Here is a 55,011-nt window from a genome sequence, read left to right as displayed (position 1 = left end):
CGATATCAATCCGTCCACTTCACCACACGACGTCAACACCACGCTGCAATATATGTTAAGCCGCGATGGCGCGGGTGGGCTATCCTCACCCGAAGTCGCCTACCAGTCCAATTTCGTCGTGGCCTCAGCCAGTGCAGGGGAAATCATCACGACGGTGATTCTCACGCAAAGCGCCTCCGGCACCCCGTTTTCCACCACGGTCGGCGTTAACAGCAACATCCGCACCGTCGATGGCAATTATGTCTGGCTGTTCCAGGACCCGACGCATGCAAACGTCGTGATCGGCGTTATCGGCACCTCTAACCCGCTCACCGCACCCGCCGCGACCGGGCCTCTTGCCTTTTCACTGGGGCTGGTCGGCACGAGCACCACTAATGCCGACCTCTATACCGTCCAATACGTGCCACTGTTCCATCCCAATGCGACCAACCCCGACGACCGCATCGATCTGACCAATAAGGTATTTGCGTCGGTCACCGGGACCACCGACATCAGCTTTACCGGCGACAATGCCCATTCCGGCAGCAATCAATTCAACCTGCTCAGCTCGCCCGATGACGCTTCCAAACAGTTGCTGGTGACGGGGCTCGTAAGATCGAGCCAGCTCGACCCCAACAGCGCGCTCGTCAACAGCGAGTGCAACGTGAGTGAGCAGGGTTTTGGTGTCGATAACCAGAGCATTAACCCGGATACCGATGGACAGAATCAACCTTTAGGACGTGAAGTGCTGCAAGTCGATTTTGTGACAGGCGGCACGCCTAGCGCCGGTGATGGCGCGGACATCGCGTATGGCAGCCACCTCGACAATATCCTGCATGCTGGCTTCATCATCAACCAGATCACCCCGTCTACTCCGACTGAACGGGTGGACATCAAGATCAGCGCTTTTGACGTTCAGGGAAACGAGCAGGGTTCAAACTTTTTTGACGGCAGTCCGACCAATCCCGTGGACATCACCAGCCTCACATTGACGGGTGCGTCAGCCTTGGCCACCATCACCGCTGATGGCACCTACGCCACAGCAAGTGGCAACGTCACCGTAACCGGGCTCAGCGGGACCGGAAATGTCGTGACCATCACCGGGCTCGACAACATCACCACCGTCGATTTCACCACAAGCAGCCAGATGGATCGGCTGCATGTGGAGGCGATCGATGCGACCGAAGGGCTCGACATCACCGAGATCCATTACGCGCAGCAGACAACCAACGCCTCCAATAAAGAAGTCGGATCCTTCATCAACTTCGATGATGACGGGCCGGCGATCACGGCAGTCGGCACTGCACCGCAAGTGATAGTCGACGAGAGCGACCTGGCGACCAATGCGACCGGTAACTTCGCGACCGCCTTCACCCCAACCCCCGGCGCTGACGGCGCCACCATCGCCTATGCGCTCGGCATCAACGCGCTCAACAATGTCAGCGGTCTGACCGACACGGCAACCGGGCAATCCGTGCTGCTCTTCAAGGAAGGCACCAGCGTCGTCGGCCGCGCCGGAGCCGGTGGTCCGATTGTCTTCACCGTCAGCGTCGATGCTAACGGCGTGGTCACCCTCGACCAGCAAAGGGCAATCGTCCATGCCAACACCAGCAATCCGGACGACAGCCGAACCTTGGCAGCCGCCGACCTTGTCACCCTGACCGCAACCATCACCGATCGTGACGGCGATCCCGCCTCGGCTATCCGCAATATCGGCCAGAACCTCAACTTCGAAGATGACGGACCGACGATCACGGCAGCCGGCACTGCACCGCAGGTCACAGTCGACGAGACCGACCTGGTGGCCAATGCGACCGGCAACTTCGTAACCGCCTTCACCCCGACCCCTGGCGCTGACGGCGCCACCGTCACCTATGCGCTCGGCATCAACGCGCTCAACAATGTCAGCGGCCTTACTGACACCGAAACCGGCGCGTCCGTGCTTCTCTTCAAGGAGGGCAACAATGTGGTCGGGCGCGCCGGAGCCGGCGGGCCTGTTGTCTTCACCGTCAGCGTCAGCGCCGGCGTCGTCACCCTCGACCAGGCACGAGCGATCGTCCATGCCAATACCGGCAATCCGGACGACAGCCGAACCTTGGCAGCCGCCGATCTTGTGACCCTGACCGCAACCATTACGGACGGTGACGGCGATACCGCCTCGGCTATCCGCAATATCGGCCAGAACCTTAACTTCGAGGATGACGGGCCGACGATCACCAAGCCGTTCGACGGCGACCCCGTTGCCGCAGGTACCCAGCACGAAACGCTCGCCAACGCGCTCAATGCCCAGGCCGGCGGCGACTTCGGCTACAATATCGGCGCAGATATTCACCCTGTGACCTATTATACGGGCGGTGGTTCCGACTTCGTCGACCAGGATGGTGGGACGACCGGCGTCCAGGCCGCGCTGACCGGCACGATTACCGGCGGCGGCGGCGGCAATCTCCTCAGCTCGAGTGTGACGCTGGCGTCGGAGAGCCTCACCTCGGCGACGTTCAACTTCACCTTCACCTACGACAAGGATCCGGCAACCGGTGACCAGATCGGCACGGCAGGCGGCACCATCGTCTTCGACAAGGTTGCCGACTCCTATACCATCAACCTGACCGACCCGCTCGAAGGCTTCAGCTTCGACGTGCTCCATACCAGCGAGCTCCTGTCCAAGAATCCGACGAGCAACACCGGCCATCCGCAGATCGTGTTGGAACAGTTGCAGAAGGATGATTCGACTACGCCTGCCAATGAAGGCTTCTACGTCCAGTTCACCGGCAACCTAATCAACAAAGGCAACCCGTTCGGCCTGACAACCGATGGCGAGGGCAAGTCCACTGACACCACCTTCACCCCCGGCGCTCATGAGATGGTGAGCAACGAGAATGAGACCTGGGTCTCTGCAACACGGAGCACCAACGGCGTTGCCGGCGACACGATCCAGAAGGACGAACTGCTCACCTTGCGGTTCTTCAACACCGATGTCACCATCACTACCGAAGAAACCAACCCGACGGCGACCGCCGGCGCAATGGCCATCAAGTTCGACGGCATCGGCGCCAGCGAAGACTTGATGCTGATCCTCGACCTGACCGACCAGAACGGCAACGAGATCACGCGGGCCATGTATGTGTCGAACGGCGACATCTACAAGATGGGCCAGGTTCCGGCTCCCTACAGCAGCGAGTTCACGCTCGACAACAATGACGGCCTCGTGATCGTCGAGCAGAACGACTACAACGCGGCCGGCGAGAACTACGTGCTGCAGGGTGTGCAGATCATGCAGTCGAGTAATGGGATCAGCGGCCCCACCTCGGCGATCGACCTCAACAGGACGACCGGCGCCGGTGGCGGCAGCAATGCGACCACCAGCCTGGTGAACTTCGATCCAACCGACAACGACGTGCTGAAAATCACCGACATCGGCTTCACCTCGACCGTCACGCAGACGCCGGATGCCAACCTCGACTTCGCCTTCCAGGTAGTGGACGCGGACGGGGACCAGACGGCGATGCAGCATATCCTCGTCGACGTCACCTGACATTTGACCAGCGGGGGCAGCGAAAGCTGCCCCCGTACCGCCTTCGCATGACGTGTCATCTCGAGTACCAGAGATAAAAAAGATGAAAACCAAACAGCCGCCCCCGGCGCTTCAGGTGGTGATGAAAGAAGCCAGACGGGCCATTCGGCCGCTTATCTGGTTCAGCGGCGGCATCAACGTGCTGACGCTGACCGGGGCGCTTTACATGCTGCAGGTCTACCACCGCGTCTTGTCCAGCCACAGTCTCGAGACCTTGGCGATGTTGTCGCTAATGGCGGCGGCCGCACTCGCGGCAATGGCGGGGCTGGAGGTGGTGCGCGGGCGCCTTCTGGCAACTGTTGGATCGTGGATGAACGCGCGGCTGGCGCCCGTTCTGCTGACGGCATCGGTGGAATATGCCGCCGCAAAACCCGGCCAGGCCAACGCCCGCCCACTGCGCGACCTCGACCAGGTCCGGAATTTCTTCACCAGCCCGAGCATCTTCCCGATTCTCGATGCGCCTTGGGCGCCGCTGTTTTTCGCCGCCATCTTCTTCATGCATCCCTGGCTGGGCTGGCTGGCGCTGTCGGGCGGCGCGGTGCTGTTTGCGCTGGCCTTGCTCAACGAATGGCTGACACGCAAGCCGTTGGCCGAGGCGACGAGCGCACAGTCGCGGGCCTACACCCAGGCCGAGGCGGCGATCCGCAACGCCGAGGTCGTCCAGGCGATGGGCATGCTGAAGCCGCTGCTGGAAGGCTGGAAGGTGCAGCAGGACGAGGCAAACAGGGGCCAGGTCACTGCCGCCAACCGCGGCGGCATCATCTCGGCCATTGCCCGCTGTCACCGGCAGGCTCTGCAAATGGGCATATTAGGCCTCGGGGCCTATCTCGTTCTGCGCAACGAGGCTTCCGGGGGGATTATGGTCTCCGCCTCCATCCTGATGGGGCGCGCACTATCGCCGGTCGAGCAGGCGATCGGCACGTGGAAGGCGACGGTCGGAGCGCGCGCCGCCTACCGGCGCCTCACCGCCGTCGCCGGAGAGCACCCCGAGGCCACGCCGGTTCCGGCAATGCCGCGGCCGACAGGCCGGTTCGAAGCAGACAATATCGTGCTTGCCCGACAGGGCGGCGAACATATTCTGAAAGGGATCAACTTCCGTCTCGAGCCAGGTGAATCCATGGCTTTGATCGGCCAAAGCGGGGCCGGCAAGACGAGCCTGGCACGCATCCTGGCCGGCGCCTGGCGCCCTTCCGGCGGGCGGGCTTTGCTCGATGGCATGGATGTCGCCCAATGGGCGGCGGAGGACCGCGGTCATCATGTCGGCTACCTTCCGCAGGACATCGAGCTTTTCGCAGGCAACGTCTGCGAAAATATCTGCCGCTTCGCCACGGTCAGTCCCGTGGTCTTCGACAAGGCGGTCAAGGCAGCGCAGCTGGCAGGCGTCCACGAACTGATCAAAGGGCTGCCGAAGGGTTACTTGACCGAGATCGGTGAATCCGGCGCGGTGCTGTCGGGCGGACAGCGCCAGCGCATCGGCCTGGCACGGGCGCTCTACGGCGATCCGGCGCTCATCATCCTGGACGAGCCCAATTCGAATCTCGACCGGGAGGGCGAGGAGGCCTTGATCGCGGCGCTCGGCACGGTCAAGGCGGCGGGCACGACCGTCATCCTCATCGCGCACCGACCGAACATCATGGAAACCGTCGACAAGATCCTGGTTCTCAACCGAGGCCAGCAGGACCTGTTCGGTCCGCGCGACCATGTCTTCAATGAACTCGCCGCACGTGTCCGCAAGGTCGCCCAGATGCCGACGATCGTGGCGAAGCAGCAAGGACCGAAACAGCCATGACGGATATGAAGGTCGTCCCGTTACCGGTTTCGCCGCCCGCTGCGCCAATCCCCCTGCGTCTCACAGGCGTAACGGTCACGGGCTTCGCGATCATATTCCTGTTCTTCGGCATGGCCGGAGGCTGGGCGACACTTGCGCCGCTGGACAGCGCCGCAGTGGCGCCGGGTGTCATCAAAGTGGTCGGCGACCGCAAGCTTATCCAGCACCTGGAGGGCGGCATCATCGCCGATCTGAACGCCGCCGATGGCGATATTGTCAAGGCGGGCAAGGTGCTCATCCAGCTCGACAGCACGCAGGCGAGGTCGAAGCTCGATCTGGTCCAGAACCGGATCGCAACGCGCGAGGCGCTGGCCGCGCGGCTGCGCGCCGAGCGCGACGACAAGGCCGAGATCGAATTCGATCCAGCCTTGCTGGCAAACCCCACAACGTCGGCTAAGGACGCGGTGGCCGCTCAGCGCGATGTCTTTGCGGCGAAGCACCACAATCTGCAGGACGAGCGGGAAATTCTCAGCCAGCGCCGGCACCAGACCCAGGAAGAGATCACGGGACTGGAGGAGCTGATCGTTACCGAGGACAAGCAGATCGAGGTCTTCGAGGGTGAAACCAAGGATCTTGAAAGCCTGCTCAAGCGTGGCCTGGTCACCCGCGAGCGCGGCCTGCTGCTCACCCGGCAACAGCGGGAGGTCGAGGGCGATCGCGCGACCAATGTCGCGGCCATTGCCCGCGCCAAGAGCGCCATGGCCGAGATCGACATGCAGATCCTCAATCTCAGCACGTTGCGGCTGAACGAAGCGGTCGAAGAGCTGAGCAAGGTCGAGGCGGAACTGGTCGATCTCAGGCAGGAGGAGCGGTCCGCCAAGGACGTGCTTGCCCGCACCGATGTCGTCGCACCCGTTGACGGCATTGTCATGGACCTGAAGGTCCACACAACAGGCGGCGTCGTCAAGCCCGGCGAGACCCTGATGACGGTCGTGCCGCTCGGACAGCAGCTCGTGGTCGAGGCCATGGTCCGGCCGGAGGATGTCGAGACGATCGCGCCCGGGCAGCGCGCACGCGTCAGCTTCCCGGCCTTTGCCCGCTACAACCTGCCGCCGCTCGAGGGCGTCATCGGGATCGTCTCGGCCGACAGGATGTTAGAAGAACGCAGCGGGGCACCCTATTTCGCCGCAACCGTGCTGATCGACAAGAGCGAACTTACCAAGCTGGAGGGCCGCAAGCTCATGCCCGGCATGTCGAGCGAGGCGATGATCCGGACGGGCGCCCGCACCGTGCTGTCCTATCTGGCCGAGCCGATCACCCAGAACCTCCGCCGCGCAATGCGGGAAAAATAGCCGCGAGCTAGATCACGCCGCCTTGGCGGCGTGATATTCCTTGATGGCGACCATCTTGATTGCCGGGTAACGCTCGGCCTCGTAACGCAGCGAGAATGCGTCCTGGGCGAGGAAGACGGGATCGCCGTCGAGATCGCGGGCGATATCGCCGCGTTTGACCGTGAGGAATTTTTCGAGATCGGCCGGCTGATCGGCCGAAATCCAGCGGCACACGGAGAAACGCGACATTTCGAAGGAGACCGGCAGGCCGTATTCGGCCATCAGCCGTTCCTTCAGGACGTCGAGCTGCAGGGCGCCGACGACGCCGACGATCGCCGGTGAACCGTCTTCCGGCGAAAACAGCTGCACGACGCCTTCCTCGGCCATCTGCTGCAGGGCTTCCTTGAGCTTCTTCGCCTTCATCGCGTCTTCCAGGCGAACGCGGCGCAAGATCTCAGGCGAGAAGTTCGGCACGCCCTGGAAGACCAGCGATTCACCTTCGGTCAGCGTATCGCCGATGCGCAGCGTCCCGTGATTGGGAATGCCGACGACGTCGCCGGCATAGGCGGTGTCGGCGAGCTGGCGCTGCGAGGCGAAGAAGAATTGCGGCGCCGTCAGGCCGAGCTGCTTGCCGGTGCGGGCGAGCCGCGCCTTCATGCCGCGTTCGAGCTTGCCGGAGCAGATGCGGGCAAAGGCGATACGGTCGCGGTGGTTGGGATCCATGTTGGCCTGGATCTTGAAGACGAAGGCCGTCATCTTGTCGTCGGTCGCATGCACCGTCCTGGTATCGGCGACCTGGTCGCGCGGCGGCGGGGCGAATTCGCCGAGCGCGTTGATGAGGTCGCGAACGCCGAAATTGCGCAGCGCCGAGCCGAAAAAGACCGGCGTCATATGGCCTTCGAGAAAGGAGTCGCGGTCGAAGGGGCGGCAGGCCTCGATGGCGAGCTCCGTCTCGTCGATGAAGGCCTGGCGTTCGTTTTCCGGCAGCCGGCCGGCAACGGCTTGCGGGCCATTGACCGGCGTCGTTTCGACTTCGGTATCGGAACCGCGGGCGGTGCTTTTGGCCAGATGATAGGAGCCGCAGAAGGTCTTCGAGCGGCCAATCGGCCAGGTGATCGGCGCCGTATCCAGCGCCAGCTTCTCTTCCACCTCGTCGAGGATCTCGAAGGGATCGCGGCTTTCGCGGTCCATCTTGTTGATGAAGGTGATGATCGGGATATCGCGCATGCGGCAGACTTCGAAGAGCTTCAGCGTGCGCGGCTCGATGCCCTTGGCGGCGTCGATGACCATGACGGCGGCGTCGACGGCGGTCAGCGTGCGATAGGTGTCGTCGGCAAAATCCTCGTGGCCGGGCGTATCGAGAATGTTGAAGACATTGTCGTTATATTCGAAGGTCATCACCGAGGTGACGACGGAGATGCCGCGCTCGCGCTCGATCTTCATCCAGTCGGAGCGCGTCTGCATGCGGTCCTTCTTCGCCTTGACTTCCCCGGCCAGCTGAATGGCGCCGCCGAACAGCAGCAGCTTTTCGGTGAGCGTCGTCTTGCCCGCGTCCGGGTGGGCGATAATAGCGAATGTGCGGCGGCGGGAGACCGCCTCGGCGAGACTTTCGGCCATACTATGAATCCTGTGGAATTGCCGCGTATCTAGCGATTAAAGCCCGGCATTGCAATTGACCTCGGCGCTGCGGGCGCAAAGTAATGGGCCATGACCATTCATCACGACACGCGCCCGACGCTGAACCTCATCCGCCTGGCCAATGGCGAAGGCATCGACCTGCCCGCCTATGAAAGCAACGGGGCGGCCGGCATGGACCTGCGGGCCGCCGTCGACGGCGATGCGCCGCTGACGCTTCTGCCCGGCAAGCGGGCGCTGGTGCCGACCGGCTTCATCTTCGAAATCCCCGAGGGTTTCGAAGGCCAGGTGCGGCCGCGCTCCGGCCTCGCCTTCAAGCACGGCATCACCTGCCTCAACTCACCCGGCACCGTCGACAGCGACTATCGCGGTGAAGTGAAGGTGCTGCTCGCCAATCTCGGCGAAGAGGCCTTTGTCATCGAGCGCGGCATGCGCATCGCCCAGATGGTGATCGCGCCGGTCACTCAGGCACGGGTGGCCGAGATTACAGCGGCAAGCGAAACCGCGCGTGGCGCCGGCGGCTTCGGCTCCACCGGCGTGTGATGACGGCTAGAACAGTGAAGCAACCGAACCATTGATGAGCAGCGTTTGTGGGGGGCGCTTATGCTATTCAAGAGGGCGCCATGGGGCGTGGTTATGGGTCTAGCGGCAGCGCTGATTGCGGCGCCGGCGCTTGCGATCGATTCAACAAAGCTCCAGTCGATTCGCTCATCTTTATCTGCGGAACAGATCGTCGCATTTGCCATGGCGAAATCGACGGTGCCGATTCTCGACATCGACAAAACCATCGAGATGAACATCGTTCTCAATGCGAAAGGCATGGAGAGAAGCGATATTCAAGCTTTGCAGATCGAGTTTTTGCGCGCGTTTTCTGCGGTCATGGCGTATGCGGACATTCGTATCAATTTTAACGCCAGCCAATCGATAGATTATTCAGTCGGAACGCCATATGCCCCTTTCGACGATCAGAACCGACCTTCAAATACCCAAACTGTCGATGTATTTGTTGATCGTGATGCGCTCAAGCTCGCAAAATTGGGCCAAATAGCAGTTCATGATGTAGATACGCTTCGAAGCAAGCCGGACACGTTGGAATGCTATCACGAACGTCGAAAAGGATTTCCGGCTATCAACGTCGTCGTCGACCGTGATATCAATCCAGTAGGCTGCCTTTACGCAGTGATAAGGCAATCGGTCGGACTTAGAGATTTTTTTGGCGGTGCTGCCGCGACTTTCACTCCGGGCAGGATTCCCGGCTTCCGGGTCAACGCTGAAATGGCGGCGGCATATGCCATTCATGAGTGCCGATTTCTCATCGATAAAAAAGATCAGTTTGAAAAATGCCTGAGAGAGGCTCTTGATGCCGACAAGTAAGGATCGCATCAAGCAACTCCTCCACATATTCAAGCTCGGGATCGTCACCGATCGCGATTTTTGAGCTTCCCGGCTGACCTTACCCTTTGCGCGAAAGCGGCGGCAGGCGGCGCTTGACGGGCGAGGCTTTGATCATCGCGGTGTTGGTCTCCGCGCGTTCGGCAACCCTGTCCAGGAGACCGTCAAGTTCCGCCATCGAGCGGATGACGAGGCGGGCGATGAAGCAATCCTCGCCGGTCACCTTGTCGCATTCGACGATTTCGGGAATTTCCTGAATGAGGCGCTCGACGACATGCAACTGCCCCGGCAGCGGACGCACGCGGACGATCGCCTGCAGGGGATAGCCGACGGCGGCAGGATCGAGATCGATGGTGAAGGCCTTGATGACGCCGCGCTCCTCCAGCCGGCGCAGACGCTCGGCAGCGCTCGGCGAGGAAAGCCCCACCTGCTGCGCCAGCTCCTTCAGCGAGATGCGGGCATTGCCGGCCAGCGCTTCGAGAATGGCCTGATCGATTTCGTCGAGCGGCGGGACGTCGTTAGGCATTAGCGTGATTTCCCCTATTATTATTAGGCCACAGCAGCGAAGTTCGTTTTTATCTTTATATAATTTTACCCATCACCGCAATATTATCACCTCAGCAAAACGGAGGCGATCATGAGCGGCGACATCAAAAGAGGCACGGCGGAAATGACGGCAGCGATGCTGATCTCGGGGACGATCGGCTGGTTCGTCGTCATGTCGGGCCAGCCGGTCAGCGGCGTGGTTTTCTGGCGCTGCCTGTTCGGCGCGCTCACCCTGCTTGTCATCTGCGGCGCTCTCGGGCTGCTGCGGCCAGGCATCCTCACGCTGCGCACCTTCGCCATCGCCGTGCTCGGCGGCATCGCCATCGTCATCAACTGGCTGCTGCTGTTTGCCTCCTATTCGCATGCGACGATCTCGATCGCCACCACCGTCTACAACACCCAGCCGTTCATGCTCCTGGTGCTCGGCGCGCTGTTTCTCGGCGAAAAGATCACCGCCGCCAAGCTGTTCTGGCTGACGCTCGCTTTTGCCGGCATGATAGCGATCGTCCAGGCAAAACCGGGCGGAAGCGGCGATACGTTCGAGAGCTACGGCCTCGGCATCCTGATGGCGCTGGGCGCGGCTTTCTTCTACGCGCTGGCAGCGCTTGCCGCGAAGTGGCTGAAGGGCACGCCGCCGCATCTGATCGCGCTGATCCAGGTCGCAACCGGCATGCTGATGCTGGCGCCGATGACGGATTTTTCGCAGTCCCCTCAGGATGCCGAAAGCTGGGCAATCCTCGTTTCCATCGGCGTCGTTCATACCGGACTGATGTATGTGCTGCTCTACGGCGCCATCCAGCGACTACCGACCCATCTGACCGGGGCCTTGTCCTTCCTCTATCCGATCGCCGCGATCCTCGTCGACCGGCTGGCCTTCGGCCACGCGCTGCAGCCGATGCAGATCGCGGGCGCCGCCATCATTCTCTTGGCTGCAGCCGGCATGAACCTCGGCTGGACGCCGCGCTGGCTGCGGCCGCGGGCACTTCAATGCTGACGACAGCGGGCAGGCACAAGGCCGGCAGGCATTTCTTCTGGTGATGGACCCATCAACGCCGGCGGATTGATTGGTACGGCTTGGCGGATATAAAACAGCTGGCAAGAGGGAGCCCATCCATGAGCCTTGCCGCCTTGCTTGCCTATGCCGGAGCGCTGTTCATTGCAGCCGCCATTCCCGGGCCGGGGATTACCGCAATCGTCGCCCGCGCGCTCGGCTCGAATTTCCGCGAGACCTTCTTCATGGGGCTCGGCCTAGTGCTCGGCGACATGACTTATCTCACCGCAGTCATTCTCGGCCTTGCCTTCGTGGCACAGACTTTCACGGAAGTCTTCCTCATCATCAAGATCGCCGGCGCCCTCTATCTCGGCTACATCGCCTGGAAACTCTGGACGGCGGGGCTGCTGCCGCAGGACATCGCGGCGAAGAAATCCAGCAATATCGGCCTGTCCTTCCTTTCCGGTCTGCTGGTGACGCTCGGCAATCCGAAGACGATGCTGTTTTATGTCGCGCTGGCGCCGACGCTGATCGATATCGGCAATATCGGTTTGCGCGACTATGCGCTGCTGCTCGCCGTCACCTTCGTCGTGCTGATATCAGTGCTGGTGCCCTATATGCTGCTGGCCTCGCGGGCACGCACGATGCTGAAACAGCCGCGCGCCCTGCAGGCGCTGAACCGGGTTGCGGCCGGCATTCTGGCCGGCACGGCCGCCTTCATCGCCACGCGGGCGGCCTGAAATAAACATCCGCAAGGAAACGGTTTTCAAAGCTTATTTTCTCTCCCGTCCGCGCGCCGGAAGCGAACGCGCTCTGGCCTCCTGCGGCCTTTGACCCTATTCTCCTCCTCGATTTCAGAAACGGAATTTCAAGGGAGAGCACACCATGTCGCACAAGCCCGGCCGCGGCCGCATCTATTCCTCGATCACCGAGACCATCGGCGACACGCCGCTCGTGCGCTTCGACAAGCTGGCGCGGGAAAAAGGCGTCGTGGCCAACCTGATCGGCAAGCTCGAATTCTTCAACCCAATCGCCTCGGTCAAGGACCGCATCGGCGTGGCGATGATCGAAAGCCTCGAAGCGCAAGGGCGGATCACCCCCGGCAAGTCCGTGCTGATCGAACCGACCTCCGGCAATACCGGCATCGCGCTCGCCTTTGCCGCCGCTGCCAAGGGCTATCGGCTGATCCTCACCATGCCCGAAACCATGTCGGTCGAGCGCCGTAAGATGCTGGCGCTGCTCGGCGCCGAGCTGGTGCTGACCGAAGGGGCCAAGGGCATGAAGGGCGCGATCGCCAAAGCGGAGGAATTGGCGGAGTCGCTGCCCGACGCCATCATTCCGCAGCAGTTCGAAAATCCCGCCAATCCTGAAATCCACCGCAAGACGACGGCCGAGGAAATCTGGAACGACACCAACGGCACGGTCGACATCGTCGTCTCCGGCATCGGCACCGGCGGCACGATCACCGGCGTCGGTCAGGTGCTGAAAAGCCATAAGCCCGAAATCCAGATCATCGCCGTCGAGCCCGCCGATTCCCCCATTCTCTCCGGCGGCAATCCCGGTCCGCACAAGATCCAGGGCATCGGCGCGGGCTTCGCGCCGAAGATCCTCGACACCGGCATCTATGACGAGGTCGTCACCGTCACCAATGACGAAGCCTTCGAACAGGCCCGCCTGGTCGCCCGGCTGGAAGGCGTGCCGGTCGGCATCTCCTCGGGTGCGGCGCTGACGGCCGCCATCAAGGTCGGCCGCCGGCCGGAGAATGCGGGCAAGAACATCGTCATCATCATCCCGTCGTTTGCGGAGCGTTATTTGTCGACGGCGCTGTTTGAGGGGTTGGGGAGCTGAGGTAAGGCTTTATCTCCCGGTTTCCCATTCTTAATCCCCGCGGGAATATTGGGGGCGCTGCGGCGCCCCTAGCTCTTGCTGATGTGATCCGCTGGGGTGAACTTAAAATTGGATAAAACTTGGGGGCAAAGTCACGGTCTATACTGTTAAGCGGGGATTTGCGTTCATCCTTATCGGATCGATGAAAGCTAAGTGCACTGGTGTGAGAAGGAAAGAATGCTGAACGCGCAGGCGCGATTATTATGTACAGCGGTTTTGGTTCTATCGGCTATTGGTCTGCGGCAGACTGCGGCAATGGCGCCGTGTCCTAGCCAGAAAGAACTGCTTGCGAAGGCAGAGATCGTCGTGGAGGCGAGGGTCAGATCACTCTCCATCAGCCCTTCTGGTTTGATAACGACCGACAAAGATTTCCCAGGGCAGCTGGTAAGAGCAGAGTTGGAGATCAAGAAGGTCATCAAAGGAAAGTTCGCTGCAAAGGAGGCGATAGTGTACGGCATCCCATTTCCTCCCGGGCCGTTCACTGAGTTGACTACCATGGCACTAATCTACGGGTACGAGGGCCATGACACATTCGAGTGGGAACTTTCGCAGGCCGACATGGACCATGGTATAGGGTGGTTCAGGATCAATGACTGCATCTATCACAAATTCCCCGAATTAGACGTCGGCCCCCGCTGACGAAGGTGACCCGCCCTGCATTACGCAGAGCTAGTTGCAGACGTTCGTCCCATCGAATTCGGTCTAGACCGAAATTTGTCGTTGATTGAAAGCATCGCTTGTTCCCGATGTCGCGCGAGCAGGGCATTGCTGTCATAGGCTTTATCGCCGAACACCGCCGTGCCCACCTGACCAACGAGAAGAGCAGGACGTCAGCGCGCCCGCGGTCCTCATCTCGCTATGCCGCCGCCGTCAACCTCTCCCCGGCAATCCTGTAGGAAATCGCTTCGGCGAGATGCAAACGGCCGACTGTCGGTTTGTCGTCGAGGTCGGCGAGGGTGCGGGCGACCTTGAGGACGCGGTGGTAGCCGCGGGCGGAGAATTTCATTTTTTCGGCGGCGTCGCGCAAGAGCTGCAAGCCGGCGGCGTCGGGTTCGGCGAGTTTTTCGATCATCGCGGTGGAGCAGCGGGCATTGGTGCCGATGCCCTTGGCGCCGGCGGCTTCGAAGCGCTCTTGCTGGAGTTCGCGGGCGCGGGCGACGCGGCGGGCGACGTCGGCGCTGGCCTCGGCCGCCATCGGGCGGATGAGGTCGGCGGCTGAGACGGCGGGCACGTCAATGCGGATATCGATGCGGTCCATCAGCGGGCCCGAGATGCGGGCCTGGTAATCGCTCATGCAGCGCGGGCCGCGGGCGCAGGTGTGGCCGGGCTCACCGGCCATGCCGCAGCGGCAGGGGTTCATCGCGGCGATCAGCTGGAATTTGGCGGGATAGGAGACGCGGTGATTGGCACGGGCAATGACGCATTCGCCGCCTTCGAGCGGCTGGCGCAACGCATCGAGCGCCTGCGGCGTGAATTCGGGAAACTCGTCGAGGAACAGCACGCCGTGATGGGCAAGCGAGGCTTCGCCCGGCCGGGCGCGTATACCGCCGCCGACAAGCGCGGCCATGGTGGCGGAATGATGCGGAGTGCGGAAGGGCCGGCGATCGGAAAGCTTGCCGCCGGTGAGCTGGCCGGCGATCGAGTGAACCATCGACACTTCAAGCAGTTCGGCGGGCGAAAGCGGCGGCAAGATCGAGGGCAGCCTTGCCGCCAACATCGACTTGCCGGAACCGGGAGGCCCGACCATCAAGAGGTTGTGACCGCCGGCTGCCGCCACTTCGAGGGCGCGCTTGGCGCTTTCCTGGCCCTTGATCTCGGCGAGATCCGGCAGGTTGGCGGCATTGGCGCGGATCGACGGCTCCGGCCGGGAGAGCACCTGCGTGCCGCGGAAATGATTGGCAAGGGCAATCAGGCTGCGGGGTGCGAGAATATCGACCTCGGCGCCGGCCCAGGCGGCTTCGGCGCCGCTTTCGGCCGGGCAGATCAGCCCCTTGCCGAGCGCATTGGCGCCGATGGCGGCCGGCAGCGCGCCTGCGATTGCGGCGATCGTGCCGTCGAGATTGAGTTCGCCGACGACGACATAATCCGAGAGCGCATCGGCAGGAATGGCGCCGAGGGCAGCCATCAGGGCCAGCGCGATCGGCAGATCGAAATGCGAGCCTTCCTTCGGCAGATCGGCCGGCGCCAGGTTGACGGTCACCCGTTTGCCCGGCAGCGCCAGGCCGGAGGCATGAAGAGCGGCCTGCACGCGCTCGCGGCTTTCGGCCACGGCCTTGTCAGGCAGGCCGACGATCTGCATGCCGACCTTGCCAGGCGCGATCATGACCTGGACCTCGACCGGCACGCCTTCGATGCCCTGGAATGCTACCGTACTGACACGCGCGACCATATGCCCACCCTTGTCCCGCAAACTCTTAGAGACCGCCCCGTGGCCGTTAAAAGCCAGCGGTTGCAATCTGGCACGGACGCAGGACTAAAACAAGAACAATAAAAGAACGCAGGCAGATAATCAGCAGTGAGCGCGGTTGTACCCGATCGCAGCCTCAGCCGCGCTTGCGCTCGATCGCGTCCCAGAGCAGGGCCGCGATATCGGCGCCACCGAACTTCCGGACCTCGCGGATGCCTGTGGGCGAAGTGACGTTGATCTCGGTCATGTAATCGCCGATCACGTCGATGCCGACGAGCAGGAAGCCACGTTCCCTCAGCGCCGGGCCGATGCGCTCGCAGATTTCCTTTTCGCGCGCCGTCAGTTCGGTCGCCTCAGCACGGCCGCCGACATGCATGTTGGAGCGGCTGTCATGCTCGGCCGGCACGCGATTGATGGCGCCGGCAAACTCGCCGTCGACGAGGATGATGCGCTTGTCGCCCTTGCGCACGTCGGGCAGATATTGCTGGGCGATGAAGGGCTCGCGGAAAAGCTGGCCGAACATTTCCAAGAGCGAAGAGAGATTGCGGTCGTCGCGGGTGGAATGGAAGACGCCGGCGCCGCCATTGCCGTAGAGCGGCTTCAGGATGATGTCGCCCATCTCGTCGCGGAAGCGGCGGATTTCGGCGGGATCCTTGGTGATCAGCGTCTTCGGCATCAGGTCGGAGAATTCGGTGACGAAGATCTTCTCCGGCGAATTGCGCACCCAGGCCGGATCGTTGACGACGAGCGTCTTCGGGTGGATGCGCTCGAGCAGATGCGTCGAGGTGATATAGGCCATGTCGAAGGGCGGATCCTGGCGCAGCAGCACCACATCCATGGTCGAGAGATCGACGCGCTCGGGCGCGCCAAGCTCGAAGTGATCACCCTTGACGTCGCGCAGCACCATCGGCTCGACGCTGGCAAAGAGCTTGCCATCGCGGAAGCTCAGGCGCTCGGGGGTGTAATGGAAGAGCCTGTAGCCGCGCGATTGCGCTTCCAGGCTCATGGCGAAGGTGGAGTCACCTGCGATATTGATGCCGGCGACATGATCCATCTGGACCGCTACATTGGTGATCTTGGCCATTTCCGTCCCTCGCTGAATGCCGGACAGATGTAGGTCGGCCCGGCATCAAACGCAACGGTCATCGAAGGCTTGCGGCGGTCGCAATTTTCAGGCGGCGATGCCCTGGCTGCCGCCGTTGCGCAGCATGTTGCGCAGCCGGTAGGCGATTGCCAAAGGCTTCGGGAAAGGCTTGCGCAGGAAGGCGACCTTGCGGACGTAAGTGTCGACCCGCCAGCTCGCCCAGGTTCCACCTGCGAAAAAGGCGACGTCGCCGGTGCACAGGGTCCGTTCCGTGCCATCCTCGGCGGTGATGTGGACCTCGCCTTCGAGGATCATCACGGTCTCGTCCCAGCCGAAATACCAGCGGAATTCGCCCGCCGTGCAGTCCCAGATCGCCGTCAGCGACGCCTCGTCATGGCCGCGCGAATGTTCGGCGGTGCGGGCTTCAGGATTGCCGCTGATGATCCAGTCGGGATTGATCGGCGTCGATTTCAGCGGCAGGTGGCCGCTCGCATGCGCGACGAAGGATTTCCCGGCCGGCTTCAGCGCGATATAAGGCACCGAGCGCGCAGCCATGCCGACCGCACTTGCAAGCATCATCTTCCAGGCCATGCAACAACCCCCGATTCTTAATCCCTACCGCGGTGGTGGGTAGCAGAGAGAGGTAAGGAGCTCGTTCAACGCGGGACTAAAATTTTAACAATCCGGCAACTCGACAGCGCCGCAAGTCCTCAGAAGGCGTCGGGAAAGTGCCGCGGCAGCCGACCGGGCATGACCGCGACGATGTCGTAGCGCTGGGAAAGGCGAGCTTGATCCGCCTGACGGGCAAGCCAGAGATCGCTTGCCGCCCGGATCCGCTTCTGAGCGCCGATGGAGACGGCGTCGATGGCCGCAGCCTCGCCATGGCGGGCCTTGACCTCGACGAAGACGGCGAGATCGCCCTTGCGGGCGACGATATCGATCTCGCCGAGCCTGGTGCGGTGGCGCAGCGCCAGGATGCGGTAGCCCTTCAGCATCAGGAAGGCGGCGGCGATATATTCCGACATGAGGCCGCGGCGCAGCGCTTTCCGCTTGGTGGCGGTGAGGTCTTTATCGCCCATTGCCGCTCTTCATCTCCAGCAGGCGCTGGTACAGCGCCTTGCGCGGCAGGCCGGTGAGACGGGCGGCTTCGGTCGCTGCCTTTGCCGTCGGCATCGACATCGACAGGTCCGCAAGCACGGCGTCGACATCGGCCTCGGACGTTTCGGCCGGCTGCGGCGGACCGACGACGAGGACGATCTCGCCCCTGACATTTTCCACCTGCTGGTAATGGGCGGCAAGTTCGGCCAGCGTGCCGCGGCGGAATTCTTCATAGGTCTTGGTCAATTCGCGGCAGACGCAAGCCGTCCGGGCCGGGCCGAGCACATCGGCGGCGGCAAGAAGCGCCGCACCGATGCGATGGGGCGATTCAAAAAAGATCAGCGTCGCCGGGGCTGCAGCCAGTTCGCCGAGACGATCGCGGCGGGCCTTGTCCTTGGCCGGCAGAAAGCCGGCAAAGAGGAAGGCGTCGTTCGGCAGGCCGGAACCGACCAGGGCGGCGAGTGGCGCCGAGGCGCCTGGAATGGGAATGACGCGGTAACCGGCGGCAATTGCCTGCCGGGCCAGCCGGTAGCCGGGATCGGAGACGAGCGGCGTGCCGGCATCGGACACCAGCGCCACCGAGCGGCCGGCTTCCAGCGCCTGGATGAGCCTCGGACCGGCTTCGTCGGCATTGTGCTCGTGGTAGGCGAAGGGACGGTTCTGGATGCCGTAGCGGTCGAGCAGAACGCGGGTGACACGCGTATCCTCGCAGGCGAGCACGTCGGCGCCGGCCAGCGTCTCCAGTGCGCGCAGCGTGATGTCGCCGAGATTGCCGATGGGGGTCGCGACCATATAGAGCGCCGGTTCCAGCGGCCGCGCCGGCACCGCCATGTTGTGCAGGCGGAAGCTTCGCCGGCCGGCGTCCTCCGCTGTGGTTTGCTCGTTCATGCCATTTGCCTTCGTCCCGACGGCCCTTCGCCCCTCATCGGGCCTTTATGGGCGAGCGGCGCCGCTTCGGCAAGGGTTGGGATTTCTGTGAGGATTGCTCCGGAAAACCTGAAATGCGGGGGCTCAGCCGTCCATGCCTCTTGCCATCCAATGCTGAAGTCTGCCATTTTGCCCGTCCACTCCCCCGACCTAAATCGGGAAAGCATTCTTCGGGCCTTCGATGCGCCCGGGCAGTCACGGTCGAAAGCGGTAGCATCCCATGCGTATTACTATTGAGCGGTCAAACCTTCTGAAATCGCTGAACCACGTCCACCGTGTGGTCGAACGTCGCAACACGATCCCGATCCTGTCCAACGTACTGCTCAAGGCCGATGGCCAGAACCTCGACATGAAGGCGACCGACCTCGACCTCGAAATCACCGAGGCGACGCCGGCAAGCGTCGAGCAGCCTGGCGCCACCACCGTTCCCGCCCACCTTCTCTACGATATCGTGCGCAAGCTTTCCGATGGCGCCGAAGTGCTACTGGCGACCAGCACCGACGGCGGCTCGATGACCGTCCAGTCCGGCCGCTCGAAATTCTCGCTGCAGTGCCTGCCGGAATCCGATTTCCCGGATCTGACCGCCGGCACCTTCACGCATTCCTTCAAGCTGAAGGCGACCGATCTGAAGATGCTGATCGATCGCACCCAGTTCGCGATCTCGACGGAAGAGACGCGTTATTATCTGAACGGCATCTTCTTCCACACGATCGAGAGCAATGGTGAGCTGAAGCTCAGGGCGGTCGCGACCGACGGCCACCGGCTGGCCCGCGCCGATGTCGACGCGCCGTCGGGCTCCGAGGGCATGCCCGGCATCATCATTCCGCGCAAGACCGTCGGGGAACTGCAGAAGCTGGTCGACAATCCGGAAGCGATCGTCACCGTCGAAGTTTCAGACGCCAAGATCCGCATGACGATCGGCTCGATCGTCATGACTTCGAAACTGATCGACGGCACCTTCCCCGATTACCAGCGCGTCATCCCCACCGGCAACGACAAGGAAATGCGCGTCGATTGCACGACCTTCGCCCAGGCCGTCGACCGCGTCTCGACGATCTCCTCCGAGCGCGGACGCGCCGTGAAGCTGGCGCTTTCCGAAGGGCAGCTGATGCTGACCGTCAACAATCCGGATTCCGGCAGCGCTACGGAAGAAGTCGCCGTCGGCTACGACACGGATGCGATGGAAATCGGCTTCAATGCCAAATATCTGCTCGACATCACCGCGCAGCTTTCCGGCGAGGAAGCGATCTTCCTGCTGGCCGATGCCGGCTCGCCGACGCTGATCCGCGACACCGCCGGCGACGATGCGCTCTACGTGCTGATGCCGATGCGCGTCTGACGGGAACGAAGGCCGTCTGCCATTGTTTTCCTCCTGTCAAAACGGGAGGATCTCCTCATGAAAAAGACCGGAACTGTGCGTATCGGCATATCCGGCTGGACCTATACGCCTTGGCGCGGCCAATTCTATCCCAAGGATCTGCCACAGAAGCACGAGCTTTCCTACGCCGCCCGGCATTTCCGTTCGATCGAGATCAACGGCACTTTTTACGGATTGCAGCGGCCTGAAAGCTTCGGCCGCTGGCGGGACGAAACGCCCGAGGATTTCGTCTTCGCGGTCAAGGGCTCGCGCTTCATCACTCATATGAAGCGATTGCAGGAGATCGAGACGCCGCTTGCCAATTTCTTCGCCTCCGGCCTGTTGCGGCTCGGCCCCAAGCTTGGGCCTATCCTCTGGCAGTTTCCGCCGAACATGGCCTTCGACCCTGCGCTTTTCGAAACCTTCCTGTCGCTGCTACCGCATGACTCCGACGCCGCGATCACGCTTGCGAAAGGCCATGACGGCCGCCTCAAAGGGCGAGCCTGGCTCCAAAGCGACGCCGATCAGCCGATCCGCCATGCTTTCGAGATCCGCCACGACAGCTTCCGCACTCCCGCCTTCATCGAGATGTTGAGGCGTCACAACGTCGCGCTCGTCTGCGCCGACACGGTGGAGTGGCCGCTGTTGATGGACATCACCGCCGATTTCATCTATTGCCGCCTGCATGGTTCCGAGCAGCTCTATGTCAGTGGCTATGAGGATGAAGCGCTCGATCTGTGGGCCGAGCGCATCCGCGCCTGGGCGACCGGCGGGGATCCGGAACATGCGACGCGGGTGCTTGCGCCGTTGCCTTCGCGCAAGAAGGGCCGCGACGTCTATCTCTATTTCGACAATACCGACAAGAAGCTGCGCGCGCCCGTCGACGCCGCTCACCTCAGCGAAAGGCTTGCCGATCTCATGCCTCATTCCGACCGAAAGGCCGCATGAGCTGTTGATGCCGATGTCCTTATTGCGAAAATCCTTGTCGCGGGAGCGACAAGCAGCATATTAAAACAGTCGATCAACGTGCGGATGGGTGGAGAATGCGTTTAAGGGTCAAGGTGAAGGAACATTTCGGGAAGAGGTTTGATGAGGAGATCCGCTTCTTCCGCGGCATGATGCAGGGGCCGAAGACGGTGGGCTCGATCGTGCCGACCTCCTCGATCACCGCTAAGCGCATGGCCAGCGTCATCGATATGCATTCGGGCCTGCCGGTCCTCGAACTCGGGCCGGGCACAGGCGCCATCACCAAAGCGATCCTCGGCCGCGGCGTGAAGCCGGACAATCTGGTGGCGATCGAATATTCGACGGATTTCCACCAGCATCTGCTGCGAACCTATCCCGGCGTGCACTTCATCAACGGCGATGCCTTCGATCTCAAGACCACGCTCGGCGACTACGGCGACCGGACGTTCGATTGCGTCATCTCCTGCATTCCGCTCTTGAATTTTCCAATGGCGATGCGCGTCTCGCTGCTCGAAAGCCTGCTCGACCGCCTGCCTGCCGGCCGGCCTGTGGTGCAGATTTCCTACGGCGCGATTTCGCCGATCGCCGCCAATCCCGATCGTTATCACATACAGCACTTCGACTTCGTCATGCGCAACATCCCGCCGGCGCAGCTCTGGATCTACCGGCGCGGTTGAGATGTTCGGGCTCTATGTCACCCATCCGCAAGTCAGGATCGATGCGAATATTCCCGTGCCGAAATGGGGCCTTTCCGATGTCGGCGCCGCGCGCGCCCGCAAAGCTGCCGAGAGCGACTGGGCCAGACGGCTGACGCGCATCGTCTCCAGTGACGAGACGAAGGCGATCGAAACAGCCGAAATCCTGGCGGCAGCCTCCGGCATCAGCGTCGAGATCGTCCATGACATGCACGAGAACGACCGTTCGGCCACCGGTTTCCTGCCGCCGCCGCAATTCGAAGAGGCGGCCAACTGGTTCTTTGCCAATCCGGAACAAAGCTTCAAAGGTTGGGAGCGCGCCGTCGACGCGCAGGCCCGCATCGTCGCGGCGGTCAAGGCCGTTCTCGCCACGCATGATCCGGCCGCACCGATCGCCTTCGTCGGCCATGGCGGCGTCGGCACGCTGCTCAAATGCCATCTGGCGGGCCGGCCGATCGCCCGCGACCGCGACCAACCGGCCGGCGGCGGCAATCTCTATGCTTTCGGCCTTGCGGATCTCGGCCTAACATGCGACTGGACGCCCATCGAAGACTGGCGGGGGTGACTTCACATGGACGCACGCGAGCGGTTGATCGTCGGCCTGGATGTACCAACGATCGGCGAGGCGGAAAGATTGGTTTCCACGCTCGGCGACGACATTCTCTTTTATAAGATCGGCTATCAGCTGGTCTTTGCCGGCGGTCTCGAATTCGCCCGCGACCTTGCCGCCGGCGGCAAGAAGATCTTTCTCGACATGAAGCTGCTCGACATCGACAACACAGTCGCTTCAGGCGTCGAGAATATCGCCAAGATGGGCATGTCGATGCTGACGCTGCATGCCTATCCGAAGGCGATGAGAGCGGCAGTGGAGGCGGCGGCCGGCTCCGGCCTCTGCCTGCTCGGCGTCACCGTGCTGACCTCGATGGATGCCGAGGACCTTGCCGAGGCCGGCTATAGCCAGGACCCGCACAGCCTGGTGCTCAGCCGCGCCGGGCAGGCCCGCGCCGCCGGCATGGGCGGCATCGTCTGCTCGGCGGCGGAGGCGGCCGAAGTGCGGGAGATCGTCGGTCCCGACATGGCGATCGTCACGCCCGGCATTCGCCCGACCGGCAGCGACAAGGGCGACCAGAAGCGGGTGATGACGCCTTTCGACGCGCTGACGGCGGGATCAACCCATCTCGTCGTCGGCCGGCCGATTGTCAAGGCGCCCGATCCGAAAGAAGCGGCCCGCGCCGTCCTTAACGAGATGGTGAGCGCGCTCTGGCCGGCAAACCGCTGACTTCAAAAGAGCAAAAAGGGAGAAGATCATGGCCAAGGCATATTGGATCGCCCGCGTCGACGTTCGTGACGCCGAGCGCTACAAGGATTACGTGGCTGCGGCCAAACCGGCCTTCGAAAAATACGGCGCGAATTTCCTAGCGCGCGGCGGCGCCATCACCGAGCTCGAGGGCAAGGCGCGCGCCCGCAACGTCGTGATCGAATTCCCGTCGATGCAGCATGCGGTCGACTGCTACAACTCGCCGGAATACCAGATCGCCGCGAAAATCCGCCAGGAAGTGGCGGATGCGGAAATGGTGGTCGTCGAAGGCGTCTGAGTCCCTTCGCATCCGCAAAACTCGCAGCGCGACAGGCCTTCCCGTCGCGCCGGGATTCGGCTAAGACGGAGCCGATACAGCATCCCGCACAGCCTTTCGAGGAGCCTGCCATGACCCTTGCCAACCTCCCGCCGCTCGTCACCGTGTTCGGAGGCTCCGGCTTCGTGGGCAGGCATGTGGTGCGGGCGCTCGCCAAGCGCGGCTACCGCATCCGCGTCGCCGTGCGCCGGCCCGATCTCGCCGGCTTCCTGCAGCCGCTCGGGAATGTCGGCCAGATTTCCTTCGTGCAGGCGAACCTGCGCTATCGCAACTCGATCGACCGTGCCGTCGAGGGCGCCAGCCATGTCATCAACTGCGTCGGCATCCTGCACCAGACCGGCCGCAACACCTTCGACGCGGTGCAGGAATTCGGCGGACGTGCCGTTGCCGAAGCGGCGCGCAATGCCGGCGCGACCCTCACCCATATTTCGGCGATCGGCGCCAACACCGATTCCGACTCGGGTTATGGCCGCACCAAAGGCCGCGCGGAAGCGGCCATTCTCTCCATCAAGCCCGATGCGGTGATCTTTCGTCCGTCGATCGTCTTCGGACCGGAGGACAGCTTTTTCAACAAGTTTGCCGACATGGCCCGTATGTCGCCTGTCCTGCCGCTGGTCGGCGGCGGCAAGACGAAATTCCAGCCCGTTTATGTCGAGGACGTCGCCGAGGCGGTCGCCCGCGCCGTCGACGGCAAGGTTGCCGGCGGCAAGATCTATGAACTCGGCGGACCCGAGGTGCTGAGCTTCCGCGAATGTCTCGAGATGATGCTGAAGGTGACGAGCCGCAAGAACCCGCTGGTGTCCCTGCCCTTCGGTCTGGCTTCGCTGATCGGCAGCATCGCCTCGCTGATCCCCTTCGTGACACCGCCGATCACGCCGGACCAGGTGCGCCTGCTCAAGCGCGACAACGTCGTATCCCCAGAAGCCGAGGCGGAAGGCCGCACATTGAAGGGCCTCGGCATTACGCCGACCATGCCGGCATCGGTGCTCGGCTCCTACCTCGTGCAGTACCGTCCGCACGGCCAGTATACCGGCTCCGGCAAGGCCGCCTGACCATCTTTCCCGAGGAACGATAACGCCGTCCGCCGGTCCTGCGGGCGGCGTTTTGCTTTGCCGCAGCACCTTAACCGTTGCGGCGTCCTGAATGGTGTGCGACGCCGCCATGCCGGCGCAAGCTCGGCCTGTTTTCCTGCCGGCTATAGCGAGCAGCGTTGCATAAAAGGCGCAGCGGAAATTTTGTGGAATTAACACCAAATTTAGCAGGAACGTTTATTGCTATTTGTCATTCCACTGACTACCAAACCCCGCGTCTTCCAACGGACTCAATGTCTGCGAAGGCGCGCGGCAATCACTGTGAAAGGCATTTCTCGATGGGCAAGTCAATCGCGCTCCTTTTTGCGTGTGCGGCGCTGATTATCATGGCAGGTTCCTTCGTTGCGCCCGGTTCGGTCGCGGCGGTCAAGGGCGACTGCTCGCCGGCCTACGGCGTCGATCCTTGCTCGACGGCTTCGATCAGCCACTGACGACCGGGCGTCTTGCCAGACGCGCAAAGGACGCTCCAACACTCCGAAAATTACGCATCGACCTGCGAAAATCGAAGCCGGTTTTCGAGCCGATGTGGTAGGTCATTGCAAAACCGTCTCTTGTAATACGCTTTCAATAGCTGTGGTCGGAAGGCTTTTGAGAGGTTGAAAAGATGTTGCAGGTGCCACAAGAGACCGAACGCCTTGCGCGGCTAGTCGCCGACCGTACGGGGCGAAGCGCCGAAGACGTCGTTCGCATCGCGATCAAGCGTGAAGCCATCACCTTCGGAGTGCTCGACAAAGCCGAAGCACCGGATGACAGCGGAGGAAATGCTCGCCTTCGGGGAGAGGATTGCAGCCATGCCCGTGCTCGATCCGCGCAGCCCGCAAGAGATCATGGACGACTTGAACGCAGTATGATCGTCATCAACACGTCTGCGCTGATCGCCATCTTCGAGAAAGAAGCCGACGCTTTCGGACGATTCGGCAAAGGAATTCATTCGAAAGCCAAGCTCAACCTTGCCGATTGTGCCGCCTACACGCTGGCGACGAGCCTATCTCTGCCCCTCCTCTTCAAGGGCGACGACTTCGCCCATACGGACATCGAACCATGGCATTGATCGCATGGATGTCGCCCCGTGATCAAACGGCACCGGCAGCTTCGCAGGATCAGCAGCCGCGATAGGGTGCATCGCATCCGCGCCGGGAGTTGCGCGAACGCGTTGCGGGTGGGGATGCCTCAGGCGATCAGGCCAGTCGCGGCCATGCCGAGCAGCAAGACGCCGAGAATGATGCGGTAGATGGCAAACAGCGTGAAGCGGTTGCTTCTGATATAGGCGAGCAGCCATTTGACGGCGATGAAAGCGACGATCGTGGAGACCACGAAGGCGATGGCGAGCGCCGTCCAGTCTTCACCTGCCGCGCCGCCGTCCTTGAAGGTCTTCAGCAGTTCATAGCCGCTTGCGGCGTACATTGTGGGGATGCCGACGAGAAAGGCAAATTCGGTCGCCGCGGCGCGATTGCCGGTGCCGGCCAACAGGGCGACGAAAATCGTGGCGCCGGAGCGTGACGTACCCGGAAAGACGCCGGCAACGATCTGGGCGATGCCGACCAGGATGGCGACAAGCCAGGTGATCTGCTTATGCGGCGGCCGGCGCGCGGCGGCCCATTCGGCAAAGATCATCCAGACGCCGCCGATGATGAGCGCCCAGGCGATCGGCGTCGCGGTCTCGGGAAGTTCAAAGCCGAGCTTCTTGACGACGAGCCCGAGGATTGCGGTGATGAGAAATGCGACGATCAGTTTGGCGGCATAGTCCCTATTCTCAGGTTCGCGCCAGCCGAGCACCAGATCCAGCAGGCGGCGCCAGTAGATGATGGTGACGGCAAGGATGGCGCCCGCCTGAATGACGATGTTGAACATGTCCGACCGGTGGCCGAGCCATTGCTCTGCAATGATGAGATGGCCGGTGCTGGAGATCGGCAGAAACTCGGTGATCCCCTCGATGACACCGAGAATGGCGGCATTGATATAGTCCATAAATTGTCTCCGGTTTAAAGGTCGTTCGGACCGAGCATCTCCTGCAGGAAATGCTCAGAGCTGCGTCTGAGCCGATCAGGCAGCCGTTATCCTCATAGGCAAGACGTGTGTTTTGTCCCTTGTCAGATGGCGTGAAAGCCGATTCGCTTGTATTGGCCGGGCCAAGCTCCTATAGCTTCAACCAATGAGTCATGACTAAGGCGCTATAAACGAGCTGCCACACAGTCCTGTAACAGCAATCATAAAGCCCGAGTATCGATGCCCACGCTTTATCATCATCCCATGTCCTCCGCATCTCGCTTCGTCCGGCTGATCCTGGCGGAATACGGCTATCAGACGGATCTGATCGAAGAGCAGACATGGGAGAAGCGCCGGGATTTCCTGGCGCTCAATCCGGCCGGTACGTTGCCGGTCTATGTCGACGACAGCATGCGTGCGCTTTGTGGCGCGAGCGTCATTTCCGAATATCTCGACGAGACGCACGGGGTCTTGAAGCGCGACCGTCGGCTGCTCGCCGAGGATCCTTTCCAGCGGGCGGAAATCCGTCGGCTGACCGAATGGTTCATGCAGAAAATGGAAAACGACGTGACGAAGCCGCTCGCACGTGAGCGTGTCTACAAGTTGCAGATGACATCAGATCAGGGTGGCGGAGCGCCGGATTCGAAGATTTTGCGCACGGCCCGCGCGAATATCCGCCAGCATATGCGTTATCTCACCTGGCTTGCCGGCTCGCGCCAATGGCTGGCGGGGGAGCGAATGAGCTATGCGGATCTTGCCGCCGCCGCCTCGGTGTCGATCCTCGATTATCTCGGCGAGATCGAGTGGGCCGAAGCCCCCGTCGTGAAGGAGTGGTATCAGCGGCTGAAGTCCCGCCCGTCTTTCCGGCCGATGCTGACCGAGCGCGTGCGCGGCCTGACCCCCGTTTCACACTATGCCGATCTGGATTTCTGACGAGGGCTCTTCATGCCCGAAGCTTATAGAGACGACAAAGAGCGGCGGCGCCGCGACAATTTGACCGACTTCGTTCGGGCGGAATCTGCGGCCAAGGGCTTCGATCTCTGCCGCATCACGCGCCCTGACGCGATCCCCGAAGCCAAACAGCGTCTCGGTGAGTTCATCGATGCCGGGCGGCACGGCACGATGGAGTGGATGGCGGAAACGCGCGAGCGGCGCGGCGATCCGCTGACCCTCTGGAGCGACGTGCGATCCGTCGTCGTCTTCGGCCTCAACTACGCCCCGGAAGAAGATCCGCGCGGCATCCTCGACAAGCCGGACAAAGCGGCGATCTCCGTCTATGCCCGCAACCGCGACTATCATGACCTCATCAAGGGCAGGTTGAAGGAGATCGCCACGCGCTTTGCGGCGCGGGCCGGTGCCGACGTGAAAGTGTTCGTCGATACCGCGCCGGTCATGGAAAAGCCGCTGGCGGCGGCGGCCGGTCTCGGCTGGCAGGGCAAACACACCAATCTCGTCAGCCGCACACATGGTTCGTGGCTGTTTCTCGGCACGATGTTCACCACCGCCGATCTTGCCGTCGATGCGCCGGAGATCGATCATTGCGGCTCCTGCCGCGCCTGTCTCGACGTCTGTCCGACCGCCGCCTTTCCGGCGCCTTACCAGATCGACGCGCGGCGCTGCATCTCCTATCTCACCATCGAACACAAGGGGCCGATCAACCCCGATCTGCGGGTGCTGATCGGCAACCGCATTTACGGCTGCGACGACTGTCTCGCCGCCTGCCCCTGGAACAAGTTCGCAAGCTCCGCCTCCGAAATGAAGCTGCAGGCGCGGGAAGAGTTGAAGGAGCCGTCGATCGCCTTTCTGCTGACACTCGACGACACCGCCTTCCGTGCCTTTTTCAGCGGCTCGCCGGTGAAGCGGATCGGCCGTGACCGTTTCGTCCGCAACGTGCTGATCGCTGCCGGCAATTCCGGCGAGAGGGCGCTCATCCCGCAATGCCGCCTGCTCGCCGACGATGCCTCGCCGGTGGTGCGGGGGATGGCGGTCTGGGCGCTTTCAAGGCTGATGACGGCTGGCGAATTCTCGGCCTTTGCCGCACAAAGGGCTGATGAGAGCGACAACGACGTACTGAACGAATGGCGACTGGCGGGAGTGGGCTGATGCATGTGATGATCTTTGGCTGCGGTTTTTCCGGCACGGCGATTGCCAAGGCCTTCGCCGGCGACGGCGTGCGCGTCTCCGGAACGACCCGTTCGGCAGAGAAGATGAAAGCGCTCCGCCGCGCCGGCATCGAGGCATTCCTGTTCGATGGTGAGACCATGGAAGAGGAACTTGTCCGGGCTTTGGCCGATGTTACTCATCTGGTGCAGTCGATCTCGCCGGGAAAGGCCGATCCGCTGTTGCGACTGCTCGATAAGGACGGCGCCGGCCTGCTGCCGAGGCTCGAATGGATCGGCTATCTCTCCACCGTCGGCGTCTATGGCGATCACCAGGGCGCATGGATCAACGAGGAAACACCTTGTGTGCCTGTCTCCGGACGCTCGAAGGAGCGGCTCGAGGCGGAAGAAGGCTGGCTGGCAATGGGCCGCGAGCGTGGCGTTCCGGCGGCGGTGCTGCGTCTTTCCGGCATCTACGGGCCGGGGCGCAACGCCTTCTGCAATCTCGAAAACGGCACGGCGCGGCGGCTGATCAAGAAGGACCAGGTCTTCAACCGCATCCGCGTCGAGGACATCGGCGCGGCGGCGCGCTTCCTGTCGGAGCGCGGCCTCGGCGGCATCTACAATGTCACCGACGACCGGCCGGGGCCGCCGCAGGACGTGATCGTCGAGGCGGCACGGCTGATGGGCGTCGAACCGCCGCCGGAACAGGCTTTCGAAACCGCCGAACTGACCCCGATGGCGCGCTCCTTCTACGGCGAGAACAAGCGGGTTTCCAATGCGAAACTGAAGGCGGCCGGTTTCGGATTCTCCTTCCCGAACTACCCGATGTCGCTTGCACAATTGTGGCAGGACGGACGCTGGCGCGGTTAGATGCGGGCGGTCAGAGTCATCACCCAACATGAGTAGGAAATTCCTACTTTCCGTAACTCTACGCACAATTCTCGCTGCATATTATGGTTAACAGCCTTTGAATTTGCTCAAATGTGGCAGCAAATATGGCGAAGGCAGAAAAAAAATTTCGTGATTTCCGTGAGAACCGCGCGACCTAAAACTTCGTCGGAAAATTCATTTGAATTTTAGCTGATTCCATTGGGTTTTTTCTACGTGCTGCCGCACGAGGCAAATTCCGAAATTTTATCAATAGCATCACAAATGTTACTCACTGTAACATTCCGTGATCACACGCGGCACTTTTTTGCCATTTTTCGACGGATTTAAGCCCCGCCGCCTGCAAGGGCGCGCGTTCAATAGTTGAGGGATACTCCGTTTTGAAGAAAATCAGCCGTTCTATTATCGCTGCCGCAACTATTGCAGCCTTCTCTTCCATGCTTCCGGCGGAAGGTTTTGCTGCAAATGGCTGCGGCGGTGCTTCATGGTACGCTCTTCACTCCAAAACTGCTTCCGGAGAACGTATGAACCCCGCCGTCTTGACTGCCGCGCATCGTTCGCTCGCATTCGGCACCAAGGTGAAGGTCACCAACCGCAACAATGGCCGCACCGTCGTCGTCCGCATCAATGATCGCGGTCCGTTCATTCGTGGACGCGTCCTCGATCTGTCACGCGCCGCCGCACAGAATATCGGCATGGTGAGCTCCGGCACGGCGAAGGTCTGCTACCAGGTGATCAGCTAAGCCCGGAGCTTGCAACCGCCTGCGCCGTCAGCGGCGCTTGCTCTTGCCGTCAATCGCGGTTACCACGCGGTTGAGACTTGTGAACAATCCGCCCCGCGACTGTCGCGGCTGACAGGATCCTTCGCAGGCATGGCAACAGGAGACTTGTGAATGCGTCTGGGCGGCCGCCTCGAAGGGGCGATTTCTGTGCTCGCGGACATCGATGCCCGCAAGCGGCCTGTCGCCGACGCGCTGAAGGACTGGGGCCTCGCGCACCGCTTCGCCGGTTCCGGCGATCGTGCGGCGATCGGCAACATCGTCTACGACGCCTTGCGCATGCGGCTTTCGCATGCCTGGCTGATGGATGACGACAGCGCTGCGGCCATTGCCCACGCCGTCATGTTCCGTCAATGGGGCTTTACCCCAGACAGTCTTGCCGCCGAACTCGCCGACGACAAGTTTGCGCCGGCGCCACTTTCACCCGAGGCCGCAACCGCCTTTGCGAGCCGCTCGCTCGACGATGCGCCACCGCATATCCGCGGCGATATTCCCGAATGGGTCCAATCCTCCTTCGAACAGGCTTTCGGTACGGGCTGGCTCGCCGAAGCACAGGCGCTCGCCGCCCGCCCGACGCTCGATCTGCGCGCCAACATCCTAAAGGCTTCGCGCGACAAGGCGGTCAAGGCGCTCGAAAGAGCCGGCGCGCATGCGGCGAAGATCGCCCGCTACGGCATCCGGATTGCCGCCGGAGAAGGCGCCTCGCGCCTGCCAAACGTGACAGCCGAGCTTTCGTTCCAAAAGGGCTGGTTCGAAGTCCAGGACGAGGGTTCGCAAATCGTCGCCGATCTGGTGCTCGCGCGCGATGGCGAACAGATCCTCGATTATTGCGCCGGCGGCGGCGGCAAGACGCTCGCCATGGCCGCCGCCATGCAGAACAAAGGCCAGGTTCACGCCTACGACGCCGACCGCAAACGGCTGGCGCCGATCATCGAGCGGCTGAAGCGAGCGGGAACGCGCAATGTCCAAGTGCATGACGACGCCAGAGGGCTCTCCGGCCTTGCCGGGCGCTGTGACAAGGTGCTGGTCGACGCGCCCTGCACCGGCACCGGCACATGGCGCCGCCGCCCCGACACCAAATGGCGGCTGACGGCGAAGAACCTCGATGAACGCACCGCCCAGCAGCAGGACGCGCTGGCGCAGGCGAGCGGCTTCGTCAAACCGGGCGGCGAACTGATCTATGTCACCTGCTCGGTGCTGCCTCAGGAAAATGAGGAACAGGTGCGCCGCTTTACGGCCGGGAACCCTGATTTTGAGATCGTCAGCGCCCTGCCCGTCTGGGATGGCCTGTTCGGAAAACAGGCGCCGCGTCCGCACTCTTCCGACGGTCTGACGGTGACGCTGACGCCCGCCTCCACCGACACGGACGGCTTCTTCTTCTGCCGCATGCAGCGCAAGGGCTGACGCCCCGCGACAGCCGCTGACTGGAGCTTGCCGTTTCGGCGGCATGAAGGTGGTGATTTTCAGCCAAATGGGCCTGAAAAACCAGAGTGTGCTGGCCCGCGCCCTTCTTAAAATCATTCCAAACTAGAGCGTTTGACACCAGTTTACTTTTGCGCGAAGAGACGGAGCCCGACGGAAGATCCGTCACAGGAGAGGATTATGAAGCTCAACAGCAAATTCCGCGCAGCCGTGCTGGCGATTGCCCCCGCAGCCCTGCTCGCCCTTCCCGCGCAGGCCGCGACCGATGCTAGCGCCGTGGTGAAACATTATGCCGAGGTGGCGCACGCCAAATACGAGGACTCACTGACGACTGCCAAGGCGCTCGATACCGCCATCGACGCTTTCCTGAAGACGCCGACCGACGAGACGCTGAAGGCCGCCAGGGATGCCTGGATCAAGGCGCGCGTGCCCTACCAGCAGACTGAAGTCTACCGCTTCGGCAATCCTGTTGTCGACGAGTGGGAAGGCAAGGTCAATGCCTGGCCGCTCGATGAAGGCCTGATCGACTATGTCGATTCCTCCTACGGCAGCGAGAGCGACGAAAACTCCCTCTATGTGGCCAATGTCATCGCCAACAAGACGATCAAGATCGACGGCAAGGATGTCGACGCCTCCAAGCTGACGCCGGAATTCCTCTCCGGCACGCTCGCTGAGGCCGGCGGCATCGAAGCCAATGTCGCGACCGGCTACCACGCCATCGAATTCCTGCTCTGGGGCCAGGATCTGAACGGCACGGGACCCGGCGCCGGCAACCGCCCGGCCACTGATTACGATCTCAAGAATTGCACGCACGGCAATTGTGACCGGCGCGCCGAATATCTGAAGTCCGCCTCCACACTGCTGGTGTCGGACCTGCAGGAAATGACCGACAACTGGAAGCCGGACGGGGCTGCCACGAAAAATCTCGAAGCCGATCCGAAGGCCGGCCTCGTCGCGATTCTGACCGGCATGGGTTCACTCTCCTATGGCGAGCTTGCCGGCGAGCGCATGAAGCTCGGCCTGCTGCTGCACGATCCGGAAGAAGAGCATGATTGCTTCTCCGACAATACCTACAATTCGCACCTCAACGACGCCATCGGCATCGCCGCCGCCTATACGGGCAACTATACGCGCGTTGACGGCACCAAGCTCAGCGGCCCGTCGCTGCACGACCTCGTGGCCGCCAAGGACAAGGCGCTCGATGCCGAGCTGGAAGGCAAGCTCAACAAGACGCTCGATGCAATGAACGCCATGGCCAAGCGCGGCGAGACGGTCGAGAAGTACGACCAGATGATCGCCGAAGGCAACAAGGACGGCAACGCCGTCGTCCAGGCCGCCATCGACGGGCTGATCGACCAGACGAAATCGATCCAGCGCGTTATTGCCGCACTCGATCTCGGCGCGGTTCAGCTTGAAGGTTCCGACAGCTTGGATAATCCTAACGCCGTCTTCAAATAAGCAAAAAGGCGGGCCGCTCTCAGTGGAGCGGCCCGGACCCTGAAATGTCGCATGCCTCGGCCCGCCGATTGATCGCCAGCGTAGCGCTCTGCGCCCTGCTTGCCGGATTTTCCGCAACGATTGCCGCCGGTTTCGATCTGCCGACGAAACGCTCCGATCTTTCCGAGGCCGATCTGAAGCGCGTCACCGATGTGACCCGGCCGACCGCGGATTTTTCCAAGGCGGAACAATATGAAGCGATGCAGGCCGGGGCTACGACCTCGATCGATCCGGTCAGCGAAGACAGTTTCTCGCATATTTCGGCCAACGTCCCCTTCGAGGAAGAGCAGAATTTCAAGCTCGGTAATGCGCTGTTCCGCAAGCTCTGGGTTTCCTCGCCCTCCTCGACGCAGGCCTCCGACGGGCTCGGGCCGCTCTTCAATGCCCGTTCCTGCATGAGCTGTCACGTCAATGACGGCCGCGGCAAACCGCCGGAAGGAGGCCCAAGCGCCGTGTCAATGTTCCTGCGGCTTTCCCGCGCAGCCAGGACGCCGGAAGAAGAAAAGGCGATCGCGAACGCTGACATCCTCAATTTCCCCGATCCGGTTTATGGCCATCAGCTGCAGGATCTTGCCGTTCCCGGCCTTGCCGCCGAAGGCCGGATGACGATCCGCTATGATGAGGAGACGGTAACGCTTGGCGACGGCGAGGCCGTGTCGCTGCGCCGGCCGCATTACGCTGCGCCCAACCTGGCCTATGGACCACTCGATGCTTCGACAACGATCTCGGCGCGTGTCGCTCCCGCCATGATCGGCCTCGGGCTGATCGAGGCGATCCCCGAGGCCGATATCCTTGCCCATGCCGACCCTGGGGATGCCGATGGCGACGGCATCTCCGGCAAGGCGGCTGTCGTCCGCGATCATCGCAGCGGCGAGATCGCGCTCGGCCGGTTCGGCTGGAAGGCGCAGAATGCTACGGTGCGCGACCAGAATGCGGACGCCTTCGCCAATGATATCGGCATCTCGACCCCCGATCACCCCGATGCGCATGGCGATTGCACCGAGGCGGAGAAAAAATGCCTCGTTATGCCGACCGGCGTGCAGAAACGGCTGGGCGAGGAAGAAGCGCCGGGTCCCATTCTCGATCTCGTGACCTTCTATTCCGAAAATCTTGCCGTTCCGGCGCGCCGCAAGGCGAGCTTCCCCGAGACGCTGAAGGGCAAGCGGATTTTCTACGAAACCGGCTGCATTTCCTGCCATGTGCCGAAATTCGTCACCCGCAAGGATTCGCTTGAGAAGGCGCAATCCTTCCAGCTGATCTGGCCCTATTCCGACTTTCTCTTGCACGACATGGGCGAAGGACTTGCCGACGGGCAGCCGGTCGGACTTGCAAGCGGACGTGAATGGCGCACACCACCGCTATGGGGTATAGGACTGACCCGGACGGTCAGCGGACACAGCTTTTTTCTGCATGACGGCCGTGCGCGAAACGTCACCGAGGCGATCCTGTGGCACGGCGGCGAAGCTGAAAAGGCCCGCAACGCTTTCTCCGCCCTGTCAAAAGACGACAGGGCGGCCCTGATTACATTCCTGGAGTCACTTTGATGCGCCTTTGGCACCCTCTGCTCTGCCTCACTCTGATCGGCCTTGCCACATCAGCGGCCGCTGAGACCGCCGCTTCTCCGGCGGGGCTGAACGAGGATGCCGTTCCCGCCGTCATGCAGCGCGCCGTCGACGAAGTGATCCGCCCGGGCTATCGCAACATGCAGCAATCGGCCGCCCGGCTGACGACGGCGATGAAGGATCTCTGCGAGGCCGGCACGCAGCAGACGCTCGACAAGGCGAAATCGGCCTTCGACGATACGATCCGCTACTGGTCGATCATCGAGATCGTCCAGACCGGCCCCGTCATTCAGGACAATCTCTTCGAGCACATCCTGTTTTATCCCGACCGCAAGGGCGTCGGCCTGAAGCAGGTGCAGGCGCTGATCGCCAAGGCCGATCCGAAGGATGCGACGGTCGATGCGATCGCCGGCAAGAGCGTGGCGCTGCAGGGGCTGACTGCGCTGGAATACGTGCTTTACGGCAACGGTTCGGAAAGCCTCGTCGGGCAGAAGGGCGGCTTCCGCTGCCTTTACGGCGCCGCCGTCGCCGGCAATATCCAGCGCGAGGCCGGCGAAGTCGTCGCCGCCTGGGAAAAGCCGGACGGGGTACAGGCGAGCTGGAAACATCCCGGCCCGCAGAGCAATGATTTCATGGACAACAAGGAGGCCGTGACCGCGCTGCTCGGCATTCTCGTCCACGGCGCCGAGAATGTCCGCGATCAGCGGCTGGAACAGTTTTACAAGGGCAAGGATAACGCGCCGCGGCCGCGCATGGCGATCTACTGGCGTTCGAAAAATACCTGGAAGTCGATGGCCGCCAATCTGGAGGGCCTGCGCACGCTCTGGCAGAAGGCCGGCATGGCCGAGCTTCTGCCGCCGGACAAACGGTCGATTGCCGCTTCGATCGACGAAGACTTCAAATCCCTGCTCGACAGCGTGCCGAAACTCAACCCCGATATAGACGCCGCCACCAGCGATGCGGAAAAGGCCAAGCTCGACACGCTTTTGGCCGAAAGCCGTGCTCTGATCACCCGGATCAGCGACGACTATGGCGCGGCCATCGGACTTTCGGCCGGCTTTTCCTTTTCGGACGGAGATTGAAGCGATGATGCGGAGCGCCCTGATCAATCGACGCAGTTTTGTCAAGGCGGCAGGAATCGGCTTCCTTGCAAGCCTGGCGCCGAGGTCGCTGTTGGCGCTTGAACGGGCCGATGCGGTCTACGCCTCGGGCATTCGCACGGCAAACGGTTCCTTTGCGATTGCGACCGTGACCGAGCACGGCGAGATCATTGATCAGGTGGCGCTTCCCGCCCGTGCCCACGGCATGGCCTTCAGCGCCGCGACCGGCAAGACCGTCGCCTTCGCGCGCCGGCCGGGCACCTATGCGATGATCTTCGATCCACGAGATAAGGGCGAGCCGATCGTCATCAGTTCCAGGGAAGACCGCCATTTTTACGGGCATGGCGTCTTCTCGCCCGATGGCCGGATTCTCTACGCCAGCGAGAATGATTTCGACGGCAATCGCGGCATGATCGGTCTCTACGACGCCACCAACCGCTTTGCTCGCATCGGCGAATACGAGACCTATGGCATCGGTCCGCATGACATGACGGTTTCTGATGACGGACGCCTGCTCATCGTCGCCAATGGCGGCATCGAGACGCATCCGGATTTCGGCCGCACCAAACTCAATCTCGGGGCGATGCAGCCGTCGCTGGCGCTGATCGATGCGGCAACGGGCGCCTTGATCGAAAAACACGTGCTGCCGGCCGAATGGTCGCAGTTGTCGACCCGCCACGTCGACCTCGACGGCGAGGGCCGCATCTGGTTCGCCTGCCAGTACGAAGGCCACCGCAAGGACCTGCCGCCGCTGGTCGGCCGTTTCGCCAAAGGAGAGGATCTTTCCTTCGTCGCGCTGCCGGAGGAGACGACGCGCAGGCTTGCCAACTATGTCGGGGCGATCGCCGTCAACCGCAGCGAAGGTCTCGTCGGCATCACCTCGCCGAAGGGTGGCGCCTCGGTGACCATCGACGCAAAAACGGGCAAGGTGCTGGCCGAGAGCGCCGTTCCGGAGGCCGCCGGCATCGCGCCGGCAAGAGATGGCTTTGCCGTCTCCTCCTATGACGGCGATTTCCTGGCGATCCGCAGCGATGTCGCCTGGGATCAGCACATTGTCCGGATCTCTCAGCGGGCGCGCGCATAGGCCTTCTGCTCGGCGCTGACGCTCGACGCCGCGGCCCTCGCCGCCTCATGCAGCCATTCGGATCCCCGGGCCTGTAAATCCTTCAGAATCGCTGCGGCGGCGGCCGCATCGTTGGAATGGCAATTGGCGATCTCGGAACCCATCAGTTCGAGCATTGTCGGCGAAAGCAGGATCTCCGGATGCTTGTCGATTTCGATCTTGCGGCTGTTCGGCGAGAGCCGGCGCACGAGGATGCGGTCGCAGACGCGATAATGAGGATCGGCCGCGCGCGCCCGGCCGGCGGCGATTTCACCCGCACGGATCGTCCCATCAAACGGCCTGTGGTGAAGCGACCAGACCGAGGACACCAGCGCCTTCGCCTCGCGCAAGACCGGCCCACCCTGCCATTCGGCATAGGCGACGAAGCGCGGGCGGGCGAGGCTGCCGGTGCCGGCGCTGCGCGGCTTGGCCGTGAAAGGTCCCGATCCCGATGGCAATGCTTCGGAAAGGGCCTCGATATAGGCAGCCGGCGCCTTCGTCTTGCCCGGAGCCAACATCTCGTATTTTTCCCAGAATTCCCGCCGTTCCGAATTCGGCAGCATCAGCGCCTTGCGCAGCCATTTGTGGTCGCGTTCGAGGATGACCGGCAGCGGATTTTCAAGGCCTCTGCGGTAACCGCCGAGGATCAGTTCACCGATCATGCGAACCGAGGGACCGTCCTCCCCGGGCGCCAGGATGGCGCTTGCCGCAAGGCGAACGAGATCCAGCGCATAGGGCATCACCGCCGCATCGTCGAAATCATTGACGCCCCAGACGAGCCGGCCCTCGCTATCGCGCCAGGTGCCGAAATTCTCCAGATGCGTATCGCCGATCGCCAGCACTTCGGGCGCGCGGCCGAGCTCCGGGCAGATATCGAGGATGATCTCGCACCAGCGCCAATAGGTGGCACGCAGGAAGACGAAATCGTCGCTGCGCATCTTCTCGTGCTTTTCCAGGAGATCGTCCTTGACGAGATCGCCGCCGAGCTCCCCGGTCAGCCAAGTCTCGAAATTCCGAACCGATTGCGATATCGTCGTCATAGCGCCGGCGCTCCCCTATTTCGAGACAGGATGCCGGAGAATACCCGCTGCGCGCGAAGCTGCAATCGTCTTCGCAGGAGGCCGGCAACGGTTTGCGCAACGACGGCACGGCGAAAGGTTGCGCTGGCGACACGGCTTGAGGTTTCCATCGCCCACCGGTTCGATTTCAGCAATGTCCAGCTTGTCGAATCCGGCCCGCCATGCCACTTTCCCGGCTTCGAGAGGGGTAGCCATGAGTGAGACTGACAGGGGCGATTTCCGCGCGCGAATCCGCCGCAACTTTGCGCGCCAGGCGGCGATGCAGACGATCGGCGCGGAGCTGACGCGCGTCGAGCACGGCGTCGTCGAGATCGAGCTTCCCTTCGACATCAAACTGACGCAGCAGCACGGCATTCTGCATGCGGGCATCATTTCCGCCGCGCTCGATTCAGCCTGCGGCTTTGCCGCCTACAGCGTCATCGACCCGGAAGCCTCGATCCTGACGATCGAGTTCAAGGTCAATCTCATGTCGCCGGGGCGTGGCGAGCGCTTCCTCTTTCGCGGCGAAATCACCAAGCCGGGCTCCACCATCATCGTCGCCGACGGGCGAGGCTACGCGATCAGCGACGGGCCGGCGAAACTCATCGCCTCCATGACCGGAACGATGATGGTCATCCGCGGCAGAGAAGGAATTACAGGATGAAGTTCGAACTGAAATCGGTCGCCGGAAAATCCATGCTGTTCGTAATGGCGGCGGAGGCCGAATACGGCCCGTTTCTGCGGTCGCGCATCGAACCCTTGATGACCGGCGTCGGTCCGGTCGAGGCAGCGGTGGCGCTGACCAAGACACTGGCGCGGCTCGACGCTGCCGATGATCTGCCGGATCTCGTCGTTTCGCTCGGCTCGGCCGGTTCGGCAAAACTGGAACAGACGGAAATCTATCAGGTAACCTCGGTTTCCTACCGCGACATGGACGCTTCGCCGCTCGGCTTCGAAAAGGGCCGGACGCCCTTCCTCGACCTGCCGGCGACGCTCGAGCTGCCGCTGCGCATTCCTGGTATTGCCGAGGCAAGTCTTTCCACGGGCGGCAACGTCATCTCGGGTGCCGCCTATAGCGACATCGACGCCGACATGGTCGATATGGAGACCTATGCGGTGCTGCGCGCCTGCCAGGGCTACAAGCTGCCGCTGATCGGCCTTCGCGGCATTTCCGACGGTGCGGTCGAGCTGCAGCATATTTCCGGCTGGACCGAGTATCTGCACATCGTAGACCGCAAGCTGTCCTACGGCGTCGACAGCTTGTTCACGGCGCTGGAGGACGGGGTTTTCTGGTTCTAGGCCCTGAAAAACCGCACGCCTTTCCCGACGCGCGAGGGACAATCGGAACAATAAAAACCCGATGCCGCCGATTTCCCGGATTGCAAGGCGAAGCGCTTTTCTTTAAAGCCTCGCCATGACCCACACAGCACATCCCGACTCCGTTCTCATCGTCGATTTCGGCAGCCAGGTGACCCAGCTCATCGCACGACGCGTGCGCGAGGCCGGCGTCTATTGCGAAATCGTTCCCTTCCAATCGGCCGAAGAGGGCTTCAAGCGCCTGCAGCCGAAAGCCGTGATCCTGTCCGGCAGCCCTGCTTCGACGGTCGACGAGGGATCGCCGCGGGCGCCGCAGATCATCTTCGACAGCGGTCTGCCGGTCTTCGGCATCTGTTATGGCCAGCAGACGATGTGCATGCAGCTCGGCGGCAAGGTCGAAAGCGGCCATCACCGCGAATTCGGCCGCGCCTTTCTGGATGTCGACAAGGATTGCCAGCTGTTCGAAGGCCTCTGGTCCTCCGGCTCGCGCCATCAGGTGTGGATGAGCCATGGCGACCGCGTCACGGCGCTGCCCGATGGTTTCAAGGTGGTCGCCACCTCTTCCAATGCGCCCTTCGCCTTCATCGCCGACGAGAAGCGCAAATATTACGGCGTGCAATTCCACCCCGAGGTCGTGCATACGCCTGACGGCGCCAAGCTGATCGGCAACTTCATTCACAATGTCGCCGGCATCAAGGGCGACTGGTCGATGTCGGCCTACCGCCAAAAGGCGGTCGAAGATATCCGCAAGCAGGTGGGCGACAAGCGCGTCATCTGCGCGCTTTCGGGCGGCGTCGACAGCTCCGTCGCAGCGCTCCTGATCCACGAGGCCGTCGGCGACCAACTGACCTGCATCCTCGTAGACCACGGCTTGATGCGCAAGGACGAGGCGGCCAACGTTGTCGCCATGTTCCGCGAGCATTACAATCTGCATCTGCTGCATGTCGACGCTTCGGACCGTTTCATCGGCGAACTCGAGGGCGTCAGCGACCCTGAAACGAAGCGCAAGATCATCGGCCGGCTCTTCATCGAAACCTTCGAGGAAGAGGCAAAGAAACTCGGCGGCGCCGATTTCCTCGGCCAGGGCACGCTCTATCCCGACGTGATCGAGAGCGTTTCCTTCACCGGCGGCCCGTCGGTGACGATCAAGTCGCACCACAATGTCGGCGGCCTGCCGGAGCGCATGAACATGCAGCTCGTCGAGCCGCTGCGCGAACTCTTCAAGGACGAGGTGCGCGCGCTCGGCCGCGAACTCGGCCTGCCCGACAGCTTCATCGGCCGCCATCCCTTCCCTGGTCCGGGCCTTGCGATCCGTTGCCCCGGCGGCATCACCCGCGAGAAGCTCCAGATCCTGCGCGAAGCCGATGCGATCTATCTCGACGAAATCCGCAAGGCCGGCCTCTACGACGCCATCTGGCAGGCCTTCGCCGTGCTGCTTCCCGTCCAGACGGTCGGCGTCATGGGCGACGGGCGCACCTATGAATTCGTCTGCGCGCTGCGCGCCGTCACCTCAGTCGACGGCATGACCGCGGATTTCTATCATTACGATATGGAATTCCTCGGCCGCGCCGCCACCCGCATCATCAACGAGGTGCGCGGCATCAACCGTGTGGTCTACGACGTCACATCGAAGCCGCCCGGCACGATCGAGTGGGAGTGACGGACCCGAGGCGGCAATAGCGACGTCTTCGCGGTTATTGCCGCACGCCGGCGATTAGTGGCCGGACCGGGAGCGCTGCGCCTCGCGCCATCGCTCCCAGCGGCGACGCAGGTCGCCCTTCCGCAGGCCGTTGGTCGCCTCCAGCACCTCGATCTCGATCATGCGATCGGTTCGGAAGTGACGGAAGTCCTGCCTCAGCTCGCACCAGGCAACAATCAAGCGCGTTGCTTCACCGTAACCGAGGATGATCGGCCACACGATCCGCTCGGTCTCCTCCGCAGTATCGGATCGATAGCGCAGGCGAAGCTTTCGATCTTCACGGATCGCACGGCGCAGTTCGTTCGAGTCAACCATGTCCGTCGGAACGATCCTGCCAGGCTTTGCTCCAACGCTTGGCTCGGCGATGTATGGACGCAGCCTTTCGGGAATAACGGCAGCGATCTTGCTCAGTACGTCCTGCGCCGCTGCGGTTAACGCCTTATCGCCGCGTGTTGCGACCCATTGCGTACCCAGCACGATCGCCTCGATCTCGTCGGGCGTCAGCATCAAGGGCGGCATGTCATAGCCGGGATCGAGCACATAGCCGAAGCCGGCTTCTCCGACGATCGGGACGCCTTGGCCGATCAGGTCGGTGATATCGCGATACACCGAGCGCCTGGACACTTCGATTTCCTCGGCGATAGCCGCGGCAGTCACCGGCCGGTTCGTACGGCGCAGGATCTGAATGATCTGAAACAGGCGATCGGCTCTGCGCATTGCTGTTGACTCCTGTTGCCATAATGCTGGCAACAGGCCTGTGCGACAAGGCCCGCAGCGATGCCGCGCGCAGCTCTGCGGTCCTGTCGAAAGGGAAAACTCATGAAATTTGCCTCAATCCGGCTGATCGCCGCTGATATCAAGGCTATGGTCGGCTTCTACGAAATGGTCACCCTGCAGTCGGCCGAGTGGTTGGCGCCGGTCTTCGCCGAGATCGTCACCCCTTCGGCGACACTCGCCATCGGCAGCGTGGAAACCGTTTCGCTCTTTAGAGAAGGCAGCGCCGAGGCCGCTGCCAACCGAACGGCGATCATCGAGTTCATGGTGGACGATGTCGACGCCGAATATATCAGGCTGAAGGATAAAGTCGACCTTGTTCATGCGCCTAAACTGATGCCGTGGGGCAATCGTTCGGTGCAGTTCCGCGATCCGGAAGGCACACTTGTCGCGCTGTTCATGCCGGTCACCGATCCGGCAAAGAAGCGCTTTGCATCACGATAGGCTCCTAGCCCCAACGCGATATGGGCACGTCCGCTGCGCGCCCGATTTGTCGTTCCCGCAAGTGGTTCACCTCCGAAAAACTGACTGCAATTCACAATCAGTCGATCTAAGCTTTGACGATCGCGCAACGCAATCCGACTGCAGGCGTATGAACCCTCGAAAGGAAGTGAGCATGGCCAAGCTCGTGTTCGGAATGAACCAGTCCCTGGACGGCTATGTCGATCACATGGCGTTCGGGCCAAGCCCCACGCTCTTCCGTCACTTCGTCGAGTCGACGCGGAGGCAAGCGGGCAGTGTCTACGGTCGGCAAATGTATGAGATCATGCGTTACTGGGATGACGATCATCCTGAATGGAACGCAGACGAACGCGACTTCGCGGCCGCCTGGCGAAACCAGCCGAAATGGGTCGTCTCGCGTTCGTTGAAATCGGTCGGTCCCAACGCCAGGCTGGTCGAGGGCGATCTTGAGAGTGCGATCCGCAAGCTGAAAGCCGAAGGCGACGGAGAGATCGAAGTGGCCGGCCCGGACCTGGCGCGAAGCCTCACCGATCTTGGCCTGATCGACGAGTATATTATCTATCTGCATCCCGTTGTGCTCGGTCACGGCAAGCCCTATTTTGCCGGACCCCGACCGCCGCTGCGCCTTATTGCTAATGACCGTGTTGACGAGAATGTGATCCGGTTGGTCTACGTTCCAGCTTAATTTCCCGAAGGGGGAAAGACGCGTGCTAGGATGCTCGCGGACTTCTCATTCGCACTTTCGTTTGTAGGAGAAGGCCTTTGTTTGCCGTCGCAACGATCCAGAACTCACCGGCTGCGGCGGTAGGGATAGAGGTGCTCGGCATATCGGCTGAGAACTGATCCCCATTATTGCCCGGCCTTAGCGCGCCCATACGGGTGCATGTCTAATGTCGAGAAGAACATGATCATCGAACTAACGCCTATTGATTTTGACGCGCTGCTGAAGGGCAGCGCGCCTCTTAACCTGCGCCTTGTCCCCGACAGCGCGATTGCGCCTCCTGAGGTATTGGAGATGCTGAGCCGCCTTGCGGCCGACATCGGCGCGGCATTCTCGCCGTCGGCCTGGATGATCGTGGAGGAGGATGAGGTTGTCGGTCTCTGCTCCATCGTCAGAATGCCACGAGATGGAAACATCCGTATCGGCTATGGCATTGCGCCTTCCCGCCAGGGCCGTGGATGCACGACGCGGGCCATAGGGCAGTTGCTGGCCTGGGGACGGAGCGATCCTCGTGTGGCGCTGCTCTCTGCGGAGACAGGGATCGGGAACATCGCGTCGCAACGTGTTCTCGAGCGCAACGGGTTCACCCGCACCGGCGAGCGCATCGATGCCGAAGACGGTCCGTTGATTTGCTGGGAAGCCGTGACGGGTTAATTTGCCTGGAGGACGAGCAGGCATGGCCGGCCAAGGTTTCCTTGGCCGGCCGCGTTCTGCAGCGACAATGGCTGTCCGACGGCATCAGCGGCCGTAGGTGACCTCGATCGAGGCCTTGTCGAGCGTATTTGCCCGGACATAATAGCCAACCATCGCGCCCGGTGCCGTCTCGGGAAGCGGCAGCTTATCCACCGACAGCGCGTAGACGGTGAACTGGTAGTGGTGTGGCGCATCGCCGACTGGCGGGCATGCGCCGCCATATCCTGGCGTACCGAAATCCGTATGGCCCTCGACCGCGCCTGGGGGAAGCTTCTTGTCTCCGCTGGCGCCGGTGGCAATCTTCGAGGCGTTTGCCGGAATGTTGAACACCGACCAATGCCACCAGCCCGAACCGGTCGGAGCATCCGGATCGTAGACCATCACGGCGAAGCTCTTGGTTCCCTCTGGAGCGCCCGACCAGGTGAGTTCCGGCGAGATGTTCTTGCCCGTGCAGCCGAAGCTGTTGAAGACCTGCGCATCGGCCATGGTCTTGCCTGATGTCAGATCTTTCGAAGTGAGCTTCATTTCGGCTCGGGCGGCCGTGGCGCCACAGACGGACGCGGCCAGAAGTGCTGCTGTTATAAGACGCATGTTGTTTTCCTGCGGTTGATGATGCGGGAAAACTACCGTTGTCACGGCAGCGCATCTGCCCCGCTATGCTCAACTTCTGCCCCGATCCGCTCAAAACGCTCAGCTCCGCCCCGCACATGGCGCGGATTGACGCCGAACCGCTCTTTGAACCGTGCCGAAAATTGCGACGGCGAATCGTAACCGACTTCGAGCGCCACCTGTGCCATCGGCAGGGTTGTGGTTTGGATGAGGGCGAGGGCGCGATTCATCCTTGTGTCGCTCAATATCTCGCTGAAACTTGTCTTTTCGGCGGCGAGCTTACGCCGGAGCGTCGCTTCGCTCATGTTTAAGGCGCGCGCCGCGTGCCCCAGCGTCCAATCGAACGCCGTATCACTTTCAATCATCTGCCTCAGTCGATCCTCGAGCCGAGGACTTTCGCATCGGCCGAGCACCGCGCCGCAGAGCGCGAACCAGGTGATCAGCTCCATCAAACGCGCCTTGGCAATGGCGCCGGGAAGCCTCGTCAGGTTGCCGGGCTGACAGCAATAGGCAAACAATGCCGCCGCTTCCTCCGGCAGGTTCGAGGTACTTGCCGGGAGCGGCCGCGAGGGGACGGCGATCGAACCCATGGCGATATAGGCATCCTCGAAGAGCTGTCTTGGAACAGGCAGCGCCAGGGTCTGATACTTCTGCGGCGCCTTTGGAATGTTCTCCATCGTCAACGGCCGATAGTCGGGCAGCAGGGCATAAGCGCCCGCCTCAAGACGCAAAGCCTTGTCATCCGCCATGACGATCTTCGTTCCCGACTGCACCTGGATCAACAGGGGGCTCGTATTGACGAGACGAAAAAAGCAGGCCCGCCCACCCTGGCGGATCAGGGCCCTGGTTGGAATGTGAAAGACGTCGTCCAGCATATGGTCTCCGGCAGCATAAGCCATTGGGAGCGGAAGGGATTACGCGCACCTCAATACGGGACGCCGCTGGCCGCTTCCGCTCGCTCAGGAACCGGAATTAGCAAAAGCGCGTGACAGGGGCAATCTTAGCGGGGCGCAGCGACCAGTTGGCAACCGCCGAATTTGCTTGGTGAAGATCCGCCGTGGCGATGGATCGCCTACCGCTTGCCGGACCTCTTGATATGCTCAACCAGCGCCCGCAGCTTCAGCGGTTGCCGCTCGCGCCTGGGATAGTAGAGATAGAAACCCGGAAAGGGCGGGCAGAAATCCTCCAACAGCGGCATGAGCTCGCCGCGATCGACATAGGGCGCAAAGGTTTCCATCATCCCAAACGTAATTCCGGCCCCGGCGCGGGCCATGCGGATCATCACTCCCATGTCATTGGTCGTCACCACGGGATCGACGGCGACGTCGAAGTCGCGGTCGTTCTCCGTGAACTCCCAGCGATAGGGCGCGGTATCCGGGCGCGGCCGCCATCCGATGCAGGCGTGGTTCTGCAGGTCGCGGGGATGGCGAGGCGAACCGTGACGCTCGAGATAGCCTGCCGATGCGGCGGCGCATTGTCTCTGTGGAGACGAAACCGAAATCGCGATCATGTCCTGCTCGATCACCTCGCCCAGTCTCACACCAGCGTCGAAGCCGGCTTCGACGATGTCGAATTCGTCGTCGGTGATGGTGATATCGAGCTTGATGCCGGGGCAGGCCTGCAGGAATCCTGTCAGCAAAGTCCCGGACAGGAAGCGCTCGGCAATGGAGGAAACGGTGATCCGCAGCAGCCCGCTCGGACGCGCCTGCATGTCGCGCACCGTCTGCATCGCATCCCTGACCTGGCGCATCGAGGGGCGAACCGCCTCAAGGAAGACTTCGCCGGCCTCGGTCAGGCTGACGCTGCGCGTCGTGCGCTGAACCAGCGGTGCGCCAAGCCGGTCCTCAAGACGCTGCAGGGCCTGGCTGACGGCGGAGCGGGTCACGCCGAGACGCTCGCCGGCGAGCCGGAAATTCCGCGCCTCCGCTACGGCGAGAAAGACTGAAATGCCTTCGAGATCATCGGCCATTGGTTAGCAATGCTAACCAAGTCATCCGGCATTGGCAACTTAATCGCGCGGCTCGCCAAGATTATCTTCCAGTCGAGGTCGAGGCATGGCCTAGCCCCAAGTGCTGCCCCGCTTCGAAAGGAAGAGCGATGCAAAAGTTTTCCAGCAGCCCAGTCTGCATCTCTTCACCGCCATCATTCTGACCGGCACGGCGATGCCGGCGTGGTCGGCCGACGCCTCGAACGAGCGAAAATCCAAGTTCCAACAGCCAAGCGAGAACACCATGCAGCAGCATCCCTATGTCGGAATGTGGGTCACCGACGACGGCGGCGTCCGACACGAACTCCTGCCCGACAATCGTTACGACGAGGCCCGCGGAAGCCGGGAGAGCGCCTATCGCGGACGCTACGAAGTCACCGGAACACATATCGAATACTGGGACGATACGGGCTTCACTGCCGACGGCGATTTCGTCGACGACAACACGCTCCATCATGGCGGCATGGTGCTTCGCCGCAAATGACCCGCCCGCACACCGAAAAGGCCGCATAGGACGGCCGGAAAGGATGACGACCATGTCTTCCACCACACCCATCTGGTTTATCACCGGTGCATCATCCGGCCTCGGCCGGGCACTCGCCGAAGCGGTCCTGGCACGCGGTTGGCGCGCTGCCATTACGGCGCGCAGGCCCGATACGCTCGGCGATCTCTCGGCAGCGCATGGGGAGCGGGCGCTGGCCCTCGCCCTCGACGTGACGGATGGCCGCTCCGTCGCTGCTGCGGTCCGCGACGCCGAGGCGCATTTCGGCGCCATCGATGTCCTCGTCAACAACGCCGGCTACGGATATCTCTCGGCAATCGAGGAGGGCGAGGATGCCGAGATCCGCGCTCAGTTCGAGACCAATGTCTTCGGCTTGATCGCCGTTACCAAAGAGGTTCTGCCCGGCATGCGCTCACGCCGGCAGGGGCATATCTTCAACGTCTCCTCGCTTGGCGGGCTCGTGGCCTTCGCCGCTACCGGCTACTACCACGCCACCAAGTTTGCGGTCGAAGCCCTGTCGGAATCGCTGGCTCATGAGGTCGGGCCGCTTGGCATCCGCGTGACGATCCTGGAGCCCGGCGGCTTCCGCACGGATTGGGCCGGCCGCTCGATGGTCGAATCCAGAACAATCATCGAAGACTATGCCGAGACCGCCGGCAAGCGGCGCCAGGCCACCCGCTCAATCTCCGGCAAGCAGCCGGGCGATCCCGCGCGCGCGGCAAGCGCAATCATATCGGCCTTCGAGGCGGGCGAACCGCCGCTGCGCCTGCTGCTCGGGGCAGCTTCCCTGAAGATCGCCCGCGATCGGCTCGATACGCTGCGCTCCAATTTCGATGCCTGGGCGGAGACAACGCTCAGCGCCGATTTTCCGAACTGATCGCCTCGAAAATCCTCAACCTGCTCATGGAGCTTCAAATGTCTGATATCGACGGAAAAGTCATTGCCATCACCGGAGCCAGCAGCGGCATCGGAGAGGCCACGGCAAAAGTGCTGGCCGCTGCCGGCGCGCAGATCGTGATCGGCGCACGCCGCAGCGACCGCCTGGAGGCGCTCGCCGGCGAAATCGAAATCAAGGGCGGGACGGTGCGCCTGCGAAAGCTTGACGTCACCGACCGTTCCCAAGTCGAAGCATTTGCCGGTTTTGCCAGATCCGAGTTCGGCCGGCTTGATGTCATCGTCAACAATGCCGGTGTCATGCCGCTTTCGCCGCTCGACGCGCTCAAGGTCGAGGAGTGGGACCGGATGGTCGACGTCAACATCAAGGGCGTCCTCTACGGCATCGCGGCCGCTCTTCCGATCATGAAGGCACAGGGATCGGGGCAGATCATCAACCTGTCCTCGATCGGCGGCCACAGCGTCTCGCCGACGGCCGCCGTCTATTGCGCGACGAAATACGCGGTACGGGCAATCTCGGATGGACTGCGACAGGAGACAAATCGCATCCGCGTCACCGTCATTTCTCCCGGCACGACGACCTCGGAACTGGCCGAGACGATCACCGATCCGACCGCGCGGGATGCGATGAAGGCTTTCAGGGCCATCACCATCAGCCCGGAAGCCGTCGCCAATGCGATCCTCTACGCCATCAGCCAGCCCGATGACGTCGATGTCAGCGAGATCATCATCCGGCCGACGGCCAGCCCGCATTGAGCTGCCGGCATCTCGCCTAAAAACCCAGCGATTGCTGGGCGGGCGGCGGCGGGGCGAGGCTGACGCCTTCGAGCTCCAACATGCGGGCCTTCGATGACGAACCGCCGGGAGCGGAGAAGCCGCCGATCTTGCCGCCGGCGGCCAGCACCCTGTGGCAGGGAATGATCAGCGCAACCGGGTTTTTCGCCATCGCCTGCCCGACATCGCGGGCCGCTTCCGGCCCGACCCCAAGCTCCTTCGCCAGCGCGCCGTATGTGGTCGTGCTGCCCCAGCCGACACGCCTTGCCGCCGCGTAGATATCCCGGAAGAAGGCATCCTGACCGGCAAGATCGAGTTCGACTCCGGAAAAATCTGTTTCCTCGCCTTGGAAATAGCGCTTTACGGCCGCGACCGTCTCCAGCACCTCAGGCGTCGGGGCGCCGGGTTGGGCATCCGGCAGGCGGCGCAGCAGCAGCCGTTCGGTCGCTTCCGCGGTTTTCGACGGCAATTGGAAACGGGCGATGCCGGCGTCGCTCCAGGCGATGCCGCAGAAGCCGCCGGCGGTTTCGAAGATGAGATAGTGATGTATCGTCTCGGCCATGACACGGCCTCCGCGTTTTCGATTAACACCAAAATCGTACGGAGCGACCGCTGTTTCAACCCGTTTCTTGCGCGTATGTTCTTTTTTCGTTCTTGATTTTCCATTTTGCCGGAATATCGTTCATTGCTCTTGAAACGATGAGGTGGTCATGACGACCTGACAGCTCATGAACCTGTTTTCCTTCGATTTCGGCTATGGCCAAAGTCCGCTGGGGCGGACTGATCGCAACGATGTCCACCGACCGTGGCTTGCGCGAGCCGGATTTCCGCGCATAAAACTCGGAAAAGCTGTTCGATTGCAAGCGAGACAAAAACATGGACGTTTCGGAGATCATTATCCCGGGCGATACGCCGGGAACGGAGTGGCGGCTGCCGGTGCTGCGTTTTGTGGGCCGTGATCCGAAGGCTCCGAAGGCCTATATCCAGGCGGCGCTTCACGCCGGCGAGCTGCCGGGAACGGCGCTTCTGCATTTCCTTTGCGAACGTCTGCGGCGAGCGGAAAGCGAAGGCGCAGTCGCCGGCGACATCACCATCGTGCCGCAGGCCAACCCGATCGGCGCGGCGCAATCGCATTTCGGCGAATTGCAGGGCCGTTTCGATCTCGGTTCCCGCACCAATTTCAACCGGGATTTTCCGCTGATCAGCGCCACCGATCGCGCAATGCTGGCGGAAGATCTCAATCATTATCCGGCTACCGACCAACTGAAGCGGCAACTCCTGGACATGGCGCTCGGCGCCGATCTCGTCCTCGATCTGCACTGCGACGACGAATCGCTGCAATATGCCTATATCGATGAGGCCTTCTGGCCGGAGGCAGCCGATCTTGCCGCCGCGCTCGACATGGAGGCGGTGCTGCTTTCGGATGGCGAAAGCTCGGCCTTCGAGGAGGCCGTCGGATTCGCATGGAAATATGCAATTCCCGGTGAACGACAATCCCGGCTGCCGGGCAAGCTTTCGGTCACGGTCGAGCTGCGCGGCAAGCGCGACGTCGATCCGCTGACGGCGAAGCGGGATGCTGAGGGGCTCTGGCGTTTCCTCGCCGCACGGGTGATCGTCAGCGACGACAGAATGGCGCCGGCCGTGTTTGCCGGTCCCGCCGTGCCGCTCGACAATGTCGAGATCATTCGCGCTCCCGAGGGCGGCACCGTGCTCTTCCATCGCACGATCGGCGACAGGGTCGCGGAGGGCGAACTTCTGGCAACGATCGTCACCCGGCCCGGTCAGCCTGACGGCAGCATCGACCTGCATGCGCCGCAAGACGGGCTGATCCTGACCCGAACCTCGGATCGGCTGGTGCGCCGGCGCGGCGACCTGATGAAGATCGTCTGCGCCAGGGCGAGCAAGTCCGCACGCAAGGCCGGCACGCTGGAGAGTTGAGCAAGCACTGCCCGGGATAAATGCCGGGCGGCATTTGCGCCGGCTCTGGCGCATGCTATCCCGCTGCCATCACAGGGAGACCGATCGGGCATGGCCGTCACCATTTATGGGATCAAGAATTGCGACACGATGAAAAAAGCCCGCAGCTGGCTGGAAGAACACGGCGTCGCCTATGAGTTTCACGATTATAAGGCGTTCGGCATCGACCGCGCCCATCTCGAAGCCTGGATCGACGAGGCCGGCCTCGATACGGTGCTCAACCGCGCCGGCACCACCTTTCGCAAACTGCCCGATGCCGAGCGCGAGAATCTGAGCCGGGAAAAGGCGATCTCGCTGATGCTCGACCAGCCGTCGATGATCAAGCGGCCGGTGCTGGAGACGGAAGGCAAGCTGGCGATCGGCTTCAAGCCGGAGAATTACGCGGATATGTTCGGGCGCTGAGCAATGTCCAAGACCACGCGCGCGACACAGGTTCTTTCCCAGGCAGGCGTCGCCTTCACCATCCACACCTATGATTATGACCCGGGCGCGGAGCGCGTCGGGCTGCAGGCGGCGGAAGCCCTGGGTGAGGCGCCGCAGCGGGTGCTGAAGACGCTGATGGCCGAGTGGACGGCAAGCCGGTCTGCGTTGTCGTGCCGTCGGATCGCGAAGTCAGCATGAAGAAGCTCGCCAGCGCCTTTCACGGCAAGTCGGCCAATATGATGAAGCCGGCCGATGCCGAGCGGCTGACCGGCTACCATGTCGGCGGCATCAGCCCCTTCGGCCAGAGGAAGGCCGTGCCGACGGCGATCGAGGAAACCGCCTTCGCCGAACCGTTGGTCTATATCAATGGCGGACAGCGCGGGCTGCAGGTGCGGCTCGATCCGAAGGATGCACTGAAGGCGTTGAAAGCGGTCGGCGCGTCATTGATCGCCTGATCAGAGGAAACGGGCGAGCAGACCGGAAATCGCCTTCGCCTCGTCTTCGGCAAGCTTGCTGCCGACATGGGTCTCGATCGCTGCGGCATAGACAGTCCACATCCGCGCGCGAAGGGTTCGGCCGTCATCGGTAATCAGAACCCAGCGCCCGCGGCCATCCCCAGCGAAGACTTCGCGCCGGACCAGGCCCTCTCTTTCCAGCCGGTCGATCAGCCGCGAAAGATTATACTGCGCCAGCAGGGTCCGCTCCTCGATCTCGTAGGGCCGCAGCTTGCCGTCCTTCGAGCGCGCCAGTTCCCATAGCACGTCATACCAGGCAAGCGGCGGCATGCCGGCCGCTTTCAGATCGGCTTCGATTGCGGCGAGCAGCCGTTCGCGAGCGCGGATGATGCTGGTCCAGGCAGAGGTGGCGGCTTCGCTCGGCTTCGGTGTCTTTTCCATCATAGATGCAGATACATTTATCTTGCGCAAAGCCGCAAGCGCCATTATATGCAAATGCATCTATTAAACAGCGAGGAGACGTTCATGAGCAAGCTTACCCTCATCAGCCATCATCTCTGCCCCTATGTGCAACGCGCCGCGATCGCACTTCGCGAAAAGGGTGTTCCCTTCGAGCGCATCAACATCGACCTTGCGAACAAGCCGGACTGGTTCCTTGAGATCTCGCCGCTCGGCAAGGTGCCGCTGCTCAGAATCGAGGAACAGGATGGCGGCGAGGCCATCCTCTTCGAAAGCAGCGTCATCTGCGAATATCTGGAGGAGACGCAGGCGGGATCTGCCCTGCATCCTGCCGATCCGCTTGCCCGCGCCCGCCATCGCGGCTGGATGGAATTCGGCTCGTCCGTGCTTTCCGATCTCTGGGGCTATGAAACGGCCACGGAGGTGGAACAGCTGGAGGCCAAGCGCAAGGCGCTCATCGCCAAGTTCACGACGCTAGAAGGAGCACTCGCGGATGGACCTTATTTTTCCGGTAGCAGCTTCAGCCTCGTCGATGCCGTCTTCGCGCCGATCTTTCGGTATTTCGATGTTTTCGACAGGCTGGGAGATAGCGGCATCTTCGAGGGGCTCGAGCGGGTGACGCGCTGGCGGAGCGCACTCCGCGAACGCCGGAGCGTGCAGGTCGCCGTCGGCGAAGATTATCCGCAGCGGCTGATGGAGTTCCTCGACAAGCACAATTCGATCCTGCTCAGGCTGCCTGTCGCCGCCTGAGACATCAGGCTGAAACTGGTCGGGCATCTCGCCCGGCCGCTTTCAAATCGGCAGCTCTGTGCTTCATTTTCGCCGCAAACGGGTCTAAGCCTTTCAGCCTCTAGCGTCGATGACAGAAGGCAGGTTGAACCATGACTTTCATGCCCCATAGCCAAAACACCGTTGATCCCGTCAAGCTGGAGAAGCTCGCGGAAGTCGCCGTCAAGGTCGGTTTGCAACTGCAGAAGGGCCAGGACCTGGTGATCACCGCGCCTGTTGTGGCGCTGCCGCTTGTGCGCCTCATCACCAAACACGCTTATCAGGCCGGCGCCGGGCTGGTGAGCGCCTTCTACTCCGACGAGGAAACGACGCTGGCGCGCTTCCAATATGGCAGCGACGAGAGCTTCGACCGCGCCTCCGACTGGCTCTACGAGGGCATGGCCAAGGCCTATGCCAACGGAGCGGCCCGTCTGGCGGTCGCCGGCGACAATCCGATGCTGCTTTCCGAACAGGATGCCGGCAAGGTCGGCCGCGCCAATCGCGCCACATCAACCGCCTATAAGCCGGCGCTGGAAAAGATCTCGAATTTCGACATCAACTGGAACATCGTCTCCTATCCCAACCCCTCCTGGGCCAAGGTGGTCTTCCCCGACGACCCGGAGCCGATCGCGATCGCCAAGCTCGCCAAGGCGATCTTTGCCGCCTCGCGTGTCGATGTCAGCGACCCCGTCGCCGCCTGGGCGGAGCACAATGCCAATCTCGCCAAGCGCTCCGCCTGGCTGAACGGCGAGCGCTTCGCCTCGCTGCATTTCAAGGGGCCGGGCACCGATCTGACGGTCGGCCTCGCCGACGGACATGAATGGCACGGCGGCGCCTCCACCGCGAAGAACGGCATTACCTGCAATCCGAATATTCCGACCGAAGAGGTGTTCACCACGCCGCATGCATTGCGGATCGAAGGTCATGTCTCGAGCACCAAACCGCTGTCGCACCAGGGCACGCTGATCGACAATATCCAGGTGCGCTTCGAAGGTGGGCGGATCGTCGAAGCCAAGGCGACACGCGGCGAAGAAGTCTTGAACAAGGTGCTCGATACCGACGAGGGTGCGCGCCGGCTCGGCGAAGTGGCGCTCGTGCCGCATTCCTCGCCGATCTCGGCGAGCGGCATCCTGTTCTACAACACGCTGTTCGACGAAAACGCCTCGTGCCACATCGCGCTCGGCCAGTGCTATTCCAAGTGCTTCCTCAACGGCGCGACCCTGAGCCAGGAGCAGATCAAGGCGCAGGGCGGCAATTCCAGCCTGATCCACATCGACTGGATGATCGGCTCCAACAAGGTCGATATCGACGGCATCACACCGGACGGCTCGCGGGTTCCGGTGATGCGGCAGGGCGAATGGGCCTGAGCAGCATCATCGTGCGCTGACTGAGCCAGACGCCGGCAAGCACCAGGGCGAAACCGGCGATCTGCACCGGCGTCAGACTCTGGCCGAGCGCCAGCCAGCCGAGCAGGGTCGCGACCACAGGGCTCAGAAAGCCTAGCGAGGAGACCGCCGAAGGCTCGATGCGCGACAGACCGCGGAACCAGAGCAGATAGGTGAAGGCTGCGCCGATCAGACCCAGATAGGCAATGCCGACGATGTTTGCGATGCTCGGCGCCGGCAGCGCTGGTTCGAGGAAGAGCGCAAAGGGCACCAAGAGAATGCCGCCTGCCGTCAGTTGCCAAGCGGTGAAGGTGAGGTTCGAAACCGGCGGCGCCCAGCGCCGTGACAGCACGGTGCCGAACGCCATCGAGACGGCGCCGGCGAGACCGGCTGCGACACCCACGAGATCGAGGCTCGCCCTGGGCGTCAACACCAGCAGTCCGACGCCGACCATACCGGCGAGACCGGCCAGGACGGCAAGCGGCCGGACCGGCTTGCCGAGGAAAAGCCGCGACAGGGCAACGACGATCAACGGCTGAACGGCACCGACGGTTGCGGCAACGCCGCCCGGCAGCCGGTAGGCGGAGACGAACAGCATCGCCCAGAAGAACGAGAAGTTCAACGCACCGAGAAGGAAGGCGCGGCCCCACCAGACGCCCTTCGGCAGCTTCCGAACAATCAGCAGCAGAAGCAGGCCCGCCGGCAGGGCGCGCAGCAGAGCAACCGTCAACGGATAGCCCTGGGGCAGGAAGGATGTGGTGACGAAATAGGTGCTGCCCCAGATGGCGGGGGCGATAGCGGTCGTCAGCACGTCGGTGAGATAGCGCGAATTTGTCTTCATCCAAAGAATCTCTACTTCAAGATAAATTCGAACATAGCGCAATTTATCTTGACGTCAAGGTATGCGATGGTATCCATCCCCCATGGGTGAAGCGAAGCAAGATCATGTCGACCGGATTCTGGCGCAGTGGCGGCGCGAGCGGCCGGACCTCGACGTCGAACCGATGGGCATTCTCGGACGGCTGAAGCGCCTCGGCACCCATCTCGGCCGCGAAATCGAGGCCGTTCTCATGCAGCACGGGCTTTCCACCTCTGCTTTCGACGTGCTGGCCACACTTCGCCGCTCCGGCACACCTCATCGGCTTTCGCCGGGCGAGCTCCTTGAGATGACGATGGTCAGCTCCGGCACAATGACGAACCGGATCGACCAGTTGGAGAAGGCGGGCCTGGTCGAGCGCATCGTCAATCCGCAGGATC

Annotated in this window: 58 protein-coding genes and 1 pseudogene (2 of these 59 running past the window's edge); 41 read left to right on the top strand and 18 right to left on the bottom strand. The window is 62.3% G+C overall.

Annotated features, from left to right (window positions below; genetic code table 11):
• The 3 genes from AMK02_RS01735 to AMK02_RS01725 form a co-directional block, all read left to right on the top strand.
• Positions 1-3,511, top strand: partial view of a DUF5801 repeats-in-toxin domain-containing protein gene (locus tag AMK02_RS01735; RefSeq protein WP_064800402.1) — the 3' portion only. The gene continues 62 nt to the left of window position 1, outside the view; only the last 3,511 of its 3,573 coding nucleotides appear in the window; its start codon lies beyond the left edge, outside the window; it ends in the stop codon at positions 3,509-3,511.
• A gap of 82 nt (positions 3,512-3,593) precedes the next feature.
• Positions 3,594-5,339: a type I secretion system permease/ATPase gene (locus AMK02_RS01730; protein ID WP_064800401.1), complete on the top strand. Its 1,746-nt coding sequence runs from the start codon at positions 3,594-3,596 to the stop codon at positions 5,337-5,339.
• The gene (locus tag AMK02_RS01725) at positions 5,336-6,670 is read left to right on the top strand and encodes an HlyD family type I secretion periplasmic adaptor subunit (protein ID WP_082929635.1); all 1,335 of its coding nucleotides are present in this window, start codon (positions 5,336-5,338) and stop codon (positions 6,668-6,670) included. Before AMK02_RS01730 ends, AMK02_RS01725 begins: the two co-directional genes overlap by 4 nt.
• 12 nt (positions 6,671-6,682) lie before the next feature.
• Here the strand turns inward: AMK02_RS01725 and AMK02_RS01720 are convergent, their stop codons facing one another.
• A complete protein-coding gene (locus AMK02_RS01720) occupies positions 6,683-8,266 on the bottom strand; it encodes a peptide chain release factor 3 (protein ID WP_064800400.1) in 1,584 nt (527 codons plus the stop codon).
• Positions 8,267-8,356: 90 nt separating this feature from the next.
• Here AMK02_RS01720 and dut point away from each other — a divergent pair, with 90 nt between their 5' ends.
• The gene (dut, locus tag AMK02_RS01715) at positions 8,357-8,827 is read left to right on the top strand and encodes a dUTP diphosphatase (RefSeq protein ID WP_064800399.1); all 471 of its coding nucleotides are present in this window, start codon (positions 8,357-8,359) and stop codon (positions 8,825-8,827) included.
• Positions 8,828-8,920: 93 nt separating this feature from the next.
• Entirely contained in the window at positions 8,921-9,658 is a 738-nt protein-coding gene (locus tag AMK02_RS01710; protein ID WP_237358323.1) for a hypothetical protein, read from the top strand.
• 79 nt (positions 9,659-9,737) lie between these two features.
• On the opposite strand, the gene AMK02_RS01705 is transcribed toward AMK02_RS01710, so the two are convergent.
• Positions 9,738-10,202 carry an Lrp/AsnC family transcriptional regulator gene (locus AMK02_RS01705; RefSeq protein WP_064800398.1) on the bottom strand — a complete coding sequence of 155 codons (465 nt, stop codon included), beginning with the start codon at positions 10,200-10,202 and terminating at the stop codon, positions 9,738-9,740.
• A 111-nt stretch (positions 10,203-10,313) separates the two neighbouring features.
• Between AMK02_RS01705 and AMK02_RS01700 the strand changes: the two genes are divergently transcribed.
• The 4 genes from AMK02_RS01700 (at position 10,314) to AMK02_RS01685 (ending at position 13,739) form a co-directional block, all read left to right on the top strand.
• Entirely contained in the window at positions 10,314-11,216 is a 903-nt protein-coding gene (locus AMK02_RS01700; protein WP_064800397.1) for a DMT family transporter, read from the top strand.
• Between the two features lie 119 nt (positions 11,217-11,335).
• Entirely contained in the window at positions 11,336-11,953 is a 618-nt protein-coding gene (locus AMK02_RS01695) for a LysE family translocator (protein ID WP_064800396.1), read from the top strand.
• Positions 11,954-12,098: 145 nt separating this feature from the next.
• On the top strand, positions 12,099-13,061 hold the full coding sequence (gene cysK, locus AMK02_RS01690; protein WP_064800395.1) for a cysteine synthase A: 963 nt from the start codon (positions 12,099-12,101) through the stop codon (positions 13,059-13,061).
• Positions 13,062-13,277: 216 nt separating this feature from the next.
• On the top strand, positions 13,278-13,739 hold the full coding sequence (locus tag AMK02_RS01685; protein WP_237358322.1) for a hypothetical protein: 462 nt from the start codon (positions 13,278-13,280) through the stop codon (positions 13,737-13,739).
• A gap of 217 nt (positions 13,740-13,956) precedes the next feature.
• On the opposite strand, the gene AMK02_RS01680 is transcribed toward AMK02_RS01685, so the two are convergent.
• The 5 genes from AMK02_RS01680 to rsmI all read right to left on the bottom strand — a co-directional run bounded on the left by AMK02_RS01680 (position 13,957) and on the right by rsmI (position 18,577).
• On the bottom strand, positions 13,957-15,489 hold the full coding sequence (locus tag AMK02_RS01680; protein WP_064800394.1) for a YifB family Mg chelatase-like AAA ATPase: 1,533 nt from the start codon (positions 15,487-15,489) through the stop codon (positions 13,957-13,959).
• Positions 15,490-15,643: 154 nt separating this feature from the next.
• The gene (gshB, locus tag AMK02_RS01675) at positions 15,644-16,591 is read right to left on the bottom strand and encodes a glutathione synthase (protein WP_064800393.1); all 948 of its coding nucleotides are present in this window, start codon (positions 16,589-16,591) and stop codon (positions 15,644-15,646) included.
• An 87-nt stretch (positions 16,592-16,678) separates the two neighbouring features.
• Positions 16,679-17,182, bottom strand: coding sequence for a cupin domain-containing protein (locus AMK02_RS01670; RefSeq protein WP_064800392.1), 504 nt, complete (start codon positions 17,180-17,182; stop codon positions 16,679-16,681).
• A gap of 119 nt (positions 17,183-17,301) precedes the next feature.
• Entirely contained in the window at positions 17,302-17,670 is a 369-nt protein-coding gene (locus tag AMK02_RS01665; RefSeq protein WP_064800391.1) for a YraN family protein, read from the bottom strand.
• Positions 17,660-18,577 (bottom strand): 16S rRNA (cytidine(1402)-2'-O)-methyltransferase, encoded by a 918-nt coding sequence (rsmI, locus tag AMK02_RS01660; protein ID WP_064800390.1) that lies wholly within the window; start codon positions 18,575-18,577, stop codon positions 17,660-17,662. The genes AMK02_RS01665 and rsmI overlap by 11 nt, the downstream gene beginning before the upstream one ends.
• A 259-nt stretch (positions 18,578-18,836) precedes the next feature.
• Here rsmI and dnaN point away from each other — a divergent pair, with 259 nt between their 5' ends.
• The 8 genes from dnaN (at position 18,837) to AMK02_RS31995 (ending at position 25,410) form a co-directional block, all read left to right on the top strand.
• A complete protein-coding gene (gene dnaN / locus AMK02_RS01655; RefSeq protein WP_064800389.1) occupies positions 18,837-19,955 on the top strand; it encodes a DNA polymerase III subunit beta in 1,119 nt (372 codons plus the stop codon).
• A 57-nt stretch (positions 19,956-20,012) separates the two neighbouring features.
• Positions 20,013-20,921 carry a DUF72 domain-containing protein gene (locus AMK02_RS01650; protein WP_064800388.1) on the top strand — a complete coding sequence of 303 codons (909 nt, stop codon included), beginning with the start codon at positions 20,013-20,015 and terminating at the stop codon, positions 20,919-20,921.
• A gap of 95 nt (positions 20,922-21,016) precedes the next feature.
• Positions 21,017-21,616, top strand: a complete 600-nt coding sequence (gene pmtA, locus AMK02_RS01645) for a phospholipid N-methyltransferase PmtA (protein WP_064800387.1) — start codon at positions 21,017-21,019, stop codon at positions 21,614-21,616.
• A gap of 1 nt (position 21,617) precedes the next feature.
• Positions 21,618-22,199, top strand: a complete 582-nt coding sequence (locus AMK02_RS01640) for a histidine phosphatase family protein (protein WP_064800386.1) — start codon at positions 21,618-21,620, stop codon at positions 22,197-22,199.
• A gap of 6 nt (positions 22,200-22,205) precedes the next feature.
• Positions 22,206-22,913, top strand: coding sequence for an orotidine-5'-phosphate decarboxylase (gene pyrF, locus AMK02_RS01635; RefSeq protein WP_064800385.1), 708 nt, complete (start codon positions 22,206-22,208; stop codon positions 22,911-22,913).
• Between the two features lie 28 nt (positions 22,914-22,941).
• On the top strand, positions 22,942-23,229 hold the full coding sequence (locus AMK02_RS01630; RefSeq protein ID WP_064800384.1) for a DUF1330 domain-containing protein: 288 nt from the start codon (positions 22,942-22,944) through the stop codon (positions 23,227-23,229).
• A gap of 110 nt (positions 23,230-23,339) precedes the next feature.
• Entirely contained in the window at positions 23,340-24,320 is a 981-nt protein-coding gene (locus tag AMK02_RS01625; RefSeq protein WP_064800383.1) for a complex I NDUFA9 subunit family protein, read from the top strand.
• 643 nt (positions 24,321-24,963) lie between these two features.
• Positions 24,964-25,410, top strand: a complete 447-nt coding sequence (locus tag AMK02_RS31995; protein ID WP_237358321.1) for a type II toxin-antitoxin system VapC family toxin — start codon at positions 24,964-24,966, stop codon at positions 25,408-25,410.
• Positions 25,411-25,529: 119 nt separating this feature from the next.
• Here the strand turns inward: AMK02_RS31995 and AMK02_RS01615 are convergent, their stop codons facing one another.
• Positions 25,530-26,327, bottom strand: a complete 798-nt coding sequence (locus AMK02_RS01615; protein WP_064800382.1) for an undecaprenyl-diphosphate phosphatase — start codon at positions 26,325-26,327, stop codon at positions 25,530-25,532.
• Positions 26,328-26,585: 258 nt separating this feature from the next.
• On the opposite strand from AMK02_RS01615, the gene AMK02_RS01610 reads away from it, so the two are divergent.
• From AMK02_RS01610 to AMK02_RS01600, 3 genes are read left to right on the top strand one after another with little or no spacing between them, the layout of a single operon-like run.
• A complete protein-coding gene (locus AMK02_RS01610) occupies positions 26,586-27,278 on the top strand; it encodes a glutathione S-transferase family protein (RefSeq protein ID WP_064800381.1) in 693 nt (230 codons plus the stop codon).
• Between the two features lie 12 nt (positions 27,279-27,290).
• Complete coding sequence (gene queG / locus AMK02_RS01605; RefSeq protein WP_064800380.1) at positions 27,291-28,448, top strand: tRNA epoxyqueuosine(34) reductase QueG; 1,158 nt, start codon at positions 27,291-27,293, stop codon at positions 28,446-28,448.
• Positions 28,448-29,317 carry an SDR family oxidoreductase gene (locus tag AMK02_RS01600; protein ID WP_064800379.1) on the top strand — a complete coding sequence of 290 codons (870 nt, stop codon included), beginning with the start codon at positions 28,448-28,450 and terminating at the stop codon, positions 29,315-29,317. Before queG ends, AMK02_RS01600 begins: the two co-directional genes overlap by 1 nt.
• 289 nt (positions 29,318-29,606) lie before the next feature.
• Here AMK02_RS01600 and AMK02_RS31600 read toward each other — a convergent pair whose 3' ends face one another.
• Positions 29,607-29,774, bottom strand: coding sequence for a hypothetical protein (locus AMK02_RS31600; RefSeq protein ID WP_189637027.1), 168 nt, complete (start codon positions 29,772-29,774; stop codon positions 29,607-29,609).
• Between AMK02_RS31600 and AMK02_RS01595 the strand changes: the two genes are divergently transcribed.
• The 6 genes from AMK02_RS01595 (at position 29,716) to AMK02_RS01570 (ending at position 36,779) form a co-directional block, all read left to right on the top strand.
• Entirely contained in the window at positions 29,716-30,078 is a 363-nt protein-coding gene (locus tag AMK02_RS01595) for a septal ring lytic transglycosylase RlpA family protein (RefSeq protein WP_064800378.1), read from the top strand. The genes AMK02_RS31600 and AMK02_RS01595 overlap by 59 nt on opposite strands.
• A gap of 150 nt (positions 30,079-30,228) precedes the next feature.
• Positions 30,229-31,518, top strand: coding sequence for an RsmB/NOP family class I SAM-dependent RNA methyltransferase (locus tag AMK02_RS01590; protein WP_064800377.1), 1,290 nt, complete (start codon positions 30,229-30,231; stop codon positions 31,516-31,518).
• Between the two features lie 198 nt (positions 31,519-31,716).
• A complete protein-coding gene (locus tag AMK02_RS01585; RefSeq protein ID WP_064800376.1) occupies positions 31,717-32,994 on the top strand; it encodes an imelysin family protein in 1,278 nt (425 codons plus the stop codon).
• A gap of 44 nt (positions 32,995-33,038) precedes the next feature.
• Positions 33,039-34,577, top strand: a complete 1,539-nt coding sequence (locus tag AMK02_RS01580) for a di-heme oxidoreductase family protein (RefSeq protein ID WP_064800375.1) — start codon at positions 33,039-33,041, stop codon at positions 34,575-34,577.
• Positions 34,577-35,677, top strand: a complete 1,101-nt coding sequence (locus tag AMK02_RS01575) for an imelysin family protein (protein ID WP_064800374.1) — start codon at positions 34,577-34,579, stop codon at positions 35,675-35,677. Before AMK02_RS01580 ends, AMK02_RS01575 begins: the two co-directional genes overlap by 1 nt.
• Positions 35,678-35,681: 4 nt before the next feature.
• On the top strand, positions 35,682-36,779 hold the full coding sequence (locus AMK02_RS01570) for a DUF1513 domain-containing protein (protein ID WP_064800373.1): 1,098 nt from the start codon (positions 35,682-35,684) through the stop codon (positions 36,777-36,779).
• On the opposite strand, the gene AMK02_RS01565 is transcribed toward AMK02_RS01570, so the two are convergent.
• The gene (locus AMK02_RS01565; protein ID WP_064800372.1) at positions 36,761-37,837 is read right to left on the bottom strand and encodes a DUF2252 family protein; all 1,077 of its coding nucleotides are present in this window, start codon (positions 37,835-37,837) and stop codon (positions 36,761-36,763) included. The genes AMK02_RS01570 and AMK02_RS01565 overlap by 19 nt on opposite strands.
• A gap of 232 nt (positions 37,838-38,069) precedes the next feature.
• On the opposite strand from AMK02_RS01565, the gene AMK02_RS01560 reads away from it, so the two are divergent.
• The 3 genes from AMK02_RS01560 (at position 38,070) to guaA (ending at position 40,832) form a co-directional block, all read left to right on the top strand.
• Positions 38,070-38,519 (top strand): PaaI family thioesterase, encoded by a 450-nt coding sequence (locus AMK02_RS01560; RefSeq protein WP_010028223.1) that lies wholly within the window; start codon positions 38,070-38,072, stop codon positions 38,517-38,519.
• Positions 38,516-39,154, top strand: a complete 639-nt coding sequence (locus AMK02_RS01555; protein WP_004673906.1) for a 5'-methylthioadenosine/S-adenosylhomocysteine nucleosidase — start codon at positions 38,516-38,518, stop codon at positions 39,152-39,154. Before AMK02_RS01560 ends, AMK02_RS01555 begins: the two co-directional genes overlap by 4 nt.
• A gap of 115 nt (positions 39,155-39,269) precedes the next feature.
• Complete coding sequence (guaA, locus tag AMK02_RS01550; protein ID WP_064800371.1) at positions 39,270-40,832, top strand: glutamine-hydrolyzing GMP synthase; 1,563 nt, start codon at positions 39,270-39,272, stop codon at positions 40,830-40,832.
• A gap of 54 nt (positions 40,833-40,886) precedes the next feature.
• Here the strand turns inward: guaA and AMK02_RS01545 are convergent, their stop codons facing one another.
• Complete coding sequence (locus tag AMK02_RS01545) at positions 40,887-41,588, bottom strand: helix-turn-helix transcriptional regulator (protein WP_064800370.1); 702 nt, start codon at positions 41,586-41,588, stop codon at positions 40,887-40,889.
• Between the two features lie 102 nt (positions 41,589-41,690).
• Here AMK02_RS01545 and AMK02_RS01540 point away from each other — a divergent pair, with 102 nt between their 5' ends.
• From AMK02_RS01540 to AMK02_RS01530, 3 genes are all read left to right on the top strand, one after another.
• Positions 41,691-42,089 carry a VOC family protein gene (locus tag AMK02_RS01540; protein ID WP_064800369.1) on the top strand — a complete coding sequence of 133 codons (399 nt, stop codon included), beginning with the start codon at positions 41,691-41,693 and terminating at the stop codon, positions 42,087-42,089.
• Positions 42,090-42,261: 172 nt separating this feature from the next.
• A complete protein-coding gene (locus AMK02_RS01535; protein ID WP_064800368.1) occupies positions 42,262-42,792 on the top strand; it encodes a dihydrofolate reductase family protein in 531 nt (176 codons plus the stop codon).
• Between the two features lie 198 nt (positions 42,793-42,990).
• Positions 42,991-43,482: a GNAT family N-acetyltransferase gene (locus tag AMK02_RS01530; RefSeq protein WP_189636991.1), complete on the top strand. Its 492-nt coding sequence runs from the start codon at positions 42,991-42,993 to the stop codon at positions 43,480-43,482.
• Positions 43,483-43,566: 84 nt separating this feature from the next.
• Here the strand turns inward: AMK02_RS01530 and AMK02_RS01525 are convergent, their stop codons facing one another.
• The 3 genes from AMK02_RS01525 to AMK02_RS01515 all read right to left on the bottom strand — a co-directional run bounded on the left by AMK02_RS01525 (position 43,567) and on the right by AMK02_RS01515 (position 46,099).
• Positions 43,567-44,112 (bottom strand): YbhB/YbcL family Raf kinase inhibitor-like protein, encoded by a 546-nt coding sequence (locus AMK02_RS01525; protein ID WP_064800366.1) that lies wholly within the window; start codon positions 44,110-44,112, stop codon positions 43,567-43,569.
• A 41-nt stretch (positions 44,113-44,153) separates the two neighbouring features.
• Positions 44,154-45,005, bottom strand: coding sequence for a helix-turn-helix domain-containing protein (locus AMK02_RS01520; protein ID WP_064800365.1), 852 nt, complete (start codon positions 45,003-45,005; stop codon positions 44,154-44,156).
• Positions 45,006-45,202: 197 nt separating this feature from the next.
• Positions 45,203-46,099, bottom strand: coding sequence for a LysR family transcriptional regulator (locus tag AMK02_RS01515; RefSeq protein ID WP_064800364.1), 897 nt, complete (start codon positions 46,097-46,099; stop codon positions 45,203-45,205).
• Positions 46,100-46,202: 103 nt separating this feature from the next.
• Between AMK02_RS01515 and AMK02_RS01510 the strand changes: the two genes are divergently transcribed.
• The 3 genes from AMK02_RS01510 to AMK02_RS01500 are packed head-to-tail and all read left to right on the top strand — an operon-like array spanning position 46,203 to position 48,269.
• Positions 46,203-46,601, top strand: a complete 399-nt coding sequence (locus tag AMK02_RS01510; RefSeq protein WP_406869899.1) for an Atu4866 domain-containing protein — start codon at positions 46,203-46,205, stop codon at positions 46,599-46,601.
• Between the two features lie 43 nt (positions 46,602-46,644).
• Positions 46,645-47,496, top strand: a complete 852-nt coding sequence (locus AMK02_RS01505; protein WP_189636990.1) for an oxidoreductase — start codon at positions 46,645-46,647, stop codon at positions 47,494-47,496.
• A 38-nt stretch (positions 47,497-47,534) separates the two neighbouring features.
• A complete protein-coding gene (locus AMK02_RS01500) occupies positions 47,535-48,269 on the top strand; it encodes an SDR family oxidoreductase (RefSeq protein WP_064805842.1) in 735 nt (244 codons plus the stop codon).
• Between the two features lie 16 nt (positions 48,270-48,285).
• On the opposite strand, the gene AMK02_RS01495 is transcribed toward AMK02_RS01500, so the two are convergent.
• The gene (locus AMK02_RS01495; protein WP_064800363.1) at positions 48,286-48,849 is read right to left on the bottom strand and encodes a methylated-DNA--[protein]-cysteine S-methyltransferase; all 564 of its coding nucleotides are present in this window, start codon (positions 48,847-48,849) and stop codon (positions 48,286-48,288) included.
• 55 nt (positions 48,850-48,904) lie between these two features.
• Positions 48,905-49,165 (bottom strand): hypothetical protein, encoded by a 261-nt coding sequence (locus AMK02_RS01490; protein ID WP_064800362.1) that lies wholly within the window; start codon positions 49,163-49,165, stop codon positions 48,905-48,907.
• Here AMK02_RS01490 and AMK02_RS01485 point away from each other — a divergent pair.
• From AMK02_RS01485 to ybaK, 3 genes and pseudogenes are all read left to right on the top strand, one after another.
• The gene (locus AMK02_RS01485) at positions 49,164-50,225 is read left to right on the top strand and encodes a succinylglutamate desuccinylase/aspartoacylase domain-containing protein (protein WP_064800361.1); all 1,062 of its coding nucleotides are present in this window, start codon (positions 49,164-49,166) and stop codon (positions 50,223-50,225) included. The genes AMK02_RS01490 and AMK02_RS01485 overlap by 2 nt on opposite strands.
• A gap of 90 nt (positions 50,226-50,315) precedes the next feature.
• Positions 50,316-50,666: an ArsC family reductase gene (locus tag AMK02_RS01480; RefSeq protein ID WP_064800360.1), complete on the top strand. Its 351-nt coding sequence runs from the start codon at positions 50,316-50,318 to the stop codon at positions 50,664-50,666.
• A gap of 3 nt (positions 50,667-50,669) precedes the next feature.
• Positions 50,670-51,142: pseudogene (gene ybaK, locus AMK02_RS01475) on the top strand (Cys-tRNA(Pro) deacylase).
• Here ybaK and AMK02_RS01470 read toward each other — a convergent pair.
• Positions 51,143-51,586: a MarR family winged helix-turn-helix transcriptional regulator gene (locus tag AMK02_RS01470; protein ID WP_064800359.1), complete on the bottom strand. Its 444-nt coding sequence runs from the start codon at positions 51,584-51,586 to the stop codon at positions 51,143-51,145.
• 81 nt (positions 51,587-51,667) lie between these two features.
• On the opposite strand from AMK02_RS01470, the gene AMK02_RS01465 reads away from it, so the two are divergent.
• Both AMK02_RS01465 and AMK02_RS01460 read left to right on the top strand, forming a co-directional pair.
• Positions 51,668-52,351: a glutathione S-transferase family protein gene (locus tag AMK02_RS01465; protein ID WP_064800358.1), complete on the top strand. Its 684-nt coding sequence runs from the start codon at positions 51,668-51,670 to the stop codon at positions 52,349-52,351.
• A gap of 131 nt (positions 52,352-52,482) precedes the next feature.
• The gene (locus AMK02_RS01460; protein WP_064800357.1) at positions 52,483-53,736 is read left to right on the top strand and encodes an aminopeptidase; all 1,254 of its coding nucleotides are present in this window, start codon (positions 52,483-52,485) and stop codon (positions 53,734-53,736) included.
• On the opposite strand, the gene AMK02_RS01455 is transcribed toward AMK02_RS01460, so the two are convergent.
• Positions 53,684-54,595, bottom strand: coding sequence for an EamA family transporter (locus tag AMK02_RS01455; RefSeq protein ID WP_064800356.1), 912 nt, complete (start codon positions 54,593-54,595; stop codon positions 53,684-53,686). The genes AMK02_RS01460 and AMK02_RS01455 overlap by 53 nt on opposite strands.
• 82 nt (positions 54,596-54,677) lie before the next feature.
• Here AMK02_RS01455 and AMK02_RS01450 point away from each other — a divergent pair, with 82 nt between their 5' ends.
• Positions 54,678-55,011: the 5' portion of a MarR family winged helix-turn-helix transcriptional regulator gene (locus AMK02_RS01450; protein WP_064800355.1), read on the top strand. It continues 164 nt past the right edge of the window; the window shows 334 of its 498 coding nt (coding positions 1-334); it begins with the start codon at positions 54,678-54,680; its stop codon lies off the right edge, out of view.

The sequence above is a fragment of the Rhizobium sp. N731 genome (assembly GCF_001664145.1).
Taxonomy (GTDB): domain Bacteria; phylum Pseudomonadota; class Alphaproteobacteria; order Rhizobiales; family Rhizobiaceae; genus Rhizobium; species Rhizobium esperanzae.
This window is presented reverse-complemented; position numbering and strand designations above follow the sequence as displayed.

Bases quoted from the DNA above. Each gene is read 5' to 3' on its own strand.
- AMK02_RS01730 (WP_064800401.1), top strand. From the start codon at position 3,594: ATGAAAACCAAACAGCCGCCCCCGGCGCTTCAGGTGGTGATGAAAGAA.
- AMK02_RS01725 (WP_082929635.1), top strand. From the start codon at position 5,336: ATGACGGATATGAAGGTCGTCCCGTTACCGGTTTCGCCGCCCGCTGCG.
- AMK02_RS01720 (WP_064800400.1), bottom strand. From the start codon at position 8,266: ATGGCCGAAAGTCTCGCCGAGGCGGTCTCCCGCCGCCGCACATTCGCT.
- dut (WP_064800399.1), top strand. From the start codon at position 8,357: ATGACCATTCATCACGACACGCGCCCGACGCTGAACCTCATCCGCCTG.
- AMK02_RS01710 (WP_237358323.1), top strand. From the start codon at position 8,921: ATGGGTCTAGCGGCAGCGCTGATTGCGGCGCCGGCGCTTGCGATCGAT.
- AMK02_RS01705 (WP_064800398.1), bottom strand. From the start codon at position 10,202: ATGCCTAACGACGTCCCGCCGCTCGACGAAATCGATCAGGCCATTCTC.
- AMK02_RS01700 (WP_064800397.1), top strand. From the start codon at position 10,314: ATGAGCGGCGACATCAAAAGAGGCACGGCGGAAATGACGGCAGCGATG.
- AMK02_RS01695 (WP_064800396.1), top strand. From the start codon at position 11,336: ATGAGCCTTGCCGCCTTGCTTGCCTATGCCGGAGCGCTGTTCATTGCA.
- cysK (WP_064800395.1), top strand. From the start codon at position 12,099: ATGTCGCACAAGCCCGGCCGCGGCCGCATCTATTCCTCGATCACCGAG.
- AMK02_RS01685 (WP_237358322.1), top strand. From the start codon at position 13,278: ATGCTGAACGCGCAGGCGCGATTATTATGTACAGCGGTTTTGGTTCTA.
- AMK02_RS01680 (WP_064800394.1), bottom strand. From the start codon at position 15,489: ATGGTCGCGCGTGTCAGTACGGTAGCATTCCAGGGCATCGAAGGCGTG.
- gshB (WP_064800393.1), bottom strand. From the start codon at position 16,591: ATGGCCAAGATCACCAATGTAGCGGTCCAGATGGATCATGTCGCCGGC.
- AMK02_RS01670 (WP_064800392.1), bottom strand. From the start codon at position 17,182: ATGGCCTGGAAGATGATGCTTGCAAGTGCGGTCGGCATGGCTGCGCGC.
- AMK02_RS01665 (WP_064800391.1), bottom strand. From the start codon at position 17,670: ATGGGCGATAAAGACCTCACCGCCACCAAGCGGAAAGCGCTGCGCCGC.
- rsmI (WP_064800390.1), bottom strand. From the start codon at position 18,577: ATGAACGAGCAAACCACAGCGGAGGACGCCGGCCGGCGAAGCTTCCGC.
- dnaN (WP_064800389.1), top strand. From the start codon at position 18,837: ATGCGTATTACTATTGAGCGGTCAAACCTTCTGAAATCGCTGAACCAC.
- AMK02_RS01650 (WP_064800388.1), top strand. From the start codon at position 20,013: ATGAAAAAGACCGGAACTGTGCGTATCGGCATATCCGGCTGGACCTAT.
- pmtA (WP_064800387.1), top strand. From the start codon at position 21,017: ATGCGTTTAAGGGTCAAGGTGAAGGAACATTTCGGGAAGAGGTTTGAT.
- AMK02_RS01640 (WP_064800386.1), top strand. From the start codon at position 21,618: ATGTTCGGGCTCTATGTCACCCATCCGCAAGTCAGGATCGATGCGAAT.
- pyrF (WP_064800385.1), top strand. From the start codon at position 22,206: ATGGACGCACGCGAGCGGTTGATCGTCGGCCTGGATGTACCAACGATC.
- AMK02_RS01630 (WP_064800384.1), top strand. From the start codon at position 22,942: ATGGCCAAGGCATATTGGATCGCCCGCGTCGACGTTCGTGACGCCGAG.
- AMK02_RS01625 (WP_064800383.1), top strand. From the start codon at position 23,340: ATGACCCTTGCCAACCTCCCGCCGCTCGTCACCGTGTTCGGAGGCTCC.
- AMK02_RS31995 (WP_237358321.1), top strand. From the start codon at position 24,964: ATGTTGCAGGTGCCACAAGAGACCGAACGCCTTGCGCGGCTAGTCGCC.
- AMK02_RS01615 (WP_064800382.1), bottom strand. From the start codon at position 26,327: ATGGACTATATCAATGCCGCCATTCTCGGTGTCATCGAGGGGATCACC.
- AMK02_RS01610 (WP_064800381.1), top strand. From the start codon at position 26,586: ATGCCCACGCTTTATCATCATCCCATGTCCTCCGCATCTCGCTTCGTC.
- queG (WP_064800380.1), top strand. From the start codon at position 27,291: ATGCCCGAAGCTTATAGAGACGACAAAGAGCGGCGGCGCCGCGACAAT.
- AMK02_RS01600 (WP_064800379.1), top strand. From the start codon at position 28,448: ATGCATGTGATGATCTTTGGCTGCGGTTTTTCCGGCACGGCGATTGCC.
- AMK02_RS31600 (WP_189637027.1), bottom strand. From the start codon at position 29,774: ATGGAAGAGAAGGCTGCAATAGTTGCGGCAGCGATAATAGAACGGCTG.
- AMK02_RS01590 (WP_064800377.1), top strand. From the start codon at position 30,229: ATGCGTCTGGGCGGCCGCCTCGAAGGGGCGATTTCTGTGCTCGCGGAC.
- AMK02_RS01585 (WP_064800376.1), top strand. From the start codon at position 31,717: ATGAAGCTCAACAGCAAATTCCGCGCAGCCGTGCTGGCGATTGCCCCC.
- AMK02_RS01580 (WP_064800375.1), top strand. From the start codon at position 33,039: ATGTCGCATGCCTCGGCCCGCCGATTGATCGCCAGCGTAGCGCTCTGC.
- AMK02_RS01575 (WP_064800374.1), top strand. From the start codon at position 34,577: ATGCGCCTTTGGCACCCTCTGCTCTGCCTCACTCTGATCGGCCTTGCC.
- AMK02_RS01570 (WP_064800373.1), top strand. From the start codon at position 35,682: ATGATGCGGAGCGCCCTGATCAATCGACGCAGTTTTGTCAAGGCGGCA.
- AMK02_RS01565 (WP_064800372.1), bottom strand. From the start codon at position 37,837: ATGACGACGATATCGCAATCGGTTCGGAATTTCGAGACTTGGCTGACC.
- AMK02_RS01560 (WP_010028223.1), top strand. From the start codon at position 38,070: ATGAGTGAGACTGACAGGGGCGATTTCCGCGCGCGAATCCGCCGCAAC.
- AMK02_RS01555 (WP_004673906.1), top strand. From the start codon at position 38,516: ATGAAGTTCGAACTGAAATCGGTCGCCGGAAAATCCATGCTGTTCGTA.
- guaA (WP_064800371.1), top strand. From the start codon at position 39,270: ATGACCCACACAGCACATCCCGACTCCGTTCTCATCGTCGATTTCGGC.
- AMK02_RS01545 (WP_064800370.1), bottom strand. From the start codon at position 41,588: ATGCGCAGAGCCGATCGCCTGTTTCAGATCATTCAGATCCTGCGCCGT.
- AMK02_RS01540 (WP_064800369.1), top strand. From the start codon at position 41,691: ATGAAATTTGCCTCAATCCGGCTGATCGCCGCTGATATCAAGGCTATG.
- AMK02_RS01535 (WP_064800368.1), top strand. From the start codon at position 42,262: ATGGCCAAGCTCGTGTTCGGAATGAACCAGTCCCTGGACGGCTATGTC.
- AMK02_RS01530 (WP_189636991.1), top strand. From the start codon at position 42,991: ATGTCTAATGTCGAGAAGAACATGATCATCGAACTAACGCCTATTGAT.
- AMK02_RS01525 (WP_064800366.1), bottom strand. From the start codon at position 44,112: ATGCGTCTTATAACAGCAGCACTTCTGGCCGCGTCCGTCTGTGGCGCC.
- AMK02_RS01520 (WP_064800365.1), bottom strand. From the start codon at position 45,005: ATGCTGGACGACGTCTTTCACATTCCAACCAGGGCCCTGATCCGCCAG.
- AMK02_RS01515 (WP_064800364.1), bottom strand. From the start codon at position 46,099: ATGGCCGATGATCTCGAAGGCATTTCAGTCTTTCTCGCCGTAGCGGAG.
- AMK02_RS01505 (WP_189636990.1), top strand. From the start codon at position 46,645: ATGACGACCATGTCTTCCACCACACCCATCTGGTTTATCACCGGTGCA.
- AMK02_RS01500 (WP_064805842.1), top strand. From the start codon at position 47,535: ATGTCTGATATCGACGGAAAAGTCATTGCCATCACCGGAGCCAGCAGC.
- AMK02_RS01495 (WP_064800363.1), bottom strand. From the start codon at position 48,849: ATGGCCGAGACGATACATCACTATCTCATCTTCGAAACCGCCGGCGGC.
- AMK02_RS01485 (WP_064800361.1), top strand. From the start codon at position 49,164: ATGGACGTTTCGGAGATCATTATCCCGGGCGATACGCCGGGAACGGAG.
- AMK02_RS01490 (WP_064800362.1), bottom strand. From the start codon at position 49,165: ATGTTTTTGTCTCGCTTGCAATCGAACAGCTTTTCCGAGTTTTATGCG.
- AMK02_RS01480 (WP_064800360.1), top strand. From the start codon at position 50,316: ATGGCCGTCACCATTTATGGGATCAAGAATTGCGACACGATGAAAAAA.
- AMK02_RS01470 (WP_064800359.1), bottom strand. From the start codon at position 51,586: ATGATGGAAAAGACACCGAAGCCGAGCGAAGCCGCCACCTCTGCCTGG.
- AMK02_RS01465 (WP_064800358.1), top strand. From the start codon at position 51,668: ATGAGCAAGCTTACCCTCATCAGCCATCATCTCTGCCCCTATGTGCAA.
- AMK02_RS01460 (WP_064800357.1), top strand. From the start codon at position 52,483: ATGACTTTCATGCCCCATAGCCAAAACACCGTTGATCCCGTCAAGCTG.
- AMK02_RS01455 (WP_064800356.1), bottom strand. From the start codon at position 54,595: ATGAAGACAAATTCGCGCTATCTCACCGACGTGCTGACGACCGCTATC.